We start from the raw sequence: 57671 nt of genomic DNA, 5'->3' as shown, positions 1-57671 counted from the left end.
CAGGATAGAGACTTGTCGGGCTCTGAACAACCTTGGACGATTATCGCAATTTCCTTTCCAAAATCACGCTCTAAATCTGATAAGGTTAAATCCGTATCTTCTACTGTGTCATGAAGAATTCCTGCTGCTATCATTTCATTGGGATATCCTGCTTTTTGTAAAATCATGCCCACTGCCACAGGGTGAACAATATAAGGTATATACGTATTTTTCCGATATTGCCCTTCATGTGCCAAAGCAGCAATTTGCAAGGCTTTGTCGATTAGTTCCATTCCCTTCTGCCTCCAGTTTTTTCATATACTTTAATAACTTCTTTAATCGATCAGTAATTCCTTCCAATGAAAAATGGAAAAGCAGATTATTTTTCCAAAAATATTCTGCTATATTAGTTATATAAATTTAATGGAGGCTAACATGACAAAACTGACAGACCACTTAATCATCATTTCTTTTGACTGTCTTTCTGAGCATGATTTTCCAGTGCTCAAGGAGCTGCCAAATTTTAAGTCTTTTATAGAGAAAAGCTCTTATTGTACACAAGTGGAAACCATCTACCCTTCTGTAACCTACCCTTGCCATGCGACAATCGTGACGGGTAATTTCCCTAATCGGCACGGTATTGTCAACAATACATTCATCCAACCTGGCAGGATTTCACCTGACTGGTATTGGCATCGCCATCACATAAAAGGAACAACCCTTTACGATGAGGCGAAAAAAGCGGGCATGAAAACAGCCGCATTATTATGGCCAGTCACTGCAAAGGCCGATATTGCCTATAACATGCCTGAAATATTTGCAAATCGTCCATGGCATCATCAGATTCCCGTTTCACTTTTCAATGGAAGTCCTCGTTACCAGCTTGAAATGAATCAGAAATTCGGCCATATCAGAAATGGCTTGAGCCAGCCTGAGCTGGATGACTTTGTTCTGGAATCAACAGTGGAGACCATTAAAACGAGGAAGCCTGAATTGATGTTAATCCATTTTGTCGATCTTGATTCCCAGCGACATATGCACGGGTTTACATCAGAAGAAGCAAAGGCAGCGCTTCACCGCCATGACGTGAGGCTCGGCCGGATCTTGGAAGCCCTTGATGAGGCAGGGATTTCCGAAAACTCAACAGTTGTCATTCTTGGTGACCACAGTGCACTTGATGAGTCTAAAGTGGTGAAATTGAACGTATTATTTAAAGAACGAGGACTTATCCAAACAAATGCTTCTGGGAAAGTGACCACTTGGCAAGCTTATTGCAAAAGCTGTGACGGCTCTGCCTATGTCTATATAAAAGATCCTAACGATGATGCTGCAAGAAACGAGGTTTCGGAAATCCTTGCTGATCTTATGCAGAACGAAAGTAACGGAATTGAAACTGTCATAACAGGCAGCGAGGCAAACGAAAAAGGAGCTGATGGAACGGCTTTCAGGATGCTTGAAGCGGCGAGAGGTTTCTACTTCAGTGAAGCGATTGAAGGGGACTATATCGAAGAAGTCACCGATGAGGACGCCAGGACGAAAAAGTATACCTTCGCCTGCCATGGTTATTCACCTGAAAAAGAGGGATATCACACCGTATTCTTCGCAGCTGGAAAAGGGATTCGTCCAGGGATTTCCGTCAAGTCGATGCACCTCGTTGACGAAGGTCCCACCTTTGCCCGCCTGCTCGGCCTCGATCTCGGAGATACAGACGGTTCCATCCTTGAAGGGATTTTGGATATTTAGAAATAGAAAGAAGGTCTTTTGCCTGCTTAAAGCGAAGTATATTACCAGTTGAAATGGATTTTTTTCAGGCAAGCACATATTTATTGCCGTTTAAACAGTCTTTTCATCTTTTAAGTCGGTATTAAAATCATAAAAAAAATATTATCATATTGGGGGCAAAAGGATGAAAGGTTTTACGAAGGAAGAGAGCAGCTGGATTCGTTATGACTGGGCAAGCTCGGCTTATTCGATTATCATTTCGACAGCTGTGTTCCCGCTCTTTTATAAAGCTTCCGCAACTGAGGCTGGTGTGAGCCTGTCAAATTCAACCGCTTACTTGGGATACACGATAGCCATTGCCACCTTCATTTTAGCGTTGATCGGCCCGATTCTAGGAACCATTGCCGACTATCAAGGTATGAAGAAACGTTTCTTTACTATTTTCTTTACACTAGGAATCACCTTCACAGCAGGCCTTGCCTTCGTCCCAAGCGGAAATTGGCTGATGCTGCTAGTTGTTTACACCCTTGCTGTGCTAGGCTCGACAGGTTCTAATGTTTTCTATGATGCTTTTATCGTTGATGTCACGTCAGATGAACGGATGGACAGAGTCTCTGCACGCGGATATGGGATGGGATACATCGGGAGTACCATTCCATTCATCATCAGTATCGCAATCATTATTTTAGCTCAGACCAAGGTTTTGCCGATTTCGATGACCTTGGCCAGCCAGACTGCTTTTATCATTACAGCTCTTTGGTGGGGATTATTTTCGATCCCATTGTTTAAAAATGTCCACCAAAAGCATTACATTGAGCGTGAACCGCAATTGGTGCTGCAAAGCTTTAGACGCTTAGGCAAAACCTTCAAGGAAATCCGCAAATACAGGGCATTATTTCTATTTTTATTGGCTTATTTCTTTTACATTGACGGAGTAGGAACAATTATCACGATGTCTACAGCCTATGGAACCGATTTGGGCATCAGTTCTACTAACCTATTAATTATCCTATTCGCCACCCAGGTCGTCGCCTGGCCGTTCGCCATTTTATTCGGAAAATTATCCGAGCGTTTTACCGGTAAAAAGATGCTTTATGTCGGAATTACCGTTTATATCTTTGTTTGTATCTACGCTTACTTCCTGGAAACAACTACGGACTTCTGGATCCTGGCAATGCTTGTTGCTACTTCACAGGGCGGTATTCAGGCATTAAGCCGGTCTTATTTTGCCAAGTTGGTGCCGAAAGCAAACGCCAATGAGTTTTTCGGATTCTATAATATTTTCGGGAAATTCGCTTCCATCATGGGACCGCTTATGGTCGGCCTGACAGCACAGCTTACTGGCAATTCTAGCATGGGTGTTTTCAGTCTTGTTATCCTCTTTGTAATCGGGATGATCATCCTCGCCTTTGTTCCAGAACCAGAAAAACAGCCACACGCACCTGAAATCGCATAGACAGAAGCCTCTGGATAACCGGAGGCTTTTTTTAAAAAATTTATGGAGGTTTAATACTAAACTATGAAAAAATTGAGGCTTTTTCTCGTGATCATTGGCAGCCTGCTCCTTGTTTTCACCATAGTCACCATGTTCAATACTCTCACCTTAAAATCCCTTCAGCCCCTACCTAAACACTTTAATGGCACTATAAAAGAAGACCATGCAATCAACACCCTGTCAAAAGCGATCCAATTTAAAACCATTTCTTATCAGGACCGCAGCAAGATGGATATAAAAGAATTCGACCGCTTCATTTCCTTTTTAGAACAGAGCTTTCCCCTCGTACATGAAGAACTTGAACTTGAAAAAGTAAATGGCCATGCGCTTGTGTATAAATGGAATGGAGAAGGCAGTAATAAGCTCCCAATTGGATTAACTAGCCATTATGATGTAGTTCCTGTTCTTGAAGGTACGGAGAAAAACTGGGATCATCCCCCTTTTAGCGGGACCGTCCAAAACGGAGAAATCTGGGGACGCGGTACACTGGATGATAAAATCGGTGTGATTGGAATCCTTGAAGCTGCAGAACACTTGCTCAAAGAAGGATATCAGCCTAATCGTGATATTTACTTGATGTTCGGTCATGATGAAGAAATCGGCGGTGAAGAAGGAGCCGCCTCAATCGTGAATAATCTTAATGAAAAAGGAGTCATGTTTGAATTCGTTTTAGATGAAGGAGGTGCGATTGTAGAGAACATGGTTCCGGGTGTCGATCAGCCAGTGGGTGTTGTCGGCATCTCTGAAAAAGGCTCAGCGACTGCAGAGCTATCAATCGAAGGCAGTGGCGGTCACTCATCTCAGCCAAAAAGCACGACGAATATTGGCAGGATTTCCGCTGCGATTGCCAAGCTTGAAGAAACTCAATTCCCGGCGGATCTTCAGGGACCAGGTGAAGATTTATTTGAATTCGTCGCTCCAGAAATGAGTTTTGGAATGAAATATGTATTTGCGAACAAGTTTATTTTTGAACCTGTAATTGAAAAAATCCTGCTAGGCCAGCCCGCTTCTGCCGCGCTAATCAGGACAACGATTGCACCGACGATTTTTCAAGCTGGCGAACAGTACAATGCCCTCCCTGAAAAAGCTTCCGCTATCATCAACCTTCGTTTAATGCCAGGGGACTCGTTGGAAGAAGTGAAAAACTATATAGAAAAAACCATCGATGACGAAGAGATCAAAGTAACAATCGAGGGCTCTGAAGCCTCCGGTGTTTCTTCTGTAGACAGCTGGCATTTCAAAACAATCCAGCAAAGCGCGAGGAATGTATACGACGAAGCAGTCATTGCTCCCTATCTGATGTTCGCTGGTTCCGACGCCAAGCATTATGACAGTATTTCTGAGAATACCTACCGTTTCCTGCCAGTCCAGTTGACCTCAGAAGACCTCAACCGGATGCATGGAACGAATGAACATATCAGTGTTGAGAACTACCTTAATGGTATCCGTTTTTATATGGAGGTAATACAGGAAAGCAATCAACAATAGCTAAGGTAAAATATTTTTCAGACTTAATTGGTTTAGTCCTAAAAAGTTATGCTTTTCTTGAGATTGAATCACTTTTAAAAAATTGAAAAGAAACAAACAAGATGTCTAAATAGAATTGAAATGAAGCCGATATAACAAAGTAGATAATTAGCTTTACTGCACGAAAGGAACTATTTTTTCATGAAATTCAACCTTCGAGCCTATATGGCTCTATTTTTTGGTGTCATCATCATCGTACTGACTATGCTGTTGAGCATAACCATCAGCAAACATTCTGGTGAAACGATTAAAAGAGAGATTGGAAACAGCCTGTCGACGACTGCTTATCATATGGCTGATAAATTGGATTCTTTCATGTGGTCAAGGATTGGGGAAGTTGAAGTCTTGAGCCAAATAGAGGATATTAAGTCACCTGATGATCTCCAGGTTGCACAGGAGCTGATAGACCAGTTACATTCCAGTTTTCCGGTCTTTTCCTGGATTGGTTTAACCGATGCTGCAGGGAATGTGGTAGCTGCCTCCGATCAAATCTTGGTTGGGAAAAATATTTCTCAGCGTCCTGTTTATCAAGAAGGCAAAAATGGGACATTCATTGGCGATGTACATAACGCCGTACTTCTTGCGAATTTGCTTCCAAATCCTACGGGAGAGCCGATGCAATTTGTCGACATCAGCAAGCCCCTTACAGATGCAAACGGGAATTTCTCTGGTGTTCTCGCGACGCATCTAAGCTGGGAATGGTCAAGCCAAGTGAAAGATGAAATTGTACAACCATTAAAAGACGAACTAAGCGGAGCTGAAGTGTTTGTAGTAAGTGGTAAGGACAATACTGTGCTTCTTGGACCACCTCATATGACTGGGAAAATATTAGATATCAATAGTGTACATAATGCCGTGAACGGTGAGAATAATTGGCTTGTAGAAGAATGGCCTGATGGGAAAAAGTATCTTACAGGCTTTTCAATAGGAGACGGCCATCAAGATTATTCAGGTCTGGGTTGGATCGTCATCGTTCGAATACCTGCTGAGAACGCGTTTGCTCCAGTTGAAAATTTAAAAATCTTCATCATTAAACTTGGTACAATCACTGCTGTCATCTTTGCAGTCATCGGCTGGCTTTTTGCTGGGTTCGTAACAAGTCCTTTACGGAAAATAACGAAAGCTGCCCATAGTTTGAGACTAGGAAAGGAAGCAGCAATCCCGTATATAAAAGGGATTAAAGACCTTGAACTTTTATCTGGATCACTTAGGGAACTTGTTGATTCACTGGTAAGGACAGAGTCAAGTCTGGGAGTCATGGAGAACCTCGCACACCATGACCTTTTAACCGGTCTCGGCAACCGGGTTGCTCTGGATCAATTCCTAAAGAAGGCAAACAATTTGGGGCACTCCCTGGCTTTCTTATATTTAGATCTAGATGGATTTAAGCAAATAAATGATTCTCATGGACATCAAACCGGCGACATGGTACTCAAGGAAGTGGCAAACAGACTAAAAGAGAGTACGAGAAAGGAAGATTCCATTTTCAGACTCGGTGGCGATGAGTTCCTGATCGTAATGGATACACCAAATGAATCAGTCGAAACGATCCTTGAGACGGTCGCAAATAAGCTGATCGCAAATATTAACAAGCCTTATACTCTTGATCATGTCATGCTAAGAGTTGGATGCAGTGTCGGGGGCTCAGTTTGGCCGGATCATGATATCGACCCGTTTACGGTAATCAGTTATGCCGATGAGGCACTCTATGTATCCAAAAGATTCGGAAAAAATATGTTCACCTTTCATCAAAATACATCTAAAAAACAAATGCCAGGAGCATAGACTCCTGGCATTATATTTGAACAGACTTAGTTTATTTTGGATTTCAAGAACCCTGATGCTCGCACTGCAGCCAGTTAATTAAGAAATTTCGGTACAATTAGCTTTCTGTTCATATTGTACTTATGTCAAATTAGTATATAGCTAAATACTTTGTTGAAATTTATTTTATACCTCTTCACCCTTGTCTTTTACAAAATCCTCCAGCCATTCATAATCTACCGGCCCATTGGTGATTTCATATTGATACTGATCATGTAATAGAATGTCCCTTTCGATCAAAGAAGGCATGGTGGTTCTGGTGTCTTTGTATTCCAATTGAAACTGGAATTGCTCATCAGGATATTCTGAAAAAAAATCACGGTCGCCGACTTTTTTCACTGTATACTGACTAAAGAAATTCAATAATTCTTTAAGTGAATCGTCATCTGTAATTTGACGATTATAGGCCATTTCATCCTTTATCGGCAGACGCTTGAAATAAACCTTTTCGATATGTGCTGAATCTAGCACATCCCTCAAGTTCTTTTCACGACCATCGTTCCACTTAGCAACTCCATATATAAAGAAAATTAACATTGCGATTGATAAAATAGTTAAGTTTTTCTTCTTCAAACCCTCTCTCCTTCCTTATATGATAAAAGCCTCCCTAAAATCATTCCATAAATCCAGTGCCCTGCCATCCATATTAAAAACGCATAGGCATTTGTGATTGCCGGTGTCCGTTCTGAAAGAAGTGTGGTTGGATATAGCAGCAATCCAACAATTAAACTCACTTTCCATACAAATCGATAAATAGCTTCTTTCTTAAGGCTCTTCCTGTTTATGTATACATTCAATACAAAAGCGAGCACAATTGAAATGATCAAATGCAACCCGAATTCAATTATTTCCGGTAATTTAATATTTTTAAGGATTGGCACGTAATCCACATTAAGCAATAAGGTATATACCTTGAGGTTTGTGAAGAATTGAATCAACTTGAGAAATAATCCGAGGGCCATACCAGAAACCAGCCCACCGACTAATGATTTTAATATTGCTTTGATATGATTTCCTCCTTAAAATATGTATTTCCGATTTCAAACTTCATTCACTCCTTTACTATTCGGGAAAAATAGCAGATATTCCTTTGTGCCGACTCTAAGTTGAATTTAAAAATGGCTCATAATTCCACACTGTTTGAAAATAAACGGAAAAATTCCGTTTAAATTGAAAACAACCCTTATTTTTAATGAAATAAGGGTCGTTTTTCCGCTTATTCAATCCAAATCAGTGGATTTCGACTTGTATTTTGCAGTTAACCGAAATATCTCCGCCTATTTCAGCTCAAAAAACTTCCTCGATAGATAATAACAGGAAATCTTCCGTTTATTGATTCTCATACGTACATGAAAAACAACAATGAATGATCACTGAGCCTAAATAAAGGAAAAGCAGATCTAAAAGACCTGCTTCCAAAAGAGATTATTCGATTGCTTTAATCGTTCATTTTATTGACAGATTAGTTCCAATAACATGTAAATTGTCTGTTGAAACCATTACCCCTGATTCGTTGGCCTAATGATAATTTCGTTCACAGCAACGGATGCAGGCTGAGATAGTGCGTAATGAACTGCATTCGCAATATCTTCACTTCGTATAGAAGGAAGGTCCGGATTCTCAAATATAGGCTTCACTTCTGGATCAACAATTAAATTTGGCAGCTCTGTATCTACAACTCCAGGGGAAATCGTGGTAGTCCTGATATTCGATTTGGTCAATTCTTTATTCAATCCTTCCATGATCACCCTGGCTGCAAATTTCGTGGCACAATAAACTGTCCCTGATGGGAAGATTCCATGTCCTGCTACAGAAGAAGTCGTGATGATGTGTCCACTGTTTCTTTCAAGCATGTGTGGAAGGACTGCACTTACCCCATGTAAAACTCCTTTAATGTTAACGTCTATCATTTGATTCCATTCTTCCACTCTATTATTCTTCATATAGGAAAGTGGCATGATTCCGGCATTATTGAAAAGCACATCGATTTGGCCGAACTGTTCCAATGTGAAATCCGCTAGATTTTGCACCTGCTCCAATGAAGTGACATCGGTTGCTTTATATACAGCTGAAACGCCAAGTGATTGCAGCTCCTCTGCAAGCTGCTGCAACCGGTCTTCTCTTCTAGCAGCAAGAACAATTTGCGCCCCTTCATTTGCCAATTTAACAGCTGTTGCACGGCCAATCCCGCTGCTTGCCCCTGTAATGATCACGACCTTATTTTTAATTGCTGACATAATTCCCACTCCTTTTTTCATTTAATGTGGTTGATAATTTTATAGCTTGTTCTATTGCATTTTTGAGTAAATAATTCACTTTATTAAGCTGTCTGTTTATAGAAGTCCTCAGCAAATAATAGTCATGTGTTCCCTTCTCCACTGCAGCAATTAAATTTATCGGGGAAAGCGCAGGAATAGGAGGTAAACCAATCGCCGCATCGTGCTCGAATATATCAGTTCTTACATAATTAATGGGAACAAGATTGCGCGAGATCGCCATCATTAGCTTATTTATTTCTTTCTGTTTTTCAACCGACAAATCCGATGAAGATAAATCAGAGTGTACATTCGCAAGGACTTTTTCAAGTTTATTTAATCGTTCCATCGTCATTTTCAAATCGATTTTATCACCAGCTGCTGTTTGATACTCTATTATTGTGTGTTTGATCTCTTTTACTGCTGCCAGCTGGTTAATAGGCAGTATTGGATCGGTTAAGACTTTATAGATGGAGAGGGCATAGATTTCACAATCACGTTTTAAATTAGCTGGATCAATTTTATCGATTGTGTCTTCTACGGTATGCCACCACCAGCCAAATCCCCCTGCCTCTTTCCCTGCGAAAACTTGAAAAACTTTCTTGGACATTGGGTCATTGGATAACGGTTGTTCCGACATTCCCATAAACAATGAAGGGACTCCCGCTCCCCAGAAAGATTGGTCGGCGTATTTTCCATACCTGCTTCCAATGTAATCTTGACCGGAAATCTTCTTCACATAGAGAGCCGCTATATCCTTCGTTTCACTCATGCAATTACTTTCGTTCAGGATGGTAGCTCCCTTGCCCCCTACAGAATCTATATAAAAATGCATGACGCAATTCTCGTGGATTTCTTCCCAATGACGATCACAGTAGGCCTGTGACCCTGCATACCTTCCATGCGAATGTCCAGACCAAAAAGCAATACGGATCGATCGCTTCAAATGTCCTTTATATTTTGAAAGCACTCTTGCCACTTCTAACATGGTCGCATTCGCCGAGCCGTTATCCATAGCTCCAAAATGCCACGAGTCAATATGGCCACTGAATAAAACAAAATTCTCTGGCTCGTCTTTCCCATAAATGTTAGCCGTTAACGTGGGAATTTCGGTCCATTTCGTTTCAACCTCGGTATGTAATTCTACCTGGCCCTTTCCTTCCTGAATGAACTGTTTAAGGATTTCCCCTGTATCATCATTTATTGATACAACAGGAATCTTTGGCATTTGAGAAATATTTTCAGAAGTTGGACTGCCCCAAACAGTAGAAACAATCATTTCGTGAGTGTAAGGTCCATTGATGAAAATAGCAGCGAGGGTTCCGGTATCACTAAGCTTTGCTATAACTTCTGGACTTGCAATTCCTTCTACTACAGAAACTTTCCCCTTACAAAGAGAAAGCTTTTCACCTGAATAGTCACCAATATATACAGCTTCTCCAATTATTCCTCGCTCTTTAGTAGAAGGTGCCATTGAGTGAGTGATACAAGCCAATTCGGTATCACCTGCCTTTAAGCTCGCTTTACCCGGCAGAGAAATATAAGCATCGTGAAAAGAAAGTTCAGTTTCTATCCCAAAGCTTTCCAAAGTCTTTTGAACATATTTGAATGCACGGAGCTCTTCTTCAGATCCCGACAGCCTTACCTCTTTGGCGATTTCCTTGTTATAGTCCATTAGTTGATTCGCACTTATATGGGATATGATTTCTTTTTCCGTCACCGTCAAATTATCCAAGGTTCTCCCTCCCAATATTATTTAATAATGAACGCCACTCTCGACTTAAAATACTCATCTCATAATAATTCCAGTAATCGTCACCGATCCTGGATGCTTCTCTAATCAAACCCTCCGTATGAAAACCCATTTTCTGATAGAGTTTAAGAGCTGGTGTATTGAAGTCATATACAGCAAGACTCACCTTATGCAGACCAAATTGTTCAAATGCTATATTTAAAAGCTTATTGACTATAAAAGGAGCTAGACCCTTGCCTTTCATATCCCCATCACCAATTAAGACTCGGCACATTCTCGCATTCCGGTTATGAAAATTGATTGAACCAAGGGAAATATGCCCTATTACCTTCGATGATTCAAGATGAATCACCTTAAAAGCATGAACCTTTGAATCTTCTTTATTTGCTTCCTTCAAATACTTAATAAGCTGTTGGTCAGTCAGCGGAAAGGAAAATCCTGTCCCGCTCCACTGAACCAAAAACTCAGGAGTATCTATCCAGCTTATAAGTTGAGGAATGTCCTCTTCTGTAAAGTGTTTTAATTCGATCATGGGGACTGTCTCCCTTTATTACAGAGAAGGTGAAGCCCCATAAAGCCTCACCTTCAATCTTTATTGATTCAATGTATTAAAAGCATCGAATTCTTTACCATGCAGCTGGCTTATTGCTTTGATAAAAGTTTTGGTTGTGTGTGGTGTGTCATAGAGAATGGAGAAATACTCTTGTCGTTTTTCTTTAGGAGTTTCTTTATAGGCGTTTCCTACCATCCAGCGGCCGTAAAAGTAGCAAGGGAAATAAGTTCTCTGTATTGGGTCTGAGAAGAATCTGAAGGCATTGTTTGCTTCAATTTCGGTAATGCCTCCTTGGTTGATTAAATAATCTATTGCTTCTTCCTTGGATACCTGGCCGAGATTATACATATAGCAGGCGTTTGTGGTAAACATTCTTTGATAGTCAAGATAATTCCTTGCAAGCAAATATTGTTGCTTCTGATCATCAGTTACGCCAGGAGTCTCTTCATTCACATCATCCCAGCCGAGGAAGCTCAAGGCAGTTTCCGGTCCACCTTCAAACAATGCATTGGTTGGACTGTTGATTAGGTAATACGAAGCTTCAAGCGGTAGTTTTCCTTGCTGGTATAAGTAATCCCAGCGACAGTAGAACGCCTGGTGCCCAGGATAGCCTTCATGTGTCATGATTTGAGCCAAAATCGGCTCTGTCCATGGTCGGTCAATATTGAAGGTTAAGTTTCCGCGATAGCTGCCGGTATATTTGGAATACCCACTCCAAAACACTCCCCTGATCGGTTTAATCCAATCGATTCCATCTTCTTCTGGCAGTCCGATCACTCTCTTCAATGTCCCTTGCTTACTGTTTTCACGGAAGTTTTCGGCTACTGTAGTCACTTGTTCAGGATCAATCAATGTATCTGAGCGCCATGCAGTTGCTTTCTCGAATAAGCTTCCTTTATAGCCAAGGTCGGATAATCCTTTCTCAACCAAATCCCTTGCATGTTCTAACTGCTGATCAGTGATCAGGGTGGACGGCAACTCTTGAATGTTCGCAATCAGTTCTTCATATGGGACATTGTCACCTTGCAGGCTGCGGGCAAAATAACGGAACCCATTCGCCATCGTTCTCATATATTCTCCTTCATGGCCTTCTTTCGCTGTGAGGGCATATTCTACATCATCAAGGGCATCACCAATCTTATCAAAGCTAGAAAGCGTAGGCTTCACTTCACTATAACTTGCCGTTGCCACTTCCTGGCTGTGTAATTTTTGCGCCTGTTCATTCAAACTGACAACGATATCAACGATTTTTTCCCCAACTGGTTCATCGGTCCATCTCAAAATGCTATTTCCCTTCTTAATTGACTGATTCATATGCCACCCTCCATAGATCTTCAATATCGGATAAAACTAGTTCCAGCATCATTTCATATAGTCTTTCGCCTTTTTCCGCTGTCGCGGCGCCAGCATTGCCTACATAGCCATCTTTAAATAATTTCAGGCCAGATTTCTCAAACTTGATCTTTGGATTCATATTTCCCTGGTGGTCACCAGCAAGATTAGGATCAGCAAGCTTCTCATCAATGGCCAGAATCAATGATGTCTCGTCTTCCCCTCCGTGGCCAGGTTCTTTGGTGATCTCTAGAATTTGTTCACGGTAATCCGCCCACCAATTAATGGTTAATACCTTCATTCCAATGTCAGCAAGTTTTTCGGCTACGGTAGTCAAACTCGGGATATTTCCTCCATGTCCGTTGAACAATACTATTTGTTCAAAACCATTCCGGCGGAACTCCTTTCCGATTTCAAAAACATATTGAGAAAAAGCTTCTGCAGATATATCAATCGTTCCTTCAAATGGAGCAAGACCCCAAGAATGACCGTAAGCAACTTCAGGTGCCATCAATATACGATCTCCAATCCTCTGGTCCAGCCGTCGGACAAATTCCCGTGGTATCCATACATCCGTTCCAAGCGAACAATGCGGCCCATGCATTTCAATCATCCCAATGGGCAGTAATACAGTGTCTACAGACTTTCTTATCTCTTTAAATTTAGAAGCTGTTAAATCCATCATGTACATAATTCCTGTCCTCCCCTCTTACTTATTTGCATATCTGTGGATAATCTCAGCCATCAGTGCCGCCCTGTATGGGAGATTTGATAAATCGACATGTTCTTGCTCGGTATGAGCTCCATCACCAAGCGGACCCAGCCCATCGATAGTCGGAATGCCAATCCCTGAGGTGAAGTTGCCGTCGCTTGCGCCCCCTGAAGATCCTTCATTCAATACGTATCCGTGTGCAGAAGCGATCTCTTTAAGATCCTCATATAAATGAATGACTTCCTCCGTCCGTTCAAGAGGATATCGATCGATCTCCCCAAGCACTTCGACCTTTGTTCCTTTTATGAAAACAGGTCTGTTCAAGATTGCTTCTGAAATCTCTTCTGCCTGCGCCTTTTTGGTGATACGAACATCAATTTCTGCTACTGCTTCCTTAGCAATGACATTCCCTCGGGTTCCGCCATTCACGACACCGACATTTACCGAAATTCCTTCATCGCGGTTTGCTAGTTTCTTCAAATCCAGTATTTGATGAGCCAGCTCTTCTATTGCACTTGCACCATCCCACGCATTGATTCCTGCATGCCCGGCTATTCCTTCAATTTTCATTAGGAACTGAGCAGCTCCTTTTCTTTCGGTTTTTACTGCCCCATCAGGTCCGATACTAGATTCCGGAACAAATACGACGGAGCTTTTTTCTGCTTCTGCTAGAATGATTTCCTTCGAATGGGTACTTCCTACTTCCTCATCTGTTGTTACCAGGAAGGTGATTTTCCTGTTAAGCTGAGCACCAGTTTCCTTCAATGCCCTTAATGCCCAAAGTGTGATCGTGAGGCCGCCTTTCATATCAAAGACCCCCGGGCCATATAGAAGGTTTCCTTCATGCCTTATAGGCAGTGCACCTTCATCCCATACTGTATCCATGTGGCCAATCACTAAAATCTGCCCTTCCTCGCCCCCCGTTCCGTATGTAAATTTATATTGATTGCCAACTTCCGTTTTTTCAAACACTTCAACGGAATCGCCTACTAATCTTTCGTATTCCCCTCTGAGCACCTTACCGCAATTATCCACCAATGCTTTCGTATGGGAAGGAGATTCAGCCTTTGTCAACCTAAGCAAAGTGTCAGTGATTTGGTTACTGTGCTCTTTAAGATAATTTAAAATTTCAGACATTCATCTGTTTTCCTTTCATTGATTGAGATAGCATTTGCTCTAAATTAATGGCTGCTTCAATCATTTCTTTGTCCCCAAAACGTCTTCCGACAAGCTGCAGTCCAACCGGAAGCTTGCTTTTTGTAAACCCTGCATGAATCGTCATAGCTGGATGACCGGAAATATTGAATAACCCGGTAAATTTCATTTCGTTGTCTTCCTCAAGGGCTGGGTCCTCATCAGGAGCTGGATAGGGAACAGTAGGCATGAGCAAAAAATCCACGTCTCTCAACACTCTGTCAACATCCTCTCTCGCATTCACTAATTCCTTTTTCGCTTTCAAGTAATCAAGGGAACGATGAGTCAAACCGGCTTCAATCTGTTTATATGTTAAAGGAGCATATTCATCTTTCCTGGAAAGCCATTTTTCATGAATGAGAGCCGCTTCAGGTAAAAGCACATTCATAACGACTTCTTCGGTAATATCAAAATACTTCAACTCGATTTCCTGTACAGTCCATCCCAGTTTCTTTACCTGTTCCAATGCCTCTTTATAAATACTTGCTACCTCTTCGTTAACATCTGAGATTTTTTCAGGTGGAAGAATTCCAATGCCCTTTTTTTGATTGTTTGGTAGTTTTGCAGAGAGAAAGCCTGGCACAAGTGCATCCATTACCACCAATATATCTTCAGAACTTCTTGCCATGGGGCCTGCATGATCAAGTGTGGGCGATAAAGGAAATATTCCTTCGAGAGAAAGTAAACCGTATGTCGGTTTAAGCCCTGCGATTCCACAATAAGAAGCGGGAATCCTTATTGATCCTCCTGTATCTGATCCCAAAGAAAATAATCCTATCCCGGCTGCCACCGATGCAGCACATCCACCGCTTGATCCTCCAGCAGTCTTTGTCAGATCCCAAGGGTTGTTTGTCTGGCCATAATCCGGATGAACAATCCCATAAGCGAACTCAAGCATATTCGTCTTGCCAATGAGAATAGCACCTAAAATGTGCAACCTTGATACCAATGGGGAAGTGTTTTCAGGAATAAAATCCTTCAAAATCCTGGAACCGCACGTCGTCCTGATTCCTTTTGTATAATAAAGATCTTTCACACTATAGGGAATGCCATATAAAATATGCTTGTATTCATTTCTTAAAAATGCTGCCTCAGCCTCTTTCGCTTCTTCCATGGCTTCTGATTCCTTTGTCGTAATAAAGCTGTTCTGTTCTGGGTCAACTTCTTTAAGCCTTTCAAAAGTGCTTCCGATCAATTCAACTGGTGAGAGTTCTCTACGCCTGTATAAATCAGCCACTTGCAAAATGGACAAATCAGACAACTGTTTCATCATTCATCACCTATTGCCAGTATAGTATTGGACCTAGCCGTCTTCGCTGAGAATTGGAACAGAAACATTCAGCCAACCGCCAGACTGCTAAACGTTCAAACTGGCTTAATCCCTGAACTTGATTGAATAAAACGACCGCATACAATATAGTCCTGCGGTCGTTTTAATGAAATTATTCTTTCGTCATCTTCTGGAACGGTACGTACCATGTGTTCATAGGATTGATTTCGTAACCTTTCACCCATGATCTTTGAGTAGCCTGAACAAGACGCTGAGCTGGGAAGATATACGGAACCTCTTCACTCATGATTGCCTGGATTTCCTGGTAGATCTCCTCACGTCTTCCTTCGTCTACAGTCTTTCGGCCTTCTTCAAGCAGCTTATCGACATTGCTATTTTCATAGAATGCAAGGTTGAAGCCTGGACCCTTACTAGTAGAATGAGCGAAATACCAAAGATTGTAATCTGGGTCTGCGTAATCTGGTGTCCATGCAGCCAATGCTAGCTGATGGCCGCCTGAAGTAACAGTTTCCAGGAAGGTTGGCCAAGCCAATGTCTTGATTTTCAGGTCAACACCAATCTTTTTGAAGTCTGACTGCATCATGACTGCAATATTTTTACGTACCTCATTATTCTCGGAAATCAGGATCTCCGTTTCAAAACCATCACCAAGCCCTGCTTCCTCAAGAAGTGCTTTTGCTTTATCAAGGTCAAAGTCATATTGCTTTACATCCGGGTTATAGCCAAACATTCCTTCTGGGATGATTCCGCCGATGCGCTTACCTGCACCAAGCAGAATATCATTGTTGATAGAGTCATAGTTTACTGCGTGTGCCAATGCCTGGCGAACCTTTACATTATCAAGAGGCTTCTTTTCCATGTTGATGGCGATATCATCAATCTGGTAACCAGGCTGTGTAATGATATCGATTCCTTCTGTACCTTCCATCTGCTTCATCACATCAGGAGACAGCATAGAGTAATCCAGCAAATCTACTTCCCCTTTTTCAAGCATTAGTCTAGCAGTTGAAGGCTCGTTAACAATCATAATATTGACTGTTTTTAATTTAGGTACTTCTCCCCAATAATTCTCATTCGCTTTTAAAACCATCTTCTGGCCGCGATCCCAGCTTTCAAGAATATATGGACCAGAACCGTATCCCTTATCTGCAAGATAACTTTCACCTAAATCATCGCCATGGTTTTCAGCAAGCTTCGGATTGACGATATTGGCAAAGACAGTTCCAAGCGTTTTGATGAATGGAGCAAATGGTTTCTCAAGAGTGATTTTGATTGTGTGATCATCCACTATTTCAAAACTATCCTTTGAAATAACTTTCTTAAATTGTCCAGCAGCAGATTTTCCGATATCAATGGCACGAGTGAATGAATACTTAACGGCTTCAGCTGTTACTGGACTACCATCATGGAATTTAGCTTCCTTGTTCAGGTAGAATGTGTAAGTCAAACCATCATCAGAAACGTCCCATTTTTCTGCAAGTTGAGGTTTTACTTCGGTATCTGTTCCATCGTAAGTAACAAGGCGATCATAAAGCATATAGGTTACACGGAATGAAGTGTTAGCAGCAGTGCCATGTGGGTCGAGGTGCGGTATATCCTGGTTGGTGGCGAAATTGAAGACATCTGGATTTCCCGAACCTTGTGGTTCTGCAGGCGTTTCGGTCTTTTCTTCATTCTTTCCCTCTGCAGGTGTTGTTGTCGTCTCCTGGTTGTACTTATTACATCCAGTCAAAGCAAGCAACAGAATCAGCGCCATGGTCATCACTTTAAATAAGATACTCTTCCTCTTCATTTGGTTCCCCCCAGATTTTTAGTGGATTTTTTCCTTGCAAAAGGCTTTAAAAGGCAGGAATCACCCCTTTCAAAGAAATATATATTTACCTATTTTTAGGATCCAGCAAATCTCTCATACCATCTCCCAATAAGTTAAACCCTAAAACAGTCAGCAGGATCGCCAAACCTGGGAAGGTCGCTGCCCACCAGGCATCCCTTAGAATTTCCCTGCTCGAGGAAAGCATTGCTCCCCACTCAGGAGAAGGAGGCTGTGCTCCCAAACCGATAAAGCTCAGTCCAGCTGCGGCAAGGATTACGAACCCAAGGTCGAGGCTAGCCTGAATACTAGCAGGCGCAATTGCGTTAGGAATGATTTCCTTAAATAGAATTCGGAATGGATTTGCGCCGATCGCTCTGGCTGATTCAATGAACTCTGAGCTTTTAATGGAAAGCACTGACGAGCGAACTATTCTCGTATACCATGGCCACCAGGTGATCGCTAATGCAAGCAGGACGTTTTCAATCGATGGCCCAAGAGCTGCAGCAATCGACATTGAAAGGATGATCCCTGGAAAGCTGAGGAAAATATCAGTCAGCCTCATGATGATCTGGTCTACCATACCACCTACATAGCCAGCGATGGCTCCTAGGATGGTCCCGATTGGAAATGAAATTAATACCACCATAAGTCCAATCTTTAAAGAGATCCTTGTGCCAAAAATGATCCGGCTCAATATATCCCTTCCTACTTCGTCAGTTCCGAACCAATGATCCGAGCTAGGCGGCAGCAATTTTTGTCCCAGGTTTACCTCCAGTGGATCCTTAGGGGCAATCCATGGTGCGAATATAGCCAGTACGATGATCATTGCTACTAGGAAAATCCCTAATACTGTTAAAGGACTTTGTAGAATTCTTCTTCCCACATTTACTGCCTCCTTTTAATCATAATTCAATCGAGGATCGACAACTTGATAGAGTATATCAATGATAAGGTTTACGATAATGAACAGAACGGCGATAAGAATCGTCACGGCCATAACAGCTGGAAAGTCCAGATAAGTAATGGCATTGACTGCATACTTGCCGAGCCCTGGCCATGAAAATACCGACTCTACGAGGACACTTCCTCCGAGGGAATGGCCAAAGGTCATCCCAAGCAGCGTCATGATCGGCATCATCCCGTTTCTTAAAGCATGGCCATAAAGTACTCTTTTCTCTGATCCGCCCTTTGCAAAGGCTGTTCTGATATAATCACTTCTCAATACTTCGAGCATGGACGATCTTGTCATTCTTGTAATCATCCCGATTGTGACAGCAGCCTGGGTTATGCCAGGAAGCACTAAATGGATCAACGCTGATTTAAATACTGTCCAATTGCCTGTAAGAAGGGCGTCAATTGTATACATGCCGGTGATTGTCTCCGGAGGCGCTAAACCCGTATCCAGGCGGCCTGATCCAGGTAACACGCCTAATTTTAAATAGAAGAATAATAGAAAGATGATCCCCAGCCAGAATGCTGGCATTGCCACTCCAATAAGTGCCATGACCCTTGCGAATTGGTCAGCTATTTTATCCTTCTTGCTCGCACTTATTACACCTAATGGGATGCCGATCAATATCGTAATGAACATTGAGAAGAAAGTTAATTCCAATGTTGCCGGAAAATATTGTTTGATATCTTCCATGACAGGTTGATGTGAATAGTTAGAATTCCCTAAATCCCCTTGGAGCAAATTTTTCATATAATTGAAATACTGTACATACACCGGATCATTGAGGCCCATTTTTTCCTGCAGCTCCTCTATTACCTTTGCATCTGCATAAGGCCCTGCAGCCAAACGGGCCGGATCTCCGGGAATGGTATTCGAGATGAAGAAAGTTAATATGCTGATCCCAATTAGAATGGGAATCATGAGCAGAATCCTTTTTAGCGCATAACGTAATGCATCCATCTACCCCACCTCCTTTAGATTAAGAAATATTGACTTTTGTTTTGGTATTCTGCTCAGGATGTACGTGAATGCACGAAGCCCAGTGTCCCATCGCTTTTTCCCTAAGCTCGGGTGTTTCCACTTTACATTCAGGAGTTGCTACTGGGCACCGTGTATGGAAGGCGCAGCCTGTCGGAGGGTTGATTGGGCTTGGCAAGTCCCCCTGTAAAATGATTCTGTCACGCTTTTTTGTCGGATCAGGAAGCGGTACGGCTGTCAGCAGTGCCTTTGTATAAGGGTGCAGAGGATTTTTATACAACTCTTCGACATCAGCGATTTCAACGATTTTACCTAAATACATAACAGCTACTCTGTCGGATATATGCTGGACAACGGAGAGATCATGAGAAATGAACATGTAGCTCAAATTAAGATCTTTTTGGAGGTCGACCATAAGATTCAGAACCTGTGATTGAACCGATACATCAAGCGCTGATACTGGCTCATCCGCGATGATCAATTTAGGGTTCAATGTAAGCGCACGGGCTATGCCGATCCGTTGCCTTTGTCCCCCAGAGAATTCATGAGGATATCGGTCTAGCTGATCCTTGCGAATACCAATTTTATCGATCAGGCCTTCAACTACTTTCCTTCTTTCCTGCCTGTTTCCTACCCCGTGAACGAGAAGCGGAGTTTCCAGGATAGTACGAACCGTACTTCTTGGATTCAATGATGCATAAGGATCCTGAAAGACAATTTGCATATCCTTCCGCAATTCCTTCATTTCTTTCCTAGGAAGGTGGGTGATATTTTTTCCTCCAAAAATGATTTCGCCGGAGGTAGGTTTCAGTAACTGGAGGATTGTTCGGCCCAGACTTGATTTTCCACATCCAGATTCGCCAACAATTCCTAACGTTTCACCTTGCTCAATGTGGAAGCTTACTCCATCCACAGCTTTCACTTTTTTCTTCTCGCCTAGAAATCCTTTTTTAATGGTGAAGTGTTGCTTCAAGTCCTTCACTTCCAGAAGAGCCATTCAATTCTCCCCCCTTTTCTTCGTATAACCAACAAGCTGCTGAATGATCTTCCCCTACACTGCTCATTGGAGGAGTCTTACATTTACAAATCTCCATTGCTGAACTGCAGCGTTCAAAGAAACGACATCCATTGGGCATTTTATCCGGCGACGGAACCATACCAGGAATGGACCCGAGTTTAGATTTTTTAACCCCAAGTTTCGGTATGGATTCAAGAAGTCCCATCGTATAGGGATGTTTAGGATTCATGAATAGCTCCTTAACCTCAGCCTGTTCGACAATTTTGCCAGCATACATGACAATAACGCGGTCACAAACCTCAGCAACTACACCGAGGTCATGGGTAATCATGATGATGCCCATCTCATTAACTTCTTTAAGGTGATTCATCAGATCGAGGATTTGTGCTTGAACGGTTACATCCAGTGCCGTCGTTGGTTCATCACAAATCAATAGACTCGGGTTGCACGCCATGGCAACAGCAATCATGATCCTCTGTCTCATTCCGCCAGATAATTGGTGAGGATATTCCGAAGCAATTTCCTCCGCTCTCGGCAATCCTACTTCTTTTAAAAGCTCAATGACTCGTTGTTTCCTTTGCTCCTTATTCAGCTCTGTATGAAGAATCAGCGTCTCTTCAATCTGTCTGCCTACAGTGTGAAGAGGATTCAATGACGTCAACGGATCCTGGAAAATCATTGCCATTTTATCGCCTCTGATTTTTTCCATTTTCCTTTTTGAGTAGGAAGTTATCTCATCCTTTTCAAGATGAATGGCTCCTTCTAGCTTTGCTTTTTCAGGCAAAAGTCGCATGACCGATAATGCTGTCATGCTCTTTCCACAGCCTGACTCACCCACGATACCTACTGTCTCTCCTTTATTGACTTGAAGAGAAATCTCGTCTAGTATCTTTACGTATTTTCCATCTCTTTTAAGAGAAAGAGACACATTATTCAGTTCCAGTAACATAAATCCACCACCTTTATATTGTCAGAAGGCCTTTTACCTCTTTTAGTTCGTTAAGTGCGTGAACATAATGATCGGAAAACTCCCTGCTGACTCGATCTGCGTCCTTGGATTTTAAAGCATCTAGTAATTTCCTGTGGTTTTCCACAACAAGCGCGGCTCTCGCAGGAAGCTTATTGGCAACGGTTAAGAACATGGCCCCTACTTGTGTGTCCAACTGTTGATGCATATGGATTAATCTCGTATGTCTGGAAGCACTGACGATCAATTGATGAAAGTCGATGTCACATTTGGCCTCCCTCTCCAGATCCTTCTCATCCATGGCAAGTTTGAAATCTGCCAAAAGCAATTCAAGCTTGCTAAAATCCTTATCTTTTAAATGAGGGATTGCAAGACTAGCAGCTTTTGCTTCCAGTAAAGCCCTTAAAGTATAAATCTCGTAAGCGTCCTGGGAAGAAAGTGTTGTAACATGGGTTCCTTTATTTGTTTCGTGTTTGATTAACCCTTCATTTTGCAATGATCTCAAAGCTTCTCTTATCGGGCCGCGAGATATGTTAAGACTTTCAGCCAGCTGTGCCTGATTTACCTTTTCCCCAGGCTTTAATGAACCGTTCAGGATCATTTTCCGAATGATCTTCGCTACATGGTCAGAAAGATTTTCATGATTTAACTGCATATTTTTTTTCCACTTTCGTATAGGCCTTTTAGTTTGTATAAGTGATTCCAATCCATTTGGATAGAACCGGTTTCAATGTCTTTGATTAGTTTTACTAGCAATTCTGTTAGAGGCATGGGCACCTGATGGCTTGCTCCTATTTCTAAAATGGGTACCAGCTGAGAATCGATTTCTGTTTTTCTTTTTCGGACGGCCAAGTCTCTCCAGATGCCACTTTTGGTTTTCTTGTTAGACGCCATTCTGTGTGCAAGCTTTTCAAGCTGGTAATCAAGGACTTGCTGATCCCGGCTCTCTCTTGGGTAGACTAGGTCAGGAACCCAATCATCAAAGCCAATTGGCTTGACGCCTTCCTTATCAGCAACCTCCAGTATTTCCGAACAAAGCTCCATCAGAGTGTCCCGAAGATCCACTTTTCTTACCACTGATGCCATGGTTTCATCCACCAAGGCTGTTGCGTATAAAAGTCCAGCATAGGACATTTTCCCCCAGAGATAACCCCAAATATTGTCCGTAACCTGTGCTGGTCCCCAGCATTGGAGAATTTTCTGCAAATCAGTTACTCGCTGACTAATTTGTCCATCCAATTCCCCTAGATAGAGCGCTGCGACTCCGCCATAAAGGATTCTGCCAGGCTCTAGGTAGTCTGCCGAAAAATTAACAAAGCAGCCAATCGTCTTTTCTCTCCCTATCAAGCTGGCAATCTCGTTCTCGCATAGCCCATTTTGGAAAGAAACCACATTGGTTTTTTCGCCAATAAGATGTAAAAATGGCTTGAGCGCTTCTCTTGTATGCTGAGCCTTGACACACAGGAACACTGTATCAAGAACTTTGTTTACTTTAACTAGCTGTTCAGGAGTATATGCATCACACTCAACCGTAAAGGTTTCATCCGGTCCTTCGATTCTTAGACCTTGACTATTCATTGCATGGACATGCTCCTGATCTTTATCGCAAAAAGTTATTTTGTTGCCTGCTTTGACAAGATGTGCTCCCAGCACACCGCCAATTGCGCCTGCCCCAATCACTGTGATTTCCATTGAACTCCTCCTAAAAAAGTTGTTGTCCGCCGTCTGCTGAAATGGTTTGGCCGCTCACATAACTTGCGAAATCCGAGGCAAAAAACAGGACCGGATGAGCTATATCTTCAGGTTCTCCTAGTCGCTTCACGGAGATTGATTTGACCAGGTTTGCCTGTTCCTCCATCGTCATCCTTTCCCACTGTTTCTTGGTTGATGGGTTTGAAATTACAAATCCGGGTGCTACATTATTGACCGTGATTCCATATGGACCAAGTTCTTGAGCCATTTGTCTCGTGAAGCCTATCTGTCCCGCCTTTGCACTGGCATAGGCCTGAATTCCAGTGAGACTCGTACTGCGGCCAGCTCCACTTGAAATATTAACGATCCGGCCATAATTCTGCTTTTTCATATAGGGAGCAACTTCCTTTGTCGTATAGAAAGCAGCATCAAGATTGACGGCAAAAATCTTTCGCCATTGTTCAGGGGTCACTTCCTCAACTGGCTGATGAATTTGCCCGCATACACCCCCCGCGTTGTTTACCAAAACATCAATCTTTTTGTATTTTTGGATTATATATTCCACCAACTCTTTTACACTTTTTGCTTCTGTGAGGTCACAAGTATATGTATCGAAAGTTTTATCTTTTTTATTCAACATAAGCCATTCATTAAATTCGGTTTTCACTTCCGTAAGTTCCTGATCCAATATGTCAGTACCGATTACTGTTGCTCCGTGCATCAGGAACGCTTTGCAGATTCCTTTGCCAATTCCATGTGCTGCTCCCGTAACAAGAACAACTTTCTCGGTAAATATTGTCGATTGTAAACTGTTAACACTTTGAATCAAAATACCACCCCTTCGCTTGGCCCTTGATATTGGTAACACTATATAACAGGCCTAAAATAATGTAAAGATTATTTTTTGAATATTTATAATATTTAAAATACAAAACTATCGTCATATAAAGTTAGACTCCTCCTCTAATTATTGCAGGATATTAATTCAATGACTTTATTCCAGTAAAACCAAATATAAATGACCTAATAAGTTATTTTTATACAAGTATTTGTATAAGTAATAAAAACTTTGTACGAAAACAATTTTTTTCATTCTTTTTTGGGCATTTTTTGTACGAAGTCACTTCAAAAGATGTTAACTACTTAATCACCTGTTCATCGAGAACCATTTACTTTTTTAATCATTTGTCATAACTCGACATTATTCATGTTTATGGCATAAAAAAACACACACTCAAATGAATGTGCGCTTCCTTTTACCACTTTACAACTTTCTTACTTTCTCTCCATCCACGATCATCAAATTAATGCCCCAGCCTTGCCCGCTTAATCCACCTCTTCTTAATTTTGCTAAATTGATTTCTCTCTCGATTGTGACCACTTTCCTCTCTTTTCCTTGAAGAGTAACCTTATATGGGCCAGCTTCATTTAAAAGAGATAGCATCGGATCGTCATCCTCGAACAAATACTTTTCATAGAATTCTATATTGAATTGGACTGTCTCATTGCTGTGATTTTCGAATGGGAGATGGCAGACGGCGTATAATGTTGTATCTTCTTTCATCTCGAATGTGTAATTGCTCTCTCCTCTTTCGTACTCGATGGCGTAGATACCTGTTGCGAAGGTTTTTTGATAGGCATTTACCATTTCAAGCGGCAGGATGGCAACTAATGCGAGAGCGATCAAAACCATGCGTTTATGGTAAATTTCGAGCGATTTTACCAGAAAAAATAGACCGATGATAAACAATATGAGGCCAGTAATGCCAATATAATTGAGTCCATCCATGGTCGTGATTGGAAACCCCAAAGCTACTGATAATTCCTGGCCAGCGGGATATTCATGAGGGAACGGAAAGTTCAGTGCCATCGAAATAAAGAAAAAGATAATGGCCAAAATTAAATATTTCTTATTCTTAATCATTTCGGTTCATTCCTTTCCACTAAGTAACCTTATTGGGATTGAGCAAACTTATAAATTACATCAAACTGGATCAATAGCAATACGATTCCAAGCAGCATGACTCCTTCAGCAATGGAAAGGATGGATTCTTTAGGCTGGTCAGTGGATTTCCATTCGAAATAAGCCCTCAGAAAATTTTGTGCAGTGAAGAGTGATGTCATGATGAGAAGAAAAAGATTTACCGAAAAATCTTCATACATTAATAGGAAAAATAAATAAGCATAAGCAATCACCGTAGAAACACGGAGAATCCACTCTAAGTTACGATGCATTTTATTTATATGATTATAGGAAAATGCTTTCCTTTTAACTCTAGGAATATGGAGCACTTTTCTTAGGAAGTATTTCATCAACCAGATGATTGCAACGATCAAACCAATTAGGATTAAAAATTCCATAAACTACCTCCTTACCTATCATGTTACCATCTTGTTCCAACTAATTAAAGACCGATGGTTTATTTTGAGCAATTGAACTGACGGGAGATAAAGTCATAGCATTACATGTTGTTTGTATTATGTCCTTGCAAACAACTAAACTACCTTAAAAGGAGCTTCACATAAAGCGGAAGGTCCTTTTACATTTGACTCAACACATGAAAAAAGTTTCAGAACTTACTAATTTTTTATTTCGATTTTCGAAAAAGATGCTACAATACTAGTTAAAACATTTGTAAAGAAGGGACTACAATGAACAAAAAATTATGGCTTACATATGGCATGTTGACCTTTGCCACGTCAACTTGGGGCAGTGCATTCATTGCCGGTAAATACGCGGTCCAAAGTTTTGAACCCGCCACTGTCGCTTTTTTTAGGTTTTTCGGGGCAGCCATCCTCCTTTTTCCTCTTATGTTCATAATGGAGAAAAACCGTCAGAAACCGAACTGGAAGGATATCAGCTTATTTGCCGTTCTTGGCCTAACGGGAATCGCATTGTACAATATCTTCTTTTTCCTGGCCAGCAAACATGCACCCGTTATTAAAAGCTCTTTATTCATCGCCTCCAATCCGGTTCTGATCGTGCTTTTGTCAGCTTTATTTTTAAAAGAAACCATCACCCGCAACAATGTGATTGGATTGGCGATTGCGCTTTCAGGCGCATTTTTCATCATCACCGAAGGACATTTGATGAATTTAATTCAACTTGGATTCGAGCCAATTGACTTCGTTTTAATGGGAGCGGTTGTCAGCTGGGCGCTTTACAGTGTGGTTGGTAAAATCGTATTGAAGAAATTCAGTTCTGTAGAGTCCACCACCTATGCAGTGGCATTCGGTACATTATTCTTGCTGCCTTTCGCCCTGGCGGAAACATCATGGCAGGATGTACAGCAGGCATCAGGGACTACGTGGGTCGCCATCATACATATGAGCGTTTTGGTTACCGTCGTCTCATTCGTTATGTACTACAATGGAATAAAGGAAGTTGGGGCAGCAAAGGCTTCAATTTTCATCAATGTAATGCCGGTTTCTGCCGTGATTATGGCTACTTTGTTTTTAGGTGAAAAATTCACTGCCGCACATGCAATCGGAGCCGCTCTCGTTTTATCTGGAGTGTATATAGGAACGAACCCAAGGCTTTTTAAAAGAAAGCCTAAGGCTGAAATAGTAAAAAAAGAAATCGCATAAGGAGTGGCGAACATGATCCACAAAATTCAATTGAAGTCCGAAAACCTGCATGGTTCTTTTAGTAATGAATATAAGCCAATACTAACAGTTAATTCCGGTGACTCGATCCGGATGCAAACTCCGGACATTGAATGGGGTTATTCTGCATCCAAAGGAATCGAGAGGGAGTTCTTCAAGTCTGCTGTGAATGAAGAAACTCCCCTCCATCCGATGGTTGGCCCTATTGAAGTGAAGGGCGCGAAGCCAGGGATGGTGCTTGAAGTGAAATTGAATGATGTTGTCCCTGGCTGGTATGGGACGAACTGGGCCGGCGGCAAAAAGAGCTGGCAAAATGACGCAGTCGGATTGACCGGATCTGAGAGAATCCGTCTTGACTGGGAATTGAACCGTGATAGTTTGACTGCCAGCGTTGAAGTGGGTTCCCGTCCTGTGAATGTCGCGCTTAATCCTTTCATCGGTTTGATGGGAGTAGCACCAGCCGAACCTGGCGAGCACCACACCTCTCCTCCCCGCTATTGCGGCGGCAACATCGACTGCAAGGAATTAAAAATCGGCAGTACCCTATACCTTCCGATTTCAGTTGAAGGAGCTCTATTTTCCATCGGGGACGGCCATGCCGCACAGGGAGACGGCGAAGTTTCCGGCACCGCAATCGAGTGTCCGATGGATTTGGTCGACATCACCCTTACATTGAGGGATGACCTTTCGCTGAATATGCCGCGTGCCAACACCCCCGAAGGATGGCTGACTTTCGGTTTCAATGAGGATCTCAATCTTGCAGCCGCACAGGCTTTGGATGAGATGGTGGATTTTTTGAGGGAACTGCATGGCGTAGAGCGAACAGAAGCACTGGCAATCGCAAGCGTGACCGTCGATTTACGGATCACCCAGATCGTGAACGGCGTCAAAGGAGTTCACGCCGTTTTGCCTCATGGAGCTGTTAGGTAATTTGCCTGTAAGCTTGGAGCATGTGGTTGAAATGCTCCAAGCTTATTTTATATTTCCTTAGTAAAATAGCATAATTCATGAATCTGCTCAAAACCCACTTTCTTGTATAACCTGATGGCATCCTGGTTGGCTGAACTGACGCATAGAGTAATAGATTGGATGCTCTCATATGTAAAAAACCAATTTAGTGCGGCAGTTAGCAATTTACATCCCATACCTTTTCCCCGCTCACTTTCTTGTACGGCAAAAAACTCTATGCTTCCTTCCCCGAACTCCGGTTCAGCTTCCACATATATATATCCGCTTAAGCCACCTTCAGTGGCAACAATAAAAACCTTTCTGTCCTCGGTGAGTCTGTTGATGATTTGCTCCCCGCTATAATATGTTTCGGGAAAAGATTTATTATGCAGATCAATCATATCGAGAAAATAATTTTCCTCTAATTCATGGAGCTTGTCATCCTCCAACTCTTGTAATCTGCTTCGGTGAAAACTCAATATGGTCTGGTCACTATGCCTGTTAAAAGAGAGGTTCTCAGCAAGCTCAAGCACCTTATGATTTGCCTTGTTCGGAAACATGGAAAGGGCGGTGATTTTTTCTGGAAGCAAATCAAGCATTTTGGCCCACAGGCTACTCATTATGTCCCCATATCCTTCCTTAACAAACGGCCCCCAAATTTCGGCATTATGATTCTCAAGATCAGCATCAAACCCTAAAACACCAATTAAATCTTTATCATCATAAGCAGTCAAAAGACTATGTTCATATGTAATATCAGTAAAATCTTCCCTTAACGAATTTGCTATTTCCAAAGGGTCCATCCCACAAAAACCAATATGTGATGTTTCCACTCTATTTATCTCTGAAATGAACTGCGCTACTACTTCAATCTCATCATTTCTCACTGAGCTTATAATCGTCATACTTGAACTCCTATTTATTAACGGTTATTTATTGTACAGAAAAAGTAAGGGCAACAGATCCAGTATTTGTATGAAGACGAGCTATGTTCGGACAAAGTGTCGGCTACTGCTCTGGATTTTGTCCGAAGTCGATCTGGGTTCAGACAAAATAACGGCTAGAGCTCTAGATTTTGTCCAAAGCCGACCTGGGTTCAGACAAAATTTCAGCTTTTCCTCTGGATTTTGTCCGAAGTTGACCTGAGTTCAGACAAAATCACGGCTGCAACTCTGGATTTTGTCCGAAGTTGACCTGGGTTCAGACAAAATTTCAGCTTTTCCTCTGGATTTTGTCCGAAGTCGACCTGGGTTCAGACAAAATGACGGCTAGAGCTCTGGATTTTGTCCGAAGTTGACCTGGGTTCAGACAAAATAACGGCTGCAACTCTGCATTTTGTCCGAAGTCGACCTGGGTTCAGACAAAATTTCAGCTTTTCCTCTGGATTTTGTCCGAAGTTGACCTGGGTTCAGACAAAATGACAGCTGCAACTCTGGATTTTCTCCGAAGTTGACCTGGGTTCAGACAAAATGTCGGCTGCTACTCAGGATTCTGTCCGAACGTAACCTATGTTCAGGCAAACTGGTCAAGAATTTGTCCTAACCCTCAAAGTTACTTGTTCAATATTCCCAAATAACTTTTCCAAGGCCCTACTGCCTCATCAAATCTTTTAGCCATCACTCTAGTAATCTGCGATATATGTGTTAAATCATGAACGGCCCATGTTGAAATTAATTCGCGGACTTTCACTTCTCCATACTCTGGATGGATTCCCGTCATCCCAAGCTGGTTTTGATCTTTGATCATCTCTTTTAGTTTGGCAACACTTTCTGCTCTTAACGAACTGAATTCCGTAATTTTTTCTTCAATTGTCCAGTCATGGTATTGCTGCAAATGTGAAAACCGGTCAAATGGGGGAAATCTCTTATCACTTGATTCGCTTAAGATTAACTCAAGCCTCGGAATCCAATTGTATTTCTCGCCATCGATCAGGTGACCAATGACTTGTGAAGGATTCCAGGTTCCTTCCCCCTCATTTGATTCTAACCAGCCATGTGATAAACCGACTAAATATTGTTCTAATACTTTGGGAGTACGTTCCAGTACTTCAATTACTTCTGATAAGTGAAATATCATTATTTCTCCAGCTCCTTTATTTTTAAAAACTAGTAGATGTAACACATTGTCATACTTCTGTTCTTTTTCTGAAAAATATCAATGGTATGATAGATTTGTCTGATTATTTTAAGATAAGAGAGTGAAATAGATGCTGACAATCAAAGAAGCTGCAGAACAATTAAGTTCATACGGGATTGAAGTGACAGAACAGGAGGTCCAAACCTGGATAGAAACAGGTTTTTTAGCTGCTGAATCTGATCAAATACACCCCGATAATTTGACAGAAATCATTATCAAAAAACATACTGACCTACTGGAACAGTCACGTCACGAAAATAAAAAACTGAACGAGCAGCTCGAACTATTACATACAAGATTACATATCGAACAATCAAAAGTCCGGACTTTGAAAAAAATGCTAAATGCCCAAATTGAGAATTCTGGTGCTCCTGCTTCTGACCTCAATGAGTTGCTAGGGTTAAAGCCTAACAGCAACGGTCCAGCACTAAAAAAAGAATTCAAAAAAATACTCAAGGCACTGCATCCAGACCGTGGCGGAGACGAAAGACTCTTTAAGGTTTTCAAAGGCCATTATGAGAAATTAAAATGAAACAAAGCAGTTGCCATTTCAATTCTTCATTGCTAAATAATATGTACTTATTCCCATCATCAGACCACCTGAAATACCAATAGCTGCGCCTAAGGCAACCCATATAGTAGATAAGTAAATGCCAGTCATGTTTAGGATTAAAGCGGCGAGGAACAATAATCTGCCTTTTTTCATTCGTGATAACTCCTTAAAAAAGTGATTATATAATCTTCTATAATTGGTGAGCAATTTCCTCTATATAAAATACCCTCAGTCAATTCAATCTAGCTATAATTTAATTGGATTTTCTTTGAAGAAGCTGCAGAACTCGAAACAAAATCTACATAGATGGTATGATGGAATTTCATCTTTAAACGGTATACTATAGGAGGTACATAAGGAGGTGCATCATGAAAAAATCGATTTTTTTAATTATGCTATTGATGGTCGGTGCGTTTATTAGCGGCTGTTCCGGAGAAAAATCTGAATCGAAAGATCTTACCCTGCCAAATGAAAATGGTGAGGATGTTGCCTTTGAATCTATGGATGAGCCTGCTCTCGTTTTCTTTTTTACCGGCGTTGGTTGAGACTTCTGTAAATCGCAGCTGGTCGAGCTGCAAAACCGCAAAGAGTCATTCAGCCAGTTTCCAGGAAGCATTTACGCAGTAAGCGCATCGTCTGTGAAGGAACATAAGGCGATGAAAGAAGAGTTAGGATTGGAATATCCAATTATTTCGGACAAGGATTTGACGCTAATCAGGAAGGTTAACCTGCTGGATCCTGAGTCTCCCATTGCTGTCCGCGGCTTCGCTGTTATTGATATAGACGGCACCGTCCTTCACTCCCAGCAAATTGATACATTCGGCGCAGAAGCAGAAGGAATCATTCCATATGCTGCTGACATTGCAAACGGGGAGAAACCAGCGGAGTAAACACGAAAGAACCACCTAATTGCTAGGTGGTTCTTTAATTGCTCAAGGTTCGAGATTTTAGGAACTATTAAGTTTACTTAGAAACATCACTCATTACTTGAAATTAGAAAACTCAACGAGCTCAAGTTGATTGCCGAATGGATCCTCAATCATATTGTATCTTCCTGGAGGGCACGGTCTCGATTCATCAAACAAGATTCTTGCACCCTTTTCACGCAGAGTATTAACATCCTCATCAAGGTTTTCAGAAAGAATGCCTAATAATACCTTTTGGCCTCCAGTTGCAGTAGCTTCCTCACTTTTCTCGAGCACAATCGGAATTTCATTATGTACTAATGAAACGATATTTTCTCCATAATGCTTCGACACTTCGAAGTCGAGCACCTTCGTGTAAAATTCAAGAGCAGCCTCCATATCGTCTACTTTAATCGTTAAAACACAAATTTTGTTTAACATTGAAATCACTCCTTTTAAAAAATTTATACCTGACAACTGATTTTGTTTCTATGGAGAATATGTAGGATACCTCGATGTTAAATTGCTTCTCCATACTCAACACCGTTATCCTTAAATCTATTCGCTTAATATTACGGAAAACCTTTTTAACCCACTAAAAAATCCCAACTCTTTATCAGAGTTGAGATTTTAACTCTTCCTTCGTTACTCCACCTACACCCCAGTATTTAGCCGGCACGTTCTGGACTATAACTCGTACTTGCTCTGGCTTGACTTCGAGAGTCCGGACTGTAGTTTCAGTAATTCCAGATATCAATTCCTTTATTTTTTCATCACTCCGACCTTCAAGCACCTGGACTTGAATAATTGGCATCACCATCACTCCTTATCGACAAATTTCGGGTGGTGACAGGCACCGCCCGAATTAGAATCCTAGCAATCTTGGGATGAACAGGGTTGTTTGTTCCCAATAAGTGACGATAAAGAGCATCGCGATTCCGATGAGGAGCATTGGTGTAACCGCTTTGATCAGCCGTTCGAATTTTACCTCAGCAATTGAGGAAACGATGAACAGTCCTGTACCGACTGGCGGTGTCAGCAATCCGATCGTCAGGTTGATACAGATGATCACGCCGAAGTGGATGGGATCAATCTGAAATCCTGTCACTAAAGGCATGAACACGGGGACAAGAATGATTAGAGCAGCGATTCCATCTAGCAATGTGCCAATGATCAATAAGAATATGTTAACTAGCAACAGGAATACAAAAGGGTTATCCGAAATGGACAACATCGAATTCGCAATTAACTGTGGCACCTGCTCAAAGGCAATCAGCCAGCCGAACAAGTTGGCCATCGCAATCAAAAAGGTAACCGTGGCAGTGCCAATGACAGTGTTAATCAAGATTTTCGATAAGCTCTTCCACTTCAATTCCTTGTAAAAAAACATCCCCACTATGAAAGCAATCACACTGGCAACCGCAGCAGATTCAGTAGCAGTAAAAGCACCGCTTAGTATTCCAACTGTGATGACGAATGGTACCAAAATTGCTGGAAGTACTTTTAGGAAAGAGTTGAAGATATCATTCAAGCTGGCCCTTTCACTTCGTGGGAAGTTATGCTTATAACCTAGATAAGCAATCAATGAAACAAATCCGATACCGAAAATGGTACCCGGAATAATTCCCGCCATGAACAATCCGCCGATCGAAGTTCCAGATAATGTTCCGTAAATGATGAAGATCATACTCGGCGGAATGATCGGTGCCACAATGGAACTTGCGAGAGTCAATGCTGATGAAAATTCACGACTATACCCTTCCTTTTCCATCTCCGGAACCATTACTTTGCTCATCATGGCAGCCTGGGCATTCGCAGAACCAAGAATCGAAGCAAGGAACATATTGGCGATTATCGTTACGTAAGCTAGCCCGCCGCGGACATGGCCAACAAGCATTCTTGCAAACACGACCAGCCTGTTCGTGATTCCGCCGCTGTTCATCAATTCACCCGTCAGCATGAACAATGGAATGGCCAATAAGCCGAAATTCTCCATTCCGGAGTAAAGGCGTTGTGGTGTCGATTCAAGCAGCATAGTATTGCCAGTTACCAAAAAGTAAACAATTGTTGTCATTCCGAGCACTAATGAGATTGGTATTCCCATTAGCAAGAATACAACGAACGCTAAAATAACCAGTGCCATCATTCTTCTTCACTCTCCTTTGCGGCAGCATGGAGATTTGTAACAATTTCACTATCAATATGATGATTTTGCATAATATCTAACATATTACTAATTAAATGAATCGTTGCGAACAGCAGCCCAATAGGCAGAATCGCATAAGGAATCCACATTGGTAGCAAAATCGCACTCGACCTCTGGATTGCCACTGAAGAGGAAGTAATCCAGGTAAAACAATAGAATAATAGAATCGCCATGAATAAAAGCATAAAGACATGTGCCAGGATTGCCACCCATTTATTGATTTTTTCAGGCAGATAGTCTGTAACCAGGGTAACAGATGCTTGAGTCTTATATTTCAAACCGAGGCTGCCGCCGATGAACGTTATGTAAATCAATAAGAAAATCGATACCTCTCCGGCCCAGAATAAAGGGTCATTGAATACATATCGAAAGACAACAGCAGCCGCGACAATCACAGCCATTGCGAACATGAGGATAATAGCCAGTTTCTTTTCGAAACTGGCTACCATATTGCTGACGTATTTCACGCATTTCCCTCCAATAGGTTATTTGCGGAATGTATCGATGAATTCCTGGATCAGCGGATCTGTTGGTCCATACTTTTCATCGAATTGCTTGATATATGGTTCAAATAATTTCTGGTCGATTTCATAGACCTTCATCCCAGTATCGCTAAGGGTCTTTTTAAACTCTTCTTCCTGGGATGCACGTGTATTAGCAGAATAATCAGCTGCAGCCTTGATGGCATCTTCAACGATTTTCTTGTCAGCATCAGACAACTTTTCATACTTATCCTTATTCATGATTGCGACCGAAGGCCATACCATATGGTTTGTAACAGCGGCATATTTAGCAACTTCATGATACTTATTCGTAATTGTGGCATCTAAGTCCATATCCATACCATCAATGACCCCTGTTTGAACTGCCGCGTATACCTCAGGTAATGGCAGAGATTCTGGAGAAGCTCCTAGTGATTTATAAAAGTCCTGTAGAGGTGGGCTTGGTGTAACTCGGTACGCCAACCCTTTCATATCTTCTGGCTTCTTTACTTCCTTATCCTTGAACAACATGACGCGATTTCCGGCGAACAGGTAATCAAGTCCTTTAAGTCCCTGGTCGTCAAGAGTGGCCAAAATCTTCTTCGCAATTTCAGTATCGCGTGCTGCATTTGTCTCTTTTAGGTCTTCAAAAGCATATGGAGCGAACCAGGCAGTGAATGCTGGTGCACGTGAACTCATATAGGCCGCAGTGATTAAACCAAAATCAACTGAACCAGAAGAGATTTGCTGGACCATATCTGCTTCGCTGCCAAGCTGGCTGGCGGGATAGATTTCTACAGTCATTCGGCCATCTGAGTTCTTTTCCAATTCCTCCTTGAATTTTTCAGCGGCCTTGTGCCACATATGGTCCGTTGGGGTTATGTGCGCAAGCTTGAATGAGTATTTCTCACCAGATCCTGCCGCAGGTTTTGCATCTGTATCATTCCCACAAGCAGCAGCAGTCAACACGAGCATAAAAATTAATAGTGTCAGACTAATTTTTCTAAAACCAATCATTTCTCGCACCCCTTTTAATTTTTGTAAACGCTCTCAAAAAAACTTTCCCAAGCTGTCTCTAACTGTGATTATAATCACTTTTTACTAGTGAAAGTGTAAAGTGCTTAACATAGAGTGTAAATTTTATCTTTATATTTCGAATATTCAAAACTAAAAAGAAGGCACTTAGTCATAGAAACTAAGTGCTTGATTTGCATGTAAAGGAAACGCTGCCTAACTCTGCGAATTGCACTAGTACATTATCATTAGGTTCAAAGGTAATCGCCTCTGACACCGCTCCACTCAGGATCAAATCTCCCTTTTTAATCCCTTTCCCAACTTCACCTAGCTTGTTGACCGCCCATGCAACTGATGTTGCCGGATGACCAAGAACTGCGGCACTCGATCCTGTTTGGACAACCTGCCCGTTTGTCGACATCACCATGCCCAGCTGGCCTAAATCTAATTCTCTCGGTGACATCCACTTGCTGCCGATCAAGAATTTCGAAGAAGAACAGTTATCCGCAATAACATCTGCCAGAGTGAACTTGAAGTTCAAATAGCGGCTGTCGATAATCTCAATTGCCGGTGCCACAAATTTTGTCACCCGTAATACATCTTCCGCAGTCACATCGGTTCCTTCCAAGTCCTCGTTGATAAAGAAGGCAATTTCCGGCTCTGCTTTTGGATGGATGAACTCGCTGAAATCGAGGTGTTCCCACTCCAGCGCCAGCATATCATCTGTCAGGTAGCCATAAATCGCTTCATGGACTCCCATCATTTGCTGCTTCGCTTTACTCGTCAATCCCAGCTTCAGTCCAATTTTTCGAGACCCGTCCTTCTCTCGTCTCTCAATCAATTTTTCCTGGATTGAATACGCATCGGAAAAGCTCAGATCCGGATAACGGTCGGTCACCTTCACGACTTCACGACGTTCTTTTTCAGCGGAATATAAATATTCCACGATTTCAAGGTCGACACCCTTCGTAATCGTCATGCTTTACACCTCCAGCTTCCGGGCTTTTGACAGTTCAGCTGCGACATCAAGAATCATATCCTCCTGACCGCCTACAACCTTCCTTTTGCCCAACTCTATTAAAATATCCCTTGAATCGATTCCAAACCTCTGGCCGGCACGTTCAGCATGAAGCAAGAAGCTTGAATACACACCTGCATAGCCTAATACCAGACTTCCTCTATTAATTTCCTGCGGTCTAGGGATCATTGGACCAACCGTATTTTCTGCTAAGTCCATCATTTTATAAATATCGATCCCCAGATTGACGCCCATCCGGTCCAGTACCGACAATAGCACCTCTGTTTGTGCATTCCCTGCGCCTGCACCTAGGCAGCGGATACTTCCGTCAATCCTCGTTGCCCCCTCTTCAATCGCTGTCAGCGTATTTGCGACCGCTAATGAGAGATTATTATGTGCGTGAAAACCTACTTCAATAGATAATGAATCTCTTAAAGCGGCAATCTTTTCTTTTACTTCATGCGGTAAAAGAGCACCGGCAGAATCGGTGACATACACAGCCTGTGCCCCGTAACTTTCCATAAGCTTCGCCTGTTCTACCAATTTTTCGGTTGGTGCCATATGGGCCATCATCAGGAAGCCGAGCGTCTCCATCCCTAGCTCGCGCGCCATGCTGATATGCTGGGCGGAAACATCTGCTTCTGTTACATGAGTAGCGACCCTGACAAGACTTGTTCCTAACTGCCTGGCTTGCTTAAGCTCGTGAACCGTTCCGATTCCTGGTAAAAGCAATACTGCAACCTTTGAATGATTACACTCATCAACCGCCGCTTCGATCAATTTCATTTCATCAACGAGCGATTTACCATACTGCAGCGTTGAGCCGCCCAATCCGTCTCCGTGGCTCACTTCGATATAATGCATGCCTGCGTCATCAAGCTCACGAACGACGCGGCGCACCTGCTCTTCAGTATATTGGTGCTGCATGACATGGCTGCCGTCACGCAGACAAACTTCAGTTATTTTGATAGGATTATCACTTTTGCGCTTCAAACTTTCCACCTAGCCTTTCGTTTCAACACTCTGTTTTTCAAGCATATGAATCGCAAAGTCCTCAGCAACCCTCGTCGCAGCAGCTGTCATGATATCAAGGTTGCCGGCATAAACAGGGAAGTAGTCACCCGCACCCTCGACTTCCACAAACACAGTCACTTTGTTTCCATCAAACAACGGATCCTGCTTCAACCTGTATCCAGGCACATATTCCTTCACAGTTTCGACCATTTGCTCGATGGATTTTGAGATTGCCGCTTCATCCATATTTTTAACTTCGCAATAAATCGTGTCACGCATTAAAATCGGAGGCTCGGCCGGATTTAGGATAATGAGTGCCTTCCCTTGATCGGCACCTCCTACTTCTTCAATACCCCTGCGAGTCGTAATCGTAAATTCATCAATATTGGCACGCGTTCCTGGACCGGCACTTTTCGAGGAGATGGTGGCGACGATTTCTGCGTAACTGACATCTGCAACGGAATTTATCGCAGATACAATCGGAATTGTCGCCTGGCCGCCGCATGTAATCATGTTCACATTCTTTTCATTCAGATACGCCTCTGTTTTAACAGCAGGTGAGACAAATGGTCCCCTGGCCGCCGGAGTAAGATCAATCGCCAGCTTATCCAACTCTGCCAATACTTTCGCATGCCTTACATGTGTTTTGGCAGAGGTTGCGTCAAATACGATTTCAGCCATTTCAGGATTTTCCTTCAATGCCTCAATGCCGTTATGGAATGTCAGATACCCTTTTTCCTTCGCGCGCTTTAAGCCGTCGGATTCAGGGTCGATCCCGATCATTGCTTTCAATTCAATGACTTCACTTCTTTCCAGCTTATACATAAGGTCGGTCCCGATGTTGCCGGAACCGATGATGGCTGCTTTGATTTTCGCCAACTTGCACACCTCCTACTCAAATGTCACGGACACGGAGCCGACCGGGCCAAACTGAGCGGAAACCGTATCGCCTTCCTGCACAGGGATGGCAGCCGAGAGCGCTCCTGGTAAAATCAGCTCCCCTGCCTTTAACGTAATTCCGAACTCATGTAGCTTATTCGCCAGCCAGGCAATCGCATGTGCCGGATGTCCAAGGGCCGCTGCACCTGAACCAGTCGCAACCATTTCATTATTTTTGAAAAAAGTCATCCCCACACTTCGCAGGTCGATTCCATCTATAGCTGTCATCTTCTCCCCAACTACTACCATCGCTGAAGATCCATTATCAGCAACGGTGTCGATGAGTCCAATCTTCCAATCCGCGATTCGGCTGTCGATGATTTCCAAGGTTGGCACAACATATTCCGTTGCCATCAGCACATCAAGGAAAGTGATGGACGGCCCCTTGAGGTCTTCTCCAAGCACGAAGCCAATTTCCGCTTCGATTTTCGGGCTGAGAAAGTCGGACACCTTTACTGTACCGCCATTCGAGACCTTCATATCATCAAGCAAATGGCCATAATCAGGCTCATCGACACCAAGCATCTTCTGCATCGCCACACTCGTCAGGCCAACCTTTTTGCCAATAACCGTACGCCCTTCTTCCAGCTTCCTTTTCAAAACTTCTAGCTGGATATTGTAAGCATCCGTCACATTAAGGTTTTCGAATTGCGCAGTCAGCGGTGAAATGGGATTTTTACTTTTTTCCGCTTCAATAAGCGTTTCAGCAATTTTTTCTATTGTTGTGTTCATGAAACCACCCTCCTTTTCTATTAAAATAGAGATGATTTTTGTTAAAACTAGTTTTAATACCAGTTGGAATGGATTTAATACCAGTTGCGCTGGTTTTAATACCAGTTACAATGGTTTTTATACCAGTTAATTGCGATTTAATACCAGTTGCGTTCGTTTTCATACAAATTGGACTGGCTATGACCGGTTGTGGTTAAAATAATCCCCGTTGATCGCAATTTAATCCCCTTTGGAAGAGTTTTAATCCCCGTTAGGACTGATTTAATCCACGTTACTACTCAAATAATCCCCTTTGAACTGAAAATTACATAGATGACCAGCCATTTAGCTGGCTTGAGCAGTTATTTCTACATTTGGGCTCCTATTTATACGGTTGGAGCAAATTATTCTACGGTTAGACTACTTTTTTCTCCAGTTTGGACAATTATTTCTCCAGTTGGGCAGCTTTTTTCTCCAGTTTGGACAATTATTTCTCCAGTTGGGCAGCTTTTTTCTCCAGTTTGAATAATATATCTCCAGTTGGGCAGCTTTTTTCTCCAGTTTGGACAATTAAATCTCCAGTTGAGCAGTTTTTTCGGTTAAGACGCAAAACAATTCCGGTTAACCAACTTATTCCAGGTTGGAGCTAATATATCCGGTTGAAACCAATTTTAAAGCTTCATCGTAATCGTCTTTGCCTCTGTATAAAATTCGAAGCTGTGCCTGCCGCCTTCGCGTCCGATGCCGCTGGCTTTGGATCCGCCAAACGGTGTGCGGAGGTCGCGATAGTACCAGCAGTTGATCCACAATAAGCCGGAGTTCACTTTCGCAGCCACTCGATGGGCGCGGCGCAGATCATTCGTCCAAACTACTCCTGCTAAACCATACATAGAGTCATTGGCAATTCTGATTGCATCTTCTTCTGTTTTAAAAGGAATCACGACGAGCACTGGGCCGAAGATTTCTTCCTGGGCCACGCGCATCTTGTTGTCCACATCATATAAAACAGTAGGTTCATAGAAGTTGCCCTCGCCAAGACTGCTAATGCGCTTTCCGCCTGTTGCGAGCTTAGCGCCTTCACCTAATCCGATCTGTACATACTCATCGACGGTTTCCAGATGGCCTTTTGATACAAGTGCTCCCATATCCGTATCCTGGTCGAGTGGATTGCCCACCTTCAAAGCGCGAGCCGCCGCTACAAATTTTTCCATGAAAGTATCGTAAATGCTCTCCTGGACCAGCAAGCGTGAACCTGCAAGGCAAATCTCGCCCTGGTTCCTGAAAATAGCTTCAATCGATCCTGCAACTGCTTCATCGAGGTCAGCATCCTCAAATACGATATTTGCTGATTTACCGCCAAGCTCAAGAGAAACGGGAATCAGCTGGGAAGCTGCGTTTTGCATGACCGTGCGGCCTGTCGTACTGTCACCAACAAAAGAAATCCTCCGCACTGATGGATTGCGCGTCATCTCTGTTCCTGCCGTACCGCCAGGACCTGTGATAATATTCAACACACCAGGCGGCAGTCCTGCTTCATTGGCAATCTCGCCAAGCATCACTGCGCTCAATGGGGTATAGGATGCTGGCTTCACAACAACCGTATTGCCAGCTGCCATTGCGGCCGAAGCCTTCCAGGTCATCTGCATGAACGGAAGGTTCCACGGAATGATCAAGCTTGTCACCCCAGCTGGAGCGTATTTGGAATAGGACATATAGCGAGACTGGTCATAATGCTCATGATTAATGTAGTTCGCCATTTCAGCAAAGAATCGCAGGTTAGCTGCAGCCCGTGGGATATCAAATCCACGGCTTTCCTTGATTGGCTTCCCGACATCGAGCGTCTCAACGAGCGCCAATTCATCCACCTTTTCCATGACAAGTTCAGACATCCTGACCAAAATCTTTGTTCTTTCCACTACAGGCATCTCGCTCCAGACGCCGCTTTCGAAGGTTTTCTGTGCAACATCGATGGCGTGTTTGGCATCCTCAACACCAGCCTTTGCCACAGAGGCCAGCTTCTTGTTTGTCGATGGGTCAATCGTGTCAAATGTCTCACCGGACACCGCATCAATATAATCACCGTTAATAAATAGTTTTGCATCCTTTATAGCCTGTGGTTGAGCAAGATTCATCCTAATCCGCCCTCCTCATCCTCAACTTCAACGACCATTTCAACTTCAACAGCGTTATTCAAGGGCAGCTGCGCCATCCCGACAGCAGATCTCCCATGCTTCCCGCGATCGCCGAACACCTGTACCAGCAAATCAGAAGCGCCATTCATGACCTTTGGCTGGTCGGTAAAATCAGGTGAGCTATTCACGAAGCCAAGTACTTTTACCACCCGCTTGACCTTGCTTAGCTCGCCTAATTCCTGCTTCAGCACCGTCAGCAAATTCAACATGCACTGCCTTGCAGCATCATAACCGACCTCAATGGAAACATCCTCCCCAAGCCGGCCCCGGTATTCATTCGTTCCCTGTCCGGAAGTGAAAATCAGGTTACCAGTCCTAACACAGCTCACATAATTCCCAGCCGACGGACGGGGTGCTGGTAAGGACAGACCAAGCTCCTGCAATCGTTCTTCTGGCGTAACTAAGGCCTTTTCCATAAAATCAACTCCCCACCTTAACAGGAATATTCAAGAATCTGAGTGCATTTTTACCGAGCATCGCTTCCGTTTGTTCCTTCGATAAGCCGACCGTGTCATCAATTACCTTTCCAGGAGGAACCTCCCTCAGCAAAAATGGATAATCAGATCCCATGATAATGCGCTCATGGCCAAAATTCTGTAGTAAATAATTGAGGTTGACCGGCTCATTCACAAGCGAATCATAATAAAATTGCTTCGCGTAATGACTTGGCGGCTTATCAAGCAGGCGGAGGTGCGGCCACACTTTCCAGCCCTGATCAAGGCGAGGCAGCAGGTACGGCAGTGCACCGCCTCCATGAGCCAGACAGATTTTCAGCTTCGGGAACTTTTCCATGATTCCGCCTAAAATCAAACTTGCTCCAGCCAATGCCGTTTCGCTAGGCATCCCAACGGTGTACATCAAGTTATGGCGCGGCATCCGTTCTTTTCCGAGTGTTTCCCAAGGATGGATGAACAAAGGCACTTCCCATTTCTCAGCCATCTCAAAGAATTCGATAAACTGAGGATCATCGAGATTCACGCCATTCACATTCGTCCCAATTTCAATCCCGCTCAGTCCAAGCTCATGCTTGCAGCGGTCCATTTCTCGAATCGCAACCTCAACGTTTTGCAGCGGAACAGCGCCTAGCCCGATGAATTTAGTTGGATACTGATTAACCAGGTCGGCAATAAAGTCATTCTGTACCCTTGCTAAAATTTCCGCTTGCTCAGCTGGCGCCCAATAGGAGAAAGTGACAGGAATCGGTGAAAGAACCTGAATGTCTACTCCCTCCCTTTCCATATCCTTGATTCGCTTCTCAGCGTCCCACACCTGGTCGGTCACTTCGCGAAACACCTTGCCAGCGATCATGATGTTAGCGCCGCACGCACAGGTTCGCTCAAGCGTCGGCCACTTCTCACCGCCGAATCGCTGCGTCAGCTCGCTGAAATTCTCTGGAATGATATGCGTATGGAAGTCTACTCGCATTTCCATTCACTCGCTTCAGGCGGCATCATATGTCCACAGTTATCACATTTGCGCAGATCCTCATTTCCGTTGAAGCTGGAAATCGCTTCTTTCACCTGTTTTTCGATGTTAGTCAGCTGAATGGTAGCACGGTGCATTTCATGGTCGCACTCATCACAAAACCAGACGAAATCCTCCAGTTCACCTTCAGCACGGTTACGCTCGATTACTAGACCAATCGTGTTTGCTACACGATGTGGAGAGTGCGGCACATTCGCTGGAAGATGGAACATTTCGCCTTCCTTCACTTCCACGACTTCACGCTTGCCTTCAGCATTGATGACCTCGACGTAGCAGCTTCCCTGAATCTGATAGAAAATCTCCTCGGATGGATCAACGTGGAAATCACGTCTCTTGTTTGGCCCGCCCAAAAGCATGACCATCAACTCTGCATCCTTCCAGATTACCTTGTTATTGACCGGCGGCTTCAGCTGATCCCTGTTTTCCTCAATAAATTTCATAAGATTGATCGGAACAAATTGGCTTTTCATCTCTAATCGTCTCCCTTCAATTCTTGTAAAATAGTAAACCTACTCCGTAACCTTCGCAGCGCTGCCCTTCAATGACTTTTGCATATGAACGATTTCATCCGCTAAACCTGAAATCCGTTTCAGCAAATCTTCATCGATGATTTCATTTTCAGAGTTAAAATGATCGTAATTGGCGTACACATAGCTTGGTGCAACAAACGCCCGGAAGTAACCTGCAATCGGCTTCAACTGATTTTCAATGACCAGGAAATGCTGGTACGTTCCACCATTGGCGACAAATCCCATCACTTTATTCCGGAAGGCATCAGGGTGAATGAGGTCAAATAAATTTTTTAAAACTCCAGGGATGGATCCCTGAAAAATGGGTGTTCCGATTAAGTAAAAATCGGCAGATGAGACTTTTTCAATCACTGCTCTCGTGTCCGCTGAATATTTCTCTGGCGGACGTCCGTCACAAAACTCCACATCGTAATCCATCATATCGAGCATTTCCACCTCGATGTCCGGGTATTTCTTTTTCACATCATCAAGTACTTTACGGACAACGATGCCTGTTTTTGCTCCGATGATCGTGCCTGAAATCCCTAGCAGCTTCATACTGCTCCCTCCTATTCTCGTAAAATAGTACTTTATTTTCCTGCTGGCCAACCGAGCAACGCATTTGAGAGATGAATTTCACCTTCAGAAATCAACTGGCGGATCCTCGATGAAGAAATCACGCCTCCCTGAGAGCAACAGACTGGTTTAGTAACAGAGACCTTAAAATATTTTTTAAGGAGAGAAACATCTCCAAGCCGGTCCTTGCCGAAGCGAAAATCTCCTCCAACCATGATTTCAGCCGGATTCAGTTTCGCCAGGCAGTCAATGAATTCGTAAGCACTGCGACTGGCATATACCTCATCAAATCTGTGTACAACCGCATGCTTTGCTCCTAATTTAGCGATTTTCGCCAGCTTCTCGTCCACTGTGGTCAGCATCCTTGCTCCTTGAAAAAACACCCGCGGTGGAGGATCAAATGTAAACACCACACTCGGAACCTTCAGTTTCCTGCCTCGTTGGACAGCCTGCCGGATTACTGACTGATGACCACGATGGACACCGTCAAAGGCTCCTATCGCTACAATTGATTGAGGCAATTCCAACGAAGAATAAATATGTGTTTCCATCTGTCCTTCTCCTCCTGCAGGCTAGTTTGTAAGCGCTTCCTTGTTATCCAGCTGTGCGCCCTTCAACGCTTCATCAACCATCGTAAGTGGTGTTTGGCGCTTATAGTTGTTATAGAAAATACCGCGTTTACGGATCGGGTCTCCTGTGTAATAGCGTTCATACTGCAACAGACGCTGTCCGAATGCCTCGCCGCACAGGTCCCAAGCAAGTTTGAAAATGCTGACGCGTTCCAAAGAAGAAATTCCTTCCCTGCCAACATAATAATTATCAATCGAACCTCTTAATTCATCACTTTCAAAATCTGCGCCTGTTGGTGACATCAGCAAGCCGCCCGCTCCAACAATCTGGATGACCTCAATTGCCCGAGGATACATTTTCGGCAGCAATCCGCGAATGGTCTCAAGTGGAACATATGCTGGCATCGCTTCTCCATGCTCGGTCATTGTGTGCTCGTATTCAGCAACCTTCAACAGTGCACGGATCGATTCAAGTGATTGTGCGAGTTCACCAAGCTGATCCTGTACGTTCAGGTATCCGTCGACACCGATTGTATCGGCAACCTTCATCGCCACCTGTGTCGCAAACTCTAATTTCACAAGACCACGCACTCCGGATTGGTGTGCTGGCTGTTGTCCTGCACCTGTCATTGGGTAAAGCTTGTTGGCTGCCTCCACATTGTTATACAGGAAGACGCGGTCCCAAGGTACGACCACATCGTCAAACACAAGCAATGCATCCATTTCTTCAAATCTTGAAGCAAGCGGATGATCGAAGAATGAGCGCTGTCCATCCTGCATCGGCTCTCGGCAGATGATGCGTAGTCCTGGTGTGTCAATCGGAATCGCAAATGCCAGTGCGTACTTTTCATCACCAGGCGCGAATCCTGGGAAAGAATAAATGATTACCTCATCTGTGACAGGTGCCAGCGTTGCCAGCATCTTCGCTCCCCTGACAACCAAGCCATCTGGAGTTTCCTTCACGGCACCAAGATGTGTGTACGTATCCTTTTGCTCATGTGAATTCTTGCTGCGGTCATTTTGCGGGTTGATGATCGCGTGAGTTAAGAAGATATCATTGTCACGCATGTATTTATAATAGTTGCGGACATTCTCTGCCCAGTTTTTATTGTATTTTTCAAAGAACCAAGAATTATAGTACATCGACGTCACAACGACGTTCAAGAAATCCGGAGTCCTGCCCATAAGCCCGAATGTTGCCTTTGCAAATGCCTCGAAAACATTGCGGCGCTTGACTAAATCTTCATAACTTTTCGGTACGAGGAATGCATTATTCACTCGCTCACCGGTTTCCTCACAAACATGAGTGATCTTATCCTGGAATTCAGGATCATGCTGCATATCATACAGCTTTGCAATTTCAAGAATCGGTTGCTTGAACACCGGTTCCTCAAATAAATTGTCGACCTTCTTTCCAGAAAGCCACACCTCAGGCTTACGTGCTTTAACCGCTTCAATATATTGAGCTCCAGTCCTAATTCCCATATTCACCCTCCTGAAAAATTAATTGAAAATTCATAATGAATTGTAATACTAATTTTTGAACCTAACTGTAGCCTATTTAACGTTTTTCCAGATTTAGTTTTCATAAAAATCTAAATTGTCTAATAAATTATGGTTTTTTTTCACGGTTTCCCCTATGATAATGGTAGATATCAGCATCACCTAAGGGAGGTTATGGTATGGTTACGGTTTATGAAGAAGTTTTTCATTGGGAGAGTTATCTGAAATATGGTACTCGAAAGTTTTTCAGGAAAAAGGAATGCATCTACAAACAAGGAGATTATGGAGAAGGGTTTTATTACCTGCACAAGGGCCTTGTACGAATCGTAACAGAATCAGCTGCAGGAAAAGAAAATATGCTGAACATTGTCATACCGAATCAGCTATTAGGTGTCCAATCACTCGACCAAAAAACACATTTTACCTCTGCCATCGCAGTTAAAGACTCTGTTGTTTATCACTTCTCAGCAGACGAGTTTCGCAAACTGATGATTATCCACCCAGAACTCTTCAAACTTTTTTCCAAAAGCGTCATTCATAAAATGAAAATCCTCTTAGATCGGATTAATTTGAATGCGCTTACATCCGAACAAAAACTAGCCGTTTTACTTCACAACATTTGCGATGAATTTAAAAATTATGAGATTCCTATATCCCAGCAAGACCTTGCTTGCTGCACAGGACTGACAAGAATCACCGTTTACAAGGTGCTCAAACAATGGCAGGAAGCTGGAATCATTGAGATTGATAAGAGAAAATATTTCATAAAAAAACCAGATTTCCTTAGAAACCTGGTTGGTTAATCCACATGGTGATTACTGGCGATACCCCTTATTTTATCAAAGTCAATGATGATTATTTCTCGCTTCTTAAGCTCTATGTATCCGTTCTGCTTCCATTTTTGAATAATCTTGTTCACGGTTATACGGGACGTGCCAATGTATTTAGAAAACGCCGTCTGGTTCATCGAGGCATTCCCGTTCTCCTGAACAAGCTTGAGCAAATAGAACGCCATTTGCTGCTCTACCGGACTATCCAGATGAGCAATGATTTCCGCAAGTGTCCTGAATTTATAAATCAACGAATCTGTATAAATTCCCGCCGCCTCTGGATGGTTCTTGCATATTGTCGCAATGACATCATCAGAAAAATAATAAACCGTCGACCGGCAAGTCGTCGTACCGCTCGTCAAATAAGGCTCCCCATGAACCCCATGTTCACCAAACAACATACCAGGCGGAACCATGTTGATGATCCGCTCATCTCCTTTATCAGAAAGAAGCGTGACCTTGATTTCACCCTTTTTCAAATAATAGATTCCTCTGCCAGCCTCCCCCTGCAGATAGACGACCTTGTTCTTCTCAAACTCAAACAGCTGCCCATACGACAAATACGGTTCCCATTGATAACGAAGAACTTGCATTTCAGCACCTTCCCCTAATCGGTGACTTTTCTAATAATTATGATAATTATACCACTTTGAAGAAGTGAAGCGGGAAAAAATAAAAGGAGCTCAATGGAGTATTGGGAAGATGATTGATAGAAGGGTCAAGTAATATTGAGCAAAAGATGATCATGTTGCGGAAGAATTTCCTAGAGAGGCCACAGAGGGAATTAGCGGTAGTGACAAACTGGCCAAGCTTGCTCTCGACTGGTAAGCTTGGCAGCAAAAAGAAGGATAGATTACGATTCCGAAGTTCTTTTCATAACCTCAAGTTCTCTCTCATTTCGCACTGCCTTTTCCCAGATGAAGTCCTGATCTTTTTCTAATCTTTTCATTTGATTTAGTATTTCTTGGTGCCTTAATTCATTTTTTGTTTCCATCTTGTCCATCTTTGTTTCCATTTGATCCATTTTTGTTTCCATCTTGTCCATTCTCAACTCAATAGATTCAAACTTTTGTCCATGTTCCTTTTGAACAGTTTGCATTTCCTTCATGTCCATTTGCATTCCATCCATACTTTTCTGCATATTACTCATACTGTTATGCAGGTTACCGACCATGGTAATCAGCTGCGACATCATTCCTTCTAATCGTTCAAGTCTTTCCTCTGTCATTTTTCTCACCTCCTTTTCCACATTATAAAATAAATCTGTCGATTAGGGTAGAAAAATAAACCGCCTTCCTCTTAAGAAAGCGGCTCTTTTGTGCTAATGTATCAACTGCGTCAACATTTTTTTCCTTGCATAAAAGAAGGATCCCACCTGGATGATCACATAAATTCCGCCAATTTGCAGGAAGTGCATCAAAATATCAGGATTTTGCATGATTCCTCCGACATCTGTTGACAAGATAGCCAGGTACAAAAAGGCCAGCGTCGTTCCTAAAATAGTTGGCACGAAAAAGATCGTCCCTAATTCCCTTGTTACGTTTTGCTTAATCTCATCTGTTGACATCCCAATTTTATTTAGTTTCCGATACTTCAATTTCTCATTATCCATTTCTGAAAATAAATTCAGATATAACAATACAAAGGTGCCAAAAAAGAACATGATGCTTAAGAATGTGGTCACGTAGAACATCATTCCGTTGGTGGTTTTGTTTGTTTGATAGTCCCCGATTTTAGAAGCAACGCGAAAAAGATTTTCTTCGGCAGTATAAGGCATATCAGGGTAATCAATTGGAGGTGTTGCTCGATTCCCGGTCTGAAATTGATCTTTTAATTGTTCAACTGCCTTTTCGCTCTCTTTCCAGTCAGCTACCTTCAACAAGTGTAGCTTTAATTCGTACCCATCAACCGTTTGTCTTAAATCCTCCAAAACTTCAGTATTCACTACCATGAACTCATAGGCTTTGGGCAGCAGATTGATATTTCTTTCAATCACCGTATCCTTCATGATAAAAGTTTTCTCTTTGCCCTGAATGGAAAGCTTAATCGATTCAGCAAAATCAGTATGAGCATACTCAGGGTCAGAATTTAAATAGAACAAAAATTCATTCTTCCCCAACTTCGGCCGTTGTGAAGTCAATTTTTGATAGTCATCAAGTGCCATAATGGAATAGGTTTGATATCCATCCACATAAACCAGTGTTTCAAAGTAATTGAAAATCGGAATCTCTAAATGGTCTTTCAGCTCAAAGGTCTCTTCAATTTCAGTATCGGAAATAGTATTCTTCGTCTCTGTCTGAAAAAAAGCGATATCATACGGATTATTCTCTACCGCATCCTTTTCCGATGCCTTGTAAAACGTCATTAATAACGTGCTATAGAAAATGGTGATCATGATCATAACAGTCACAAGCATGATGATCGATGTTAACTGCTTGAACTTGTAATCCAGGCTGCTCATGAACAGTAATCTGCGATAATAGAAGCCTGGAAACTTTTTAGCAAGGCTGATCAAGAAACTGGCAGACTGGTTGAGTGAAATATACAGGCCCAAAAACATCGCCAATGTCCAAAGAGGCAAAAAAGAGCCAGATGAGTCCTCATAAGTTATATACAGAATCAGCAGTGAACCTGACATCAATAGCAGACCGAAGCCGCCAATCAACGGACTTCTCATTTTCAATGTCTCCGCAAACCTGTTGCTTTTCATGCTTAAGACTAGGCTGCTTCTTAGCGTCTGGAACAGTGATTTAACGACTGCCAGCAAAAATACAGCTAGAAAGGCACCTATTGTGAACAAAAACATTTTCCAAGAGAAATGAAATGGAACTCCCTTCAATTCGATCAAATTCATTAGTATCATGAAAAATAGTCGGGAGAATACGGCTCCACCCAGAATGCCTGAGAGAATGGACAGTATGGCAATCACACCATTTTCCAACACCAGCAACTTAGCAATGTCTCTTTTTGACATGCCAAGAGTCATGAACAAGCCAAACTCACTTCTTCTCTGTTTGATAAAAACACTGTGGGCATAACTGATGAAGAAAACAGTAAAGATGATCAGTGCAGCACCAGGTATCGAAAGTGCATCCTGAAGACTCTCCAACTTCTTCCCTTGCTCAACCCTGCTGTTAAAATAAAGTGTCGAAAACATAAAGAAGAACATCACCGCAAAGCTATTGCAAAGGTAATAAAAGATATACTTTTTATAATTCACCTTGGCCATCTTCCAGACAATTTGGTTAAATGTCATAGGTTCTTCCTCCAAGAACGGCTAAGTTATCCATGATGCGGTCCAGGAACTCCTTCCTGTCTCCTTTTTTCACGATACTCGAATGAATCTTTCCGTCTTTGATAAAAACAACTTTTTGACAATAACTTGCTGCGAAAACATCATGAGTGACAAGGAGGACTGTCGTCTTTAATTCTTGGACGATCTTTTCAAAGCACTCCATGATTATGGCGGAAGCTTTAGAATCAAGATTCCCGGTTGGTTCATCAGCGAATATGATGGCAGGATCATTTACCAGCGCCCGGCTGACTGCGGTCCGCTGCTGCTGGCCGCCAGATATGTTGTAAGGGTACTTATCCAGGGTAGCCTGGATTTCGAAAAGTTGAGCAAGTTCCTGTACTTTTGTTTCCGTTTCGCTTGCCGGCTTCTTTTCAAGGACCATTGGCAGCATGATATTTTCCTTCACTGTCAAGCTGTCCAATAGGTTGAATTCCTGAAATACAAACCCAAGTCTACGGCGCCGGAACAAAGCAAGTTCATTACCTGACATCTCGCTTATGCCCTGACTTGCAATCGATACTTCCCCAGATGTAGGCTGATCAATGCCGCTAAGAATGTTCAGCAAGGTAGTCTTCCCGCTGCCAGAAGGACCCATTATCGCAACAAACTCCCCTTCTTTAACCGAAAGGCTGACACCATCCAAAGCAGTCGTCGATCCATCTCCGCTCGATCCCCCATACACCTTCACTATGTTATTTGCTTCTAAAATAGCCATTCTTGATCCCCTCCAAATTTGCTTTTAGAAGTTGCACCGCGTTCCGTCATTTCATTAGCACTTTTATACGGTCAAGCACATGGTCAGACCTTAACATTTCCCATTTTTCAGTCTGAAGTCTCGCATTGGGTTTTGAACACCTTATGTGTTCTTGTTAATTTATGGCAACCGGTTACCGCAGCCTTCTGATCATATCCTAATCTGTTCGTGATCAGACAGCCATCGATGACGCTAAAAAATACCTTACACTTTTGTAAGGTATTCAATCATTTTTACCTGCCAGCCACTTGATTCGGACTGTTGTTCCTTTCCCTAACTCGGATTGGATTTCAATCGCAGCTCCAAGTTTGTCAGCAATTTTTTTACTGAGATACAATCCTATCCCAGTTGAGTTTGGATATTTGCGTCCATTTTCACCTGTGAAAAATGGCTGGAACACTCGCTCAAGATCATAATCTGGCATTCCGACTCCTTGATCTACAATTGCTAAACAAATGTGCTCGGCTTTTCTCTCAATCTGAAAAACCAGCTTTTTGTTCCCGTCCTTTTCTCCAGAGTACTTAATGGCATTGGAGATAATCTGATCAATTAAAATCTCATTCCATTTGGAATCAGTAATAATGATTGCCTGCTCTTCCTCAAACTCAATGGAAGGGAAAATAGATTGATAAATCCACTCTCTTTTTCGTGAGTTTATTAGCTTCCTCAATGTGGAGAGTAAGTCAACAGCCTTAAGTTCAAAGTCATTTTCAAAGCTGTCCATCCTGATCATCGTCAGACCCTGCTCTATGGAAAAATGCAGCCGTTTGTTTTCCAGTTGAATTTTTTCGAGCGCCTCTGTTTTTTCTTCTTTGTTGATGATCAACTCGATCACCGAAACAGGCGTCTTTAAATGGTGCATCCAGTGAGACAGAAAATAGAGTCTCTCTTTATTTTGCTCTTTCAATTCTGTGTATTTTTGGGACTGTTCACCAACTGTCTTAGACAATAATTCCTTAAAGCCTTTCTGTTCCTCCGTGTAAGCTTCGAGATGGGCGTCTTGGTTTCTTAACTGTCGTGCAACCCCCGAGTTCGCTGGGTAATACCGCAGCCAGTCGATCACTAAATAGACCAGCAGCAAAAACATCCCGATTGATATCGGGTAGAAAAATTCCGTATTCGCCGGTACATTAAGGTAGAAAAATAGCAGGATACTGGCCAAATTCAATATGTATAAAATGATCAGCAGCAGACGGTCCTTTAAGAAGGCTTTAAGCATGTCGATCACCGGAAGGATACTGGAGTATATACCCTACTCCTCTCTTGCTTTTAATTAAATCCTTCAGACCCAGCTCAGACAGAATTTGTTTAATTCTCGTCATATTGACTGTTAGTGTATTGTCATCAACAAATGTAATCGAATCCCATACTTCTTCAATTAGCTCTTCTCTTGAAACATACGAATGGTTCTTTTCCATCAATTTTTTCAACAGTTTAAACACGTTTTTGGAAAGCTCGACCTTCTTTCCCATATACTCGAGACTCATTGTTTTTTCGTCCAGGCATAATGAACCGACACATATTTTTTTGTCATCCTTCATGGCATATTCCCCGTATACTCGTCGCAATGTTGCTTTGACTTTAGACTGAAGTATTTCAAATGTGAATGGCTTCGTGATAAAATCATCAGCCCCCAGTTCAATTGCCATGATTTGGTCCATTTCCTGGCTTCTCGCGGATATCATCAGAATCGGAACGGTGGATTTCTTGCGGAAACTTCTGCATAAATAATAGCCATCATAATATGGCAGGTTTATATCCAGCAAGACAAGATCCGGATGGACCTTTAAGAACTCTTCTTCTATATTGGAAAAATGCTCTGGCAAAATTACCTCGTATCCATAGCGCTCCAAATTTTCCTTAATCAGACCACAAAGCTCGTGGTCATCTTCAATTAACATAACTTTGTACATTTTCAGAACTCCTCTTTATCTAACACTCTCTTTCCATAGTATAAATTTATATCAGGATAAAATCAGCAGAATTTTCCATGAAGGATAAAAGTCATTGCCCATGTCTGTGAACTTATTAAATTTTTTCAATGTTTGTTGTTTTTTTATTCTGCAGTATAGCTATGCAATGGCTAATCATTCAATAACGGTTTGGTTATGTCTTTATCTTATGTAGTACTAATAGAAAGTCCTATTCATATCCTTATAAAAACATTTAACAAGGTGGGGAGACAAAAAGATGAGGAAAGTTAAGGTTACACTACGGCCGATTGTGAGCAGGATCAATTTGCCTACCGTGATAAAATCAGCCATTCTTCCGGGTGACTCAATTGATAGCTTATTTATTGCTACACAGCCAGGGGAAATATTTTATGTAAGGAACGGAGTGATAAAGAAATTTTTAGACATTCGCCAGCGTGTCATTGAACTAGGTGTTTTAAGCGGAGGATATGATGAACGCGGACTGCTAGGGATGGCGTTTCATCCCGAGTTTTTTACCAATGGCCTATTCTACCTTCATTATTCAGTAGCGGGAACCCAAGGTCCAGGTGCTCGTTCTGGCTCATATCGGCCGGATCCTTGTGACCTGGAAAGTTTAAGTCTTAAGTGGGAAAATAGAGAAACAGAATACGACCATATAGATGCAGTAGAAGAATGGACGCTTAGGTCGAATGGCCAGCCTCAAAGACGCCGCACGCTGCTTAACTTAAGAAGGCCTTTTTCCAATCATAATGGTGTCAACAGCTTGAATTTTTCTCCTGAAACAGGAAGACTCGTTTTAACAACTGGTGATGGCGGATCAGGTTATGATCCATTTAATTTAAGCCAGGATGATATGGAGATAGCCGGTAAGATAATTGAAATGGATATAAGGAGGAATTCACTTAATCCTAATCCACCCGCAGCTTCCCGTTTCGATGAACTCCCACCTTCAATACAGGAAAGTTTAACAGTTATTGCAAAAGGAGTCCGCAATATTCCAGGTATCGCTTATCAAAGGTTTTACAACCAGTACATCAAGTATGCTGGAAATGTCGGTCAAGATTTTGCGGAGTCGATTTTCTCTTTCATAAATTACCTGCCTGTACCGGTGAGTCAGCTGACTCAAACTGCCGGGGAGACAATCGAAGCAGAGAAGAAAGGATTTATTAATTTAGGCTGGCGAGCCTGGGAAGGTGCTTTCCCTACTCCAATAATCAGCACCTGTTCGGAAAATCAGAGTCAGAATCAGAAAACAATCGCGTTTTATGAAGAAGCAGTTCATACTTCAGTCACTCGTCTGCAGCCCTTAACAGAATATTACCACCAAGAACCGCGATCAAATAAGTATGGTGGGACTGCCCTTACTGGTGTTCAACCATATATGGGGAACCAAATCCCTGAGTTATCAGGAAGCGTAGTGTTCACCGATCTATCCCGGGCAAAAACGAATGAACAACCCGATCAAGGGTTCCTAGCTTATACCAAATTCAGGACAGATGGGCACCCGAATGATTTTACAATCATCGAAACAGAATATGACTTTGGCTCTCAATCTGCATATTATGTTAGTTTAGGAACAAATCATAATCAAACCAGGTTGTTTTTAGGAGTCTACGGTTCAATGAAAGTGACAGACTATAACATGGGAACTGTGTTTGAAATTGTACTATGATTTATTTTTAACATGGCGATCCGATAAATGTTATAAACTTCCCTCCTAATAAATCAATTGCCTTAATAAAAACAAACTAACTGTATTCTTAACTGATATTAGTGTTAGGGACTTATCGTAAATGCAGCTCGCTCAAACTTACCGTTGTTTTCTGATTTCTTCTCTATCAATAGACTGAGGAGGCTTTTCAAACCAGCCATGATCAATTAAGTATCTCGCACCCTCTTCTGCAAATGAACCTAACCGGAGGATATAACCTTCATAAAGAACGGTCAAATCTTTCCTCAGTGATGCGGAAATAGCAAGCCCAAAATCACCTAAACCTATTGCGCTTTGTGCATTCGTATGAAACAACATCAATTTATCAGAAAATGGGGGTTCTGTGCTTTTCGTGATTGTAGAATCCCATGTTGAGGGATAAGAATTATCATCTTCTTTTAGTTTTACTATTAAATCTTCAACTAGACTTTTACCTAAATTATAACCTTTCTTAAAATAGTCACTGATAGTTTTGGACCTGGCAACCTGGCTGAACCCCAAAAGTAGTGTTTTGGAAACATTGGCGACTTCGATATTAATACCTAGATGTGCAACCTCTAACGCGAGGAGCGGTCGGCGTTGACCAATCAGGCCACCGAGGAATTTTCTGTCTGTAATATAGTCGACTCTATCCGGATAGTCAATGTAAGGAGAACGGATGAAAACACCTTTTTCCTGCATCAGCTCTGTATTTCGGTCGTATAACTCCTCTGCTTGATCTAAAAACTCCTTGAATAAAGATCGGATATCTTTGCGAGCAGAAATTGACTTAGCCAGGCTAAAAGTGTTCAGGCCTGTTCTTGCCATATGATGAAGGTAACGCATGTAAGTTACATCTGAAAATAGCTTTCTTGCTTCTAAATTTACATCTTGATCTCCAAATCCATCTGGCAAAGGAATACCCTCTTTTTGAAATAAATCAGATATTTTATCCACATGGTCGGTAGAATAGCTAAGAGCAAGCTCAATAATAGGTTTTACGTCCTGATCTTCACATGTTTGGAAAAAATGCTTTAAGACACAAATGGACATAGTATCACTTATATATGCACTCCACAGCATTGAAATTTCAGCTGATGTAATTTTAGGTAAGTGTTCGACCATATAAATTCAACCCCATCATATTTTTTCGTTATTGGATATTATTTGCCAAAATTAGTGCAAAATACTAATAAACCTCACTTTCTAATCATTTTCTCAAAACATACAAAAGAGCGTTCATCCAAAAGGATGAACGCTCGGTTTGTAAAGGAAGCAAAATATCGTTTTTTACTCAATACAAGGTACTTATAGTAAAGTGATGGTTATCGCTAGTTCCTCTTTCAAAAAAAGGCTTTCAACAGCAGCGAATACATAAATCAATCTTCTTCTTTTCTTACCCATTCATCATCTTCATTCTTTTCATACTCATTCTTCACGGCGCTCCACGCGACTTTAAAGGCAGTTTCTTCTTCATCGTATTGCTCTGATGCTGAATTGAAAGCCTCTTTGAAAATTTCCTGGGCATGGTGTGGCAGATTATCCTTTACTGCATCTGGCAGGTCTTTTAAAGAATTATAAGGCATCTTAATAACCTCCTTTTTCGTTAAAATCTATCTTTTACTTTTCCCGCAATGGAGAGCGTTAAAACCATCCTAATCGGTCAGGAACACTATAATGATCTGAATAAACTGAATGGATACGTCCACTGGTTTCCTTTTCAGGTAAAAGGGGAACATCTTATGTAAAGAGAATCAAAGAGGATGTGTACAAACCATGAATTCGCAATCAACAATAGAAGTCAGAAATAAGTTGAAGGAAGTAAAACCGTGGGTACGGCGGTTTGCTCGGTTTGGCTACATTGCCAAAGGTCTTGTTTACGGTATGGTTGGAGTGCTCGCTGCCTTGGCTGCATTCGGACCCAGGGGTGATACGACTGGAACCTCCGGAGCTCTTCAATCACTCGCTGCAATGCCATTCGGTGAAGTTGCCTTATGGTTCATCGGAATTGGCTTAATTGGTTACATTCTGTGGGACTTTATTAAAGCGATTAAGGATCCTGAAAATGAAGGGACAGATGCCAAGGGATTGATCAAAAGAACCGGCTATTTCATCAGCGGGCTGATTTACAGTAATTTAGCTTTCGGGGCGATTAAATTAGCCAGCAACACTGGTTCTGCTGGTGGTAAAAATTCAGAGAAAACGATCTCCGCTAAGTTAATGGAGCAGCCATTCGGAGTTTGGCTGGTCGGGATCGTTGGCGCAATCATTATCGGATACGGTGCTTATGAACTTTATAAGGGTGCAAAAGAAAAATTCATGAGCAAATTCAAGACGTACGAAATGAATGATAAGGAACGCAAAACCGCCCGCCTTTCCGGTAAAATCGGGCTGATCTCCAGGGGCATCGTTTTAAGTATGGTAGGATTTTTCTTTATTCGAACCGCATACACAAACAACCCGAATGAATCAAAAGGGTTGGGCGGTGCACTATCAGAACTCGCAAACCAACCATTCGGACAATTTTTATTAGCGATTGTGGCAACGGGCCTGGTCTTATACGGAATCTACCAAATTATCAAAGGTCGCTACCAACATATGAATTTTGGTTACAAGGGTAAATAAATAGATACGAAATAAAAGCTAGTACGGATACGAAACGCCGTATTAGCTTTTTCTGTGATAAGCCGGAGTGATAGAAATAGCATATATAAAAAAAGGTGTTGCCGTTATTTATACCAAAACCAGTGCTTGATTGCAAAACGAAAGCGTCCGGAATCATAATGATGAAATGAGTGCAGTCAACAATCAGACCTCCTGTTTCATCTCAAAAAAAAAGCCGCCTGTTTGGCAGCCTTATATTTAATGTTGTGAGAATCACTTATCTTCCATCATATTTCAACTTAATTTTTTCCTCTTTACCATTCCACTTAATGATTACTTCAAATGTAGTATCCTGATTATCCAAGGGTCTATAATCAGAACCCTTCGGAATATGGGAAGTACCTTCGCTGGAACTTGATGAAGTGAAGACTTCATTGACATCAATCGGTTCCCCTTCTAATACTTCTCGAACTGAGCTGCCATAATCATATGAGTATTCCACAGTACGCCCTAAATCTGGTTCATTGCCAATATACTTTAGTTTTAAACTCTCATCCCGTTTATAGTTCATTTCATAATGGTTTTCGAATTTCTCATGATCTCGGTATTCTACCTTCCCCTTTTGAATCAACTCAACAGACCAGTGTTCACTCTTACCTTTAAACGACTGATAGTAATCCCTTGTAGTCGTGCAGCCAGTCGAGACAAATATAAAAATGAATATCAGTAAAGCTAACCGTTTCATCCAATGCCTCCTTTCTAAATCCTTCCCATTCAGCCTCTTACAATCTCGATTATCTTCTTTGTGGTAATGATGGATGCAGGAAAGAGGATTACAATGGAAAAGCCAATTTGTAAAATGAATATCAGGAGCCCATAAGGTACAAACATCATTTCAATATATCTAAAGAAATAATCAAATATGAATATATAACCCAAGAAAAATATCACAGTTAATAATAAATAGACAAAATTCTTTCCCAAAGCTGCCCTCCTCTTTATGAAAAGTACTTGATAGCAAAATGTCGCCTTTAATAAGCACCGAAAATCTTAATCCCCATATTTCTCATTCCATTGTTTATTCCATTCTGCATAGTCGCCGTTTATTACCTCTTCAGCAGTTTTGCCATCGAGTGAATAA

General features: G+C 42.2%; 60 protein-coding genes and 1 pseudogene (2 of these 61 cut by a window edge). 12 read left to right on the top strand and 49 right to left on the bottom strand.

Annotated features, from left to right (window positions below):
- Positions 1-272, bottom strand: partial view of an HD domain-containing protein gene (locus LGO15_RS12310; RefSeq protein WP_318999839.1) — the beginning only. 367 nt of this gene lie to the left of the window's left edge; 272 of the gene's 639 nt are visible here — the first part of the coding sequence; its start codon is at positions 270-272; its stop codon lies off the left edge, out of view.
- A gap of 142 nt (positions 273-414) precedes the next feature.
- On the opposite strand from LGO15_RS12310, the gene LGO15_RS12305 reads away from it, so the two are divergent.
- The 4 genes from LGO15_RS12305 to LGO15_RS12290 all read left to right on the top strand — a co-directional run bounded on the left by LGO15_RS12305 (position 415) and on the right by LGO15_RS12290 (position 6508).
- Positions 415-1722 (top strand): alkaline phosphatase family protein, encoded by a 1308-nt coding sequence (locus tag LGO15_RS12305; protein WP_226087783.1) that lies wholly within the window; start codon positions 415-417, stop codon positions 1720-1722.
- A gap of 163 nt (positions 1723-1885) precedes the next feature.
- Complete coding sequence (locus tag LGO15_RS12300) at positions 1886-3157, top strand: MFS transporter (RefSeq protein WP_226087782.1); 1272 nt, start codon at positions 1886-1888, stop codon at positions 3155-3157.
- A gap of 63 nt (positions 3158-3220) precedes the next feature.
- Positions 3221-4684: a M20 family peptidase gene (locus LGO15_RS12295; RefSeq protein ID WP_226087781.1), complete on the top strand. Its 1464-nt coding sequence runs from the start codon at positions 3221-3223 to the stop codon at positions 4682-4684.
- A gap of 180 nt (positions 4685-4864) precedes the next feature.
- Positions 4865-6508, top strand: coding sequence for a diguanylate cyclase domain-containing protein (locus LGO15_RS12290; RefSeq protein ID WP_167830700.1), 1644 nt, complete (start codon positions 4865-4867; stop codon positions 6506-6508).
- Positions 6509-6673: 165 nt separating this feature from the next.
- Here the strand turns inward: LGO15_RS12290 and LGO15_RS12285 are convergent, their stop codons facing one another.
- The 19 genes from LGO15_RS12285 to LGO15_RS12195 all read right to left on the bottom strand — a co-directional run bounded on the left by LGO15_RS12285 (position 6674) and on the right by LGO15_RS12195 (position 25418).
- Complete coding sequence (locus LGO15_RS12285; protein WP_167830699.1) at positions 6674-7120, bottom strand: hypothetical protein; 447 nt, start codon at positions 7118-7120, stop codon at positions 6674-6676.
- Positions 7117-7509 (bottom strand): hypothetical protein, encoded by a 393-nt coding sequence (locus tag LGO15_RS12280; protein WP_226087780.1) that lies wholly within the window; start codon positions 7507-7509, stop codon positions 7117-7119. Before LGO15_RS12280 ends, LGO15_RS12285 begins: the two co-directional genes overlap by 4 nt.
- A 537-nt stretch (positions 7510-8046) precedes the next feature.
- Positions 8047-8784, bottom strand: coding sequence for an SDR family oxidoreductase (locus tag LGO15_RS12275; RefSeq protein ID WP_226087779.1), 738 nt, complete (start codon positions 8782-8784; stop codon positions 8047-8049).
- Positions 8771-10537: a M28 family peptidase gene (locus LGO15_RS12270; protein ID WP_226087778.1), complete on the bottom strand. Its 1767-nt coding sequence runs from the start codon at positions 10535-10537 to the stop codon at positions 8771-8773. The genes LGO15_RS12275 and LGO15_RS12270 overlap by 14 nt, the downstream gene beginning before the upstream one ends.
- A complete protein-coding gene (locus LGO15_RS12265; RefSeq protein ID WP_167830696.1) occupies positions 10530-11087 on the bottom strand; it encodes a GNAT family N-acetyltransferase in 558 nt (185 codons plus the stop codon). The genes LGO15_RS12270 and LGO15_RS12265 overlap by 8 nt, the downstream gene beginning before the upstream one ends.
- 60 nt (positions 11088-11147) lie before the next feature.
- Positions 11148-12422: a hypothetical protein gene (locus LGO15_RS12260; protein ID WP_167830695.1), complete on the bottom strand. Its 1275-nt coding sequence runs from the start codon at positions 12420-12422 to the stop codon at positions 11148-11150.
- The gene (locus LGO15_RS12255; RefSeq protein WP_167830694.1) at positions 12406-13131 is read right to left on the bottom strand and encodes a creatininase family protein; all 726 of its coding nucleotides are present in this window, start codon (positions 13129-13131) and stop codon (positions 12406-12408) included. The genes LGO15_RS12260 and LGO15_RS12255 overlap by 17 nt, the downstream gene beginning before the upstream one ends.
- Before the next feature lie 18 nt (positions 13132-13149).
- Entirely contained in the window at positions 13150-14289 is a 1140-nt protein-coding gene (locus LGO15_RS12250) for a M20 family metallopeptidase (RefSeq protein ID WP_167830693.1), read from the bottom strand.
- On the bottom strand, positions 14282-15619 hold the full coding sequence (locus LGO15_RS12245) for an amidase (protein WP_167830692.1): 1338 nt from the start codon (positions 15617-15619) through the stop codon (positions 14282-14284). The genes LGO15_RS12250 and LGO15_RS12245 overlap by 8 nt, the downstream gene beginning before the upstream one ends.
- Before the next feature lie 169 nt (positions 15620-15788).
- A complete protein-coding gene (locus LGO15_RS12240; RefSeq protein WP_167830691.1) occupies positions 15789-17429 on the bottom strand; it encodes an ABC transporter substrate-binding protein in 1641 nt (546 codons plus the stop codon).
- An 85-nt stretch (positions 17430-17514) separates the two neighbouring features.
- The gene (gene nikC / locus LGO15_RS12235) at positions 17515-18333 is read right to left on the bottom strand and encodes a nickel transporter permease (protein ID WP_167830690.1); all 819 of its coding nucleotides are present in this window, start codon (positions 18331-18333) and stop codon (positions 17515-17517) included.
- A 15-nt stretch (positions 18334-18348) separates the two neighbouring features.
- A complete protein-coding gene (locus LGO15_RS12230; RefSeq protein ID WP_167830689.1) occupies positions 18349-19362 on the bottom strand; it encodes an ABC transporter permease in 1014 nt (337 codons plus the stop codon).
- Between the two features lie 19 nt (positions 19363-19381).
- Positions 19382-20377: an ABC transporter ATP-binding protein gene (locus LGO15_RS12225; RefSeq protein ID WP_167830688.1), complete on the bottom strand. Its 996-nt coding sequence runs from the start codon at positions 20375-20377 to the stop codon at positions 19382-19384.
- Positions 20331-21347 carry an ABC transporter ATP-binding protein gene (locus tag LGO15_RS12220; protein ID WP_167830687.1) on the bottom strand — a complete coding sequence of 339 codons (1017 nt, stop codon included), beginning with the start codon at positions 21345-21347 and terminating at the stop codon, positions 20331-20333. Before LGO15_RS12220 ends, LGO15_RS12225 begins: the two co-directional genes overlap by 47 nt.
- 13 nt (positions 21348-21360) lie before the next feature.
- Entirely contained in the window at positions 21361-22020 is a 660-nt protein-coding gene (locus tag LGO15_RS12215; RefSeq protein ID WP_167830686.1) for a GntR family transcriptional regulator, read from the bottom strand.
- On the bottom strand, positions 22011-23057 hold the full coding sequence (locus tag LGO15_RS12210; protein ID WP_226087777.1) for a ketopantoate reductase family protein: 1047 nt from the start codon (positions 23055-23057) through the stop codon (positions 22011-22013). The genes LGO15_RS12215 and LGO15_RS12210 overlap by 10 nt, the downstream gene beginning before the upstream one ends.
- A gap of 10 nt (positions 23058-23067) precedes the next feature.
- Positions 23068-23886: an SDR family NAD(P)-dependent oxidoreductase gene (locus LGO15_RS12205; RefSeq protein WP_209437808.1), complete on the bottom strand. Its 819-nt coding sequence runs from the start codon at positions 23884-23886 to the stop codon at positions 23068-23070.
- Between the two features lie 435 nt (positions 23887-24321).
- A complete protein-coding gene (locus tag LGO15_RS12200; protein ID WP_226087776.1) occupies positions 24322-24981 on the bottom strand; it encodes a hypothetical protein in 660 nt (219 codons plus the stop codon).
- A gap of 29 nt (positions 24982-25010) precedes the next feature.
- On the bottom strand, positions 25011-25418 hold the full coding sequence (locus tag LGO15_RS12195) for a DUF4181 domain-containing protein (RefSeq protein ID WP_226087775.1): 408 nt from the start codon (positions 25416-25418) through the stop codon (positions 25011-25013).
- Positions 25419-25709: 291 nt separating this feature from the next.
- Here LGO15_RS12195 and LGO15_RS12190 point away from each other — a divergent pair, with 291 nt between their 5' ends.
- Both LGO15_RS12190 and LGO15_RS12185 read left to right on the top strand, forming a co-directional pair.
- Complete coding sequence (locus LGO15_RS12190) at positions 25710-26645, top strand: DMT family transporter (protein WP_226087774.1); 936 nt, start codon at positions 25710-25712, stop codon at positions 26643-26645.
- A 12-nt stretch (positions 26646-26657) separates the two neighbouring features.
- Positions 26658-27593 (top strand): acetamidase/formamidase family protein, encoded by a 936-nt coding sequence (locus LGO15_RS12185; protein WP_226087773.1) that lies wholly within the window; start codon positions 26658-26660, stop codon positions 27591-27593.
- Positions 27594-27640: 47 nt separating this feature from the next.
- Here the strand turns inward: LGO15_RS12185 and LGO15_RS12180 are convergent, their stop codons facing one another.
- Both LGO15_RS12180 and LGO15_RS12175 read right to left on the bottom strand, forming a co-directional pair.
- The gene (locus tag LGO15_RS12180; RefSeq protein ID WP_226087772.1) at positions 27641-28516 is read right to left on the bottom strand and encodes a GNAT family N-acetyltransferase; all 876 of its coding nucleotides are present in this window, start codon (positions 28514-28516) and stop codon (positions 27641-27643) included.
- Between the two features lie 646 nt (positions 28517-29162).
- Positions 29163-29687, bottom strand: a complete 525-nt coding sequence (locus LGO15_RS12175) for a DinB family protein (RefSeq protein ID WP_167830679.1) — start codon at positions 29685-29687, stop codon at positions 29163-29165.
- Positions 29688-29817: 130 nt separating this feature from the next.
- On the opposite strand from LGO15_RS12175, the gene LGO15_RS12170 reads away from it, so the two are divergent.
- Positions 29818-30279, top strand: a complete 462-nt coding sequence (locus LGO15_RS12170; protein WP_226087771.1) for a J domain-containing protein — start codon at positions 29818-29820, stop codon at positions 30277-30279.
- A gap of 18 nt (positions 30280-30297) precedes the next feature.
- On the opposite strand, the gene LGO15_RS12165 is transcribed toward LGO15_RS12170, so the two are convergent.
- Positions 30298-30453, bottom strand: coding sequence for a hypothetical protein (locus LGO15_RS12165; RefSeq protein WP_226087770.1), 156 nt, complete (start codon positions 30451-30453; stop codon positions 30298-30300).
- A 215-nt stretch (positions 30454-30668) separates the two neighbouring features.
- Here LGO15_RS12165 and LGO15_RS12160 point away from each other — a divergent pair, with 215 nt between their 5' ends.
- Both LGO15_RS12160 and LGO15_RS12155 read left to right on the top strand, forming a co-directional pair.
- Entirely contained in the window at positions 30669-30845 is a 177-nt protein-coding gene (locus LGO15_RS12160) for a hypothetical protein (RefSeq protein WP_167830676.1), read from the top strand.
- Positions 30846-30860: 15 nt separating this feature from the next.
- Positions 30861-31190 (top strand): annotated as a pseudogene (locus LGO15_RS12155) (redoxin domain-containing protein); the annotation flags it as partial.
- A 93-nt stretch (positions 31191-31283) separates the two neighbouring features.
- On the opposite strand, the gene LGO15_RS12150 reads toward LGO15_RS12155, so the two are convergent.
- The 16 genes from LGO15_RS12150 to LGO15_RS12075 all read right to left on the bottom strand — a co-directional run bounded on the left by LGO15_RS12150 (position 31284) and on the right by LGO15_RS12075 (position 45405).
- The gene (locus tag LGO15_RS12150) at positions 31284-31646 is read right to left on the bottom strand and encodes a VOC family protein (protein WP_226087769.1); all 363 of its coding nucleotides are present in this window, start codon (positions 31644-31646) and stop codon (positions 31284-31286) included.
- 175 nt (positions 31647-31821) lie between these two features.
- Entirely contained in the window at positions 31822-32019 is a 198-nt protein-coding gene (locus LGO15_RS12145; protein ID WP_226087768.1) for a 4-oxalocrotonate tautomerase, read from the bottom strand.
- Positions 32020-32070: 51 nt separating this feature from the next.
- Positions 32071-33351 (bottom strand): TRAP transporter large permease, encoded by a 1281-nt coding sequence (locus LGO15_RS12140; RefSeq protein WP_167830673.1) that lies wholly within the window; start codon positions 33349-33351, stop codon positions 32071-32073.
- Positions 33348-33878, bottom strand: a complete 531-nt coding sequence (locus LGO15_RS12135) for a TRAP transporter small permease (protein ID WP_167830672.1) — start codon at positions 33876-33878, stop codon at positions 33348-33350. The genes LGO15_RS12140 and LGO15_RS12135 overlap by 4 nt, the downstream gene beginning before the upstream one ends.
- Before the next feature lie 18 nt (positions 33879-33896).
- Entirely contained in the window at positions 33897-34910 is a 1014-nt protein-coding gene (locus tag LGO15_RS12130; protein WP_226087767.1) for a TRAP transporter substrate-binding protein, read from the bottom strand.
- 178 nt (positions 34911-35088) lie between these two features.
- Positions 35089-35886 (bottom strand): 2-keto-4-pentenoate hydratase, encoded by a 798-nt coding sequence (locus LGO15_RS12125; RefSeq protein ID WP_226087766.1) that lies wholly within the window; start codon positions 35884-35886, stop codon positions 35089-35091.
- Positions 35887-35889: 3 nt separating this feature from the next.
- The gene (gene dmpG, locus LGO15_RS12120) at positions 35890-36918 is read right to left on the bottom strand and encodes a 4-hydroxy-2-oxovalerate aldolase (RefSeq protein WP_226087765.1); all 1029 of its coding nucleotides are present in this window, start codon (positions 36916-36918) and stop codon (positions 35890-35892) included.
- A gap of 9 nt (positions 36919-36927) precedes the next feature.
- Positions 36928-37818 carry an acetaldehyde dehydrogenase (acetylating) gene (locus LGO15_RS12115; RefSeq protein WP_226087764.1) on the bottom strand — a complete coding sequence of 297 codons (891 nt, stop codon included), beginning with the start codon at positions 37816-37818 and terminating at the stop codon, positions 36928-36930.
- A 12-nt stretch (positions 37819-37830) separates the two neighbouring features.
- Positions 37831-38610, bottom strand: a complete 780-nt coding sequence (locus LGO15_RS12110) for a 2-keto-4-pentenoate hydratase (RefSeq protein WP_226087763.1) — start codon at positions 38608-38610, stop codon at positions 37831-37833.
- Between the two features lie 650 nt (positions 38611-39260).
- Positions 39261-40721, bottom strand: coding sequence for an aldehyde dehydrogenase (locus LGO15_RS12105; protein ID WP_226087762.1), 1461 nt, complete (start codon positions 40719-40721; stop codon positions 39261-39263).
- On the bottom strand, positions 40718-41197 hold the full coding sequence (locus LGO15_RS12100; protein ID WP_167830665.1) for a RidA family protein: 480 nt from the start codon (positions 41195-41197) through the stop codon (positions 40718-40720). The genes LGO15_RS12105 and LGO15_RS12100 overlap by 4 nt, the downstream gene beginning before the upstream one ends.
- Before the next feature lie 4 nt (positions 41198-41201).
- A complete protein-coding gene (locus LGO15_RS12095) occupies positions 41202-42212 on the bottom strand; it encodes an amidohydrolase family protein (protein ID WP_167830664.1) in 1011 nt (336 codons plus the stop codon).
- A complete protein-coding gene (locus tag LGO15_RS12090; protein WP_226087761.1) occupies positions 42197-42736 on the bottom strand; it encodes a 3-hydroxyanthranilate 3,4-dioxygenase in 540 nt (179 codons plus the stop codon). The genes LGO15_RS12095 and LGO15_RS12090 overlap by 16 nt, the downstream gene beginning before the upstream one ends.
- Before the next feature lie 39 nt (positions 42737-42775).
- A complete protein-coding gene (locus LGO15_RS12085) occupies positions 42776-43333 on the bottom strand; it encodes an NADPH-dependent FMN reductase (protein ID WP_226087760.1) in 558 nt (185 codons plus the stop codon).
- Between the two features lie 32 nt (positions 43334-43365).
- Positions 43366-43902: an FAD synthetase gene (locus LGO15_RS12080; protein ID WP_226087759.1), complete on the bottom strand. Its 537-nt coding sequence runs from the start codon at positions 43900-43902 to the stop codon at positions 43366-43368.
- A 21-nt stretch (positions 43903-43923) separates the two neighbouring features.
- Entirely contained in the window at positions 43924-45405 is a 1482-nt protein-coding gene (locus LGO15_RS12075) for a 4-hydroxyphenylacetate 3-hydroxylase family protein (protein WP_226087758.1), read from the bottom strand.
- Between the two features lie 197 nt (positions 45406-45602).
- Here LGO15_RS12075 and LGO15_RS12070 point away from each other — a divergent pair, with 197 nt between their 5' ends.
- Entirely contained in the window at positions 45603-46226 is a 624-nt protein-coding gene (locus LGO15_RS12070) for a Crp/Fnr family transcriptional regulator (RefSeq protein WP_167830659.1), read from the top strand.
- Here the strand turns inward: LGO15_RS12070 and LGO15_RS12065 are convergent.
- The 6 genes from LGO15_RS12065 to LGO15_RS12040 form a co-directional block, all read right to left on the bottom strand.
- Positions 46223-46846, bottom strand: coding sequence for a Crp/Fnr family transcriptional regulator (locus LGO15_RS12065; RefSeq protein WP_226087757.1), 624 nt, complete (start codon positions 46844-46846; stop codon positions 46223-46225). The two genes, LGO15_RS12070 and LGO15_RS12065, sit on opposite strands and share 4 nt — an antisense overlap.
- A 260-nt stretch (positions 46847-47106) precedes the next feature.
- Positions 47107-47481, bottom strand: a complete 375-nt coding sequence (locus LGO15_RS12060) for a hypothetical protein (protein ID WP_226087756.1) — start codon at positions 47479-47481, stop codon at positions 47107-47109.
- 93 nt (positions 47482-47574) lie between these two features.
- Positions 47575-49509: an ABC transporter permease gene (locus LGO15_RS12055; protein WP_226087755.1), complete on the bottom strand. Its 1935-nt coding sequence runs from the start codon at positions 49507-49509 to the stop codon at positions 47575-47577.
- The gene (locus LGO15_RS12050; protein ID WP_226087754.1) at positions 49499-50263 is read right to left on the bottom strand and encodes an ABC transporter ATP-binding protein; all 765 of its coding nucleotides are present in this window, start codon (positions 50261-50263) and stop codon (positions 49499-49501) included. The genes LGO15_RS12055 and LGO15_RS12050 overlap by 11 nt, the downstream gene beginning before the upstream one ends.
- Positions 50264-50525: 262 nt before the next feature.
- Positions 50526-51521, bottom strand: coding sequence for a sensor histidine kinase (locus LGO15_RS12045; RefSeq protein WP_226087753.1), 996 nt, complete (start codon positions 51519-51521; stop codon positions 50526-50528).
- On the bottom strand, positions 51514-52215 hold the full coding sequence (locus tag LGO15_RS12040; protein ID WP_226087752.1) for a response regulator transcription factor: 702 nt from the start codon (positions 52213-52215) through the stop codon (positions 51514-51516). The genes LGO15_RS12045 and LGO15_RS12040 overlap by 8 nt, the downstream gene beginning before the upstream one ends.
- 277 nt (positions 52216-52492) lie before the next feature.
- Between LGO15_RS12040 and LGO15_RS12035 the strand changes: the two genes are divergently transcribed.
- Positions 52493-53908 carry a PQQ-dependent sugar dehydrogenase gene (locus LGO15_RS12035; protein WP_226087751.1) on the top strand — a complete coding sequence of 472 codons (1416 nt, stop codon included), beginning with the start codon at positions 52493-52495 and terminating at the stop codon, positions 53906-53908.
- Positions 53909-54046: 138 nt separating this feature from the next.
- Here LGO15_RS12035 and LGO15_RS12030 read toward each other — a convergent pair whose 3' ends face one another.
- Together LGO15_RS12030 and LGO15_RS12025 are read right to left on the bottom strand one after the other, a co-directional pair.
- On the bottom strand, positions 54047-55051 hold the full coding sequence (locus LGO15_RS12030; RefSeq protein WP_226087750.1) for a DUF3231 family protein: 1005 nt from the start codon (positions 55049-55051) through the stop codon (positions 54047-54049).
- A gap of 254 nt (positions 55052-55305) precedes the next feature.
- Complete coding sequence (locus LGO15_RS12025; protein ID WP_167830650.1) at positions 55306-55512, bottom strand: ChaB family protein; 207 nt, start codon at positions 55510-55512, stop codon at positions 55306-55308.
- A 190-nt stretch (positions 55513-55702) separates the two neighbouring features.
- Between LGO15_RS12025 and LGO15_RS12020 the strand changes: the two genes are divergently transcribed.
- Positions 55703-56551 carry a DUF1206 domain-containing protein gene (locus LGO15_RS12020; protein WP_167830649.1) on the top strand — a complete coding sequence of 283 codons (849 nt, stop codon included), beginning with the start codon at positions 55703-55705 and terminating at the stop codon, positions 56549-56551.
- A gap of 256 nt (positions 56552-56807) precedes the next feature.
- Here the strand turns inward: LGO15_RS12020 and LGO15_RS12015 are convergent, their stop codons facing one another.
- Both LGO15_RS12015 and LGO15_RS12010 read right to left on the bottom strand, forming a co-directional pair.
- Positions 56808-57275, bottom strand: coding sequence for a hypothetical protein (locus LGO15_RS12015; protein ID WP_226087749.1), 468 nt, complete (start codon positions 57273-57275; stop codon positions 56808-56810).
- A gap of 305 nt (positions 57276-57580) precedes the next feature.
- Positions 57581-57671, bottom strand: partial view of a hypothetical protein gene (locus LGO15_RS12010; protein WP_226087748.1) — the 3' end only. Its footprint extends 392 nt past the window's final position; 91 of the gene's 483 nt are visible here — the last part of the coding sequence; its start codon lies beyond the right edge, outside the window; its stop codon occupies positions 57581-57583.

Source organism: Mesobacillus sp. S13 (assembly GCF_020422885.1).
GTDB lineage: Bacteria > Bacillota > Bacilli > Bacillales > Cytobacillaceae > Mesobacillus > Mesobacillus selenatarsenatis_A.
The sequence above is the reverse complement of the archived record's forward strand: the minus strand, read 5'-3'. Positions and strand labels throughout refer to the sequence as shown.

Bases quoted from the DNA above. Each gene is read 5' to 3' on its own strand.
- LGO15_RS12305 (WP_226087783.1), top strand. From the start codon at position 415: ATGACAAAACTGACAGACCACTTAATCATCATTTCTTTTGACTGTCTT.
- LGO15_RS12300 (WP_226087782.1), top strand. From the start codon at position 1,886: ATGAAAGGTTTTACGAAGGAAGAGAGCAGCTGGATTCGTTATGACTGG.
- LGO15_RS12295 (WP_226087781.1), top strand. From the start codon at position 3,221: ATGAAAAAATTGAGGCTTTTTCTCGTGATCATTGGCAGCCTGCTCCTT.
- LGO15_RS12290 (WP_167830700.1), top strand. From the start codon at position 4,865: ATGAAATTCAACCTTCGAGCCTATATGGCTCTATTTTTTGGTGTCATC.
- LGO15_RS12280 (WP_226087780.1), bottom strand. From the start codon at position 7,509: ATGGCCCTCGGATTATTTCTCAAGTTGATTCAATTCTTCACAAACCTC.
- LGO15_RS12275 (WP_226087779.1), bottom strand. From the start codon at position 8,784: ATGTCAGCAATTAAAAATAAGGTCGTGATCATTACAGGGGCAAGCAGC.
- LGO15_RS12265 (WP_167830696.1), bottom strand. From the start codon at position 11,087: ATGATCGAATTAAAACACTTTACAGAAGAGGACATTCCTCAACTTATA.
- LGO15_RS12260 (WP_167830695.1), bottom strand. From the start codon at position 12,422: ATGAATCAGTCAATTAAGAAGGGAAATAGCATTTTGAGATGGACCGAT.
- LGO15_RS12255 (WP_167830694.1), bottom strand. From the start codon at position 13,131: ATGTACATGATGGATTTAACAGCTTCTAAATTTAAAGAGATAAGAAAG.
- LGO15_RS12250 (WP_167830693.1), bottom strand. From the start codon at position 14,289: ATGTCTGAAATTTTAAATTATCTTAAAGAGCACAGTAACCAAATCACT.
- LGO15_RS12245 (WP_167830692.1), bottom strand. From the start codon at position 15,619: ATGATGAAACAGTTGTCTGATTTGTCCATTTTGCAAGTGGCTGATTTA.
- LGO15_RS12240 (WP_167830691.1), bottom strand. From the start codon at position 17,429: ATGAAGAGGAAGAGTATCTTATTTAAAGTGATGACCATGGCGCTGATT.
- LGO15_RS12230 (WP_167830689.1), bottom strand. From the start codon at position 19,362: ATGGATGCATTACGTTATGCGCTAAAAAGGATTCTGCTCATGATTCCC.
- LGO15_RS12225 (WP_167830688.1), bottom strand. From the start codon at position 20,377: ATGGCTCTTCTGGAAGTGAAGGACTTGAAGCAACACTTCACCATTAAA.
- LGO15_RS12220 (WP_167830687.1), bottom strand. From the start codon at position 21,347: ATGTTACTGGAACTGAATAATGTGTCTCTTTCTCTTAAAAGAGATGGA.
- LGO15_RS12215 (WP_167830686.1), bottom strand. From the start codon at position 22,020: ATGCAGTTAAATCATGAAAATCTTTCTGACCATGTAGCGAAGATCATT.
- LGO15_RS12210 (WP_226087777.1), bottom strand. From the start codon at position 23,057: ATGGAAATCACAGTGATTGGGGCAGGCGCAATTGGCGGTGTGCTGGGA.
- LGO15_RS12200 (WP_226087776.1), bottom strand. From the start codon at position 24,981: ATGATTAAGAATAAGAAATATTTAATTTTGGCCATTATCTTTTTCTTT.
- LGO15_RS12195 (WP_226087775.1), bottom strand. From the start codon at position 25,418: ATGGAATTTTTAATCCTAATTGGTTTGATCGTTGCAATCATCTGGTTG.
- LGO15_RS12190 (WP_226087774.1), top strand. From the start codon at position 25,710: ATGAACAAAAAATTATGGCTTACATATGGCATGTTGACCTTTGCCACG.
- LGO15_RS12185 (WP_226087773.1), top strand. From the start codon at position 26,658: ATGATCCACAAAATTCAATTGAAGTCCGAAAACCTGCATGGTTCTTTT.
- LGO15_RS12180 (WP_226087772.1), bottom strand. From the start codon at position 28,516: ATGACGATTATAAGCTCAGTGAGAAATGATGAGATTGAAGTAGTAGCG.
- LGO15_RS12175 (WP_167830679.1), bottom strand. From the start codon at position 29,687: ATGATATTTCACTTATCAGAAGTAATTGAAGTACTGGAACGTACTCCC.
- LGO15_RS12170 (WP_226087771.1), top strand. From the start codon at position 29,818: ATGCTGACAATCAAAGAAGCTGCAGAACAATTAAGTTCATACGGGATT.
- LGO15_RS12165 (WP_226087770.1), bottom strand. From the start codon at position 30,453: ATGAAAAAAGGCAGATTATTGTTCCTCGCCGCTTTAATCCTAAACATG.
- LGO15_RS12160 (WP_167830676.1), top strand. From the start codon at position 30,669: ATGAAAAAATCGATTTTTTTAATTATGCTATTGATGGTCGGTGCGTTT.
- LGO15_RS12150 (WP_226087769.1), bottom strand. From the start codon at position 31,646: ATGTTAAACAAAATTTGTGTTTTAACGATTAAAGTAGACGATATGGAG.
- LGO15_RS12145 (WP_226087768.1), bottom strand. From the start codon at position 32,019: ATGCCAATTATTCAAGTCCAGGTGCTTGAAGGTCGGAGTGATGAAAAA.
- LGO15_RS12140 (WP_167830673.1), bottom strand. From the start codon at position 33,351: ATGATGGCACTGGTTATTTTAGCGTTCGTTGTATTCTTGCTAATGGGA.
- LGO15_RS12130 (WP_226087767.1), bottom strand. From the start codon at position 34,910: ATGATTGGTTTTAGAAAAATTAGTCTGACACTATTAATTTTTATGCTC.
- LGO15_RS12125 (WP_226087766.1), bottom strand. From the start codon at position 35,886: ATGACGATTACGAAGGGTGTCGACCTTGAAATCGTGGAATATTTATAT.
- LGO15_RS12110 (WP_226087763.1), bottom strand. From the start codon at position 38,610: ATGAACACAACAATAGAAAAAATTGCTGAAACGCTTATTGAAGCGGAA.
- LGO15_RS12105 (WP_226087762.1), bottom strand. From the start codon at position 40,721: ATGAATCTTGCTCAACCACAGGCTATAAAGGATGCAAAACTATTTATT.
- LGO15_RS12100 (WP_167830665.1), bottom strand. From the start codon at position 41,197: ATGGAAAAGGCCTTAGTTACGCCAGAAGAACGATTGCAGGAGCTTGGT.
- LGO15_RS12095 (WP_167830664.1), bottom strand. From the start codon at position 42,212: ATGGAAATGCGAGTAGACTTCCATACGCATATCATTCCAGAGAATTTC.
- LGO15_RS12090 (WP_226087761.1), bottom strand. From the start codon at position 42,736: ATGAAAAGCCAATTTGTTCCGATCAATCTTATGAAATTTATTGAGGAA.
- LGO15_RS12085 (WP_226087760.1), bottom strand. From the start codon at position 43,333: ATGAAGCTGCTAGGGATTTCAGGCACGATCATCGGAGCAAAAACAGGC.
- LGO15_RS12080 (WP_226087759.1), bottom strand. From the start codon at position 43,902: ATGGAAACACATATTTATTCTTCGTTGGAATTGCCTCAATCAATTGTA.
- LGO15_RS12075 (WP_226087758.1), bottom strand. From the start codon at position 45,405: ATGGGAATTAGGACTGGAGCTCAATATATTGAAGCGGTTAAAGCACGT.
- LGO15_RS12070 (WP_167830659.1), top strand. From the start codon at position 45,603: ATGGTTACGGTTTATGAAGAAGTTTTTCATTGGGAGAGTTATCTGAAA.
- LGO15_RS12065 (WP_226087757.1), bottom strand. From the start codon at position 46,846: ATGCAAGTTCTTCGTTATCAATGGGAACCGTATTTGTCGTATGGGCAG.
- LGO15_RS12060 (WP_226087756.1), bottom strand. From the start codon at position 47,481: ATGACAGAGGAAAGACTTGAACGATTAGAAGGAATGATGTCGCAGCTG.
- LGO15_RS12055 (WP_226087755.1), bottom strand. From the start codon at position 49,509: ATGACATTTAACCAAATTGTCTGGAAGATGGCCAAGGTGAATTATAAA.
- LGO15_RS12050 (WP_226087754.1), bottom strand. From the start codon at position 50,263: ATGGCTATTTTAGAAGCAAATAACATAGTGAAGGTGTATGGGGGATCG.
- LGO15_RS12045 (WP_226087753.1), bottom strand. From the start codon at position 51,521: ATGCTTAAAGCCTTCTTAAAGGACCGTCTGCTGCTGATCATTTTATAC.
- LGO15_RS12040 (WP_226087752.1), bottom strand. From the start codon at position 52,215: ATGTACAAAGTTATGTTAATTGAAGATGACCACGAGCTTTGTGGTCTG.
- LGO15_RS12035 (WP_226087751.1), top strand. From the start codon at position 52,493: ATGAGGAAAGTTAAGGTTACACTACGGCCGATTGTGAGCAGGATCAAT.
- LGO15_RS12030 (WP_226087750.1), bottom strand. From the start codon at position 55,051: ATGGTCGAACACTTACCTAAAATTACATCAGCTGAAATTTCAATGCTG.
- LGO15_RS12025 (WP_167830650.1), bottom strand. From the start codon at position 55,512: ATGCCTTATAATTCTTTAAAAGACCTGCCAGATGCAGTAAAGGATAAT.
- LGO15_RS12020 (WP_167830649.1), top strand. From the start codon at position 55,703: ATGAATTCGCAATCAACAATAGAAGTCAGAAATAAGTTGAAGGAAGTA.
- LGO15_RS12015 (WP_226087749.1), bottom strand. From the start codon at position 57,275: ATGAAACGGTTAGCTTTACTGATATTCATTTTTATATTTGTCTCGACT.